34 protein-coding genes, 1 tRNA gene and 1 pseudogene are annotated in these 41,768 nt (G+C 63.6%); 13 read left to right on the top strand and 23 right to left on the bottom strand.

The features are described 5' to 3' along the window. Window positions 1-70: 70 nt before the first annotated feature. From ACO6VM_RS12355 to ACO6VM_RS12340, 4 genes are all read right to left on the bottom strand, one after another. Window positions 71-865 (bottom strand): carbon-nitrogen hydrolase family protein, encoded by a 795-nt coding sequence (locus ACO6VM_RS12355; protein WP_401057628.1) that lies wholly within the window; start codon window positions 863-865, stop codon window positions 71-73. 16 nt (window positions 866-881) lie between these two features. Then, a complete protein-coding gene (locus ACO6VM_RS12350; RefSeq protein WP_125857196.1) occupies window positions 882-2,564 on the bottom strand; it encodes a flavin monoamine oxidase family protein in 1,683 nt (560 codons plus the stop codon). A 162-nt stretch (window positions 2,565-2,726) separates the two neighbouring features. Then, window positions 2,727-3,041, bottom strand: a complete 315-nt coding sequence (locus ACO6VM_RS12345; RefSeq protein WP_347148852.1) for a transcriptional regulator — start codon at window positions 3,039-3,041, stop codon at window positions 2,727-2,729. Beyond that, on the bottom strand, window positions 3,019-3,381 hold the full coding sequence (locus ACO6VM_RS12340) for a toxin (RefSeq protein WP_422403332.1): 363 nt from the start codon (window positions 3,379-3,381) through the stop codon (window positions 3,019-3,021). The genes ACO6VM_RS12345 and ACO6VM_RS12340 overlap by 23 nt, the downstream gene beginning before the upstream one ends. 491 nt (window positions 3,382-3,872) lie before the next feature. Here ACO6VM_RS12340 and ACO6VM_RS12335 point away from each other — a divergent pair, with 491 nt between their 5' ends. Next, window positions 3,873-4,163 (top strand): DUF3077 domain-containing protein, encoded by a 291-nt coding sequence (locus tag ACO6VM_RS12335; RefSeq protein WP_110994300.1) that lies wholly within the window; start codon window positions 3,873-3,875, stop codon window positions 4,161-4,163. Window positions 4,164-4,181: 18 nt separating this feature from the next. Here ACO6VM_RS12335 and ACO6VM_RS12330 read toward each other — a convergent pair whose 3' ends face one another. The 6 genes from ACO6VM_RS12330 to rpsU form a co-directional block, all read right to left on the bottom strand. Continuing rightward, window positions 4,182-4,643 carry an Lrp/AsnC family transcriptional regulator gene (locus ACO6VM_RS12330; RefSeq protein WP_347148849.1) on the bottom strand — a complete coding sequence of 154 codons (462 nt, stop codon included), beginning with the start codon at window positions 4,641-4,643 and terminating at the stop codon, window positions 4,182-4,184. A 132-nt stretch (window positions 4,644-4,775) separates the two neighbouring features. Then, window positions 4,776-4,852: transfer RNA gene (locus ACO6VM_RS12325), tRNA-Ile, on the bottom strand. A gap of 17 nt (window positions 4,853-4,869) precedes the next feature. Next, entirely contained in the window at window positions 4,870-8,613 is a 3,744-nt protein-coding gene (locus ACO6VM_RS12320; RefSeq protein WP_401057631.1) for a bifunctional diguanylate cyclase/phosphodiesterase, read from the bottom strand. 119 nt (window positions 8,614-8,732) lie between these two features. Continuing rightward, window positions 8,733-10,583 carry an RNA polymerase sigma factor RpoD gene (gene rpoD / locus ACO6VM_RS12315; RefSeq protein ID WP_110994296.1) on the bottom strand — a complete coding sequence of 617 codons (1,851 nt, stop codon included), beginning with the start codon at window positions 10,581-10,583 and terminating at the stop codon, window positions 8,733-8,735. Window positions 10,584-10,650: 67 nt separating this feature from the next. Beyond that, on the bottom strand, window positions 10,651-12,639 hold the full coding sequence (dnaG, locus tag ACO6VM_RS12310) for a DNA primase (RefSeq protein ID WP_401057632.1): 1,989 nt from the start codon (window positions 12,637-12,639) through the stop codon (window positions 10,651-10,653). 275 nt (window positions 12,640-12,914) lie between these two features. Next, the gene (rpsU, locus tag ACO6VM_RS12305) at window positions 12,915-13,130 is read right to left on the bottom strand and encodes a 30S ribosomal protein S21 (protein ID WP_003255575.1); all 216 of its coding nucleotides are present in this window, start codon (window positions 13,128-13,130) and stop codon (window positions 12,915-12,917) included. A 205-nt stretch (window positions 13,131-13,335) separates the two neighbouring features. Between rpsU and tsaD the strand changes: the two genes are divergently transcribed. After that, window positions 13,336-14,361, top strand: coding sequence for a tRNA (adenosine(37)-N6)-threonylcarbamoyltransferase complex transferase subunit TsaD (gene tsaD / locus ACO6VM_RS12300; RefSeq protein WP_422403331.1), 1,026 nt, complete (start codon window positions 13,336-13,338; stop codon window positions 14,359-14,361). 26 nt (window positions 14,362-14,387) lie between these two features. Here tsaD and plsY read toward each other — a convergent pair whose 3' ends face one another. Further along, window positions 14,388-14,957: a glycerol-3-phosphate 1-O-acyltransferase PlsY gene (plsY, locus tag ACO6VM_RS12295; protein WP_401057633.1), complete on the bottom strand. Its 570-nt coding sequence runs from the start codon at window positions 14,955-14,957 to the stop codon at window positions 14,388-14,390. Window positions 14,958-15,031: 74 nt separating this feature from the next. On the opposite strand from plsY, the gene folB reads away from it, so the two are divergent. After that, window positions 15,032-15,388, top strand: a complete 357-nt coding sequence (folB, locus tag ACO6VM_RS12290; protein ID WP_110994292.1) for a dihydroneopterin aldolase — start codon at window positions 15,032-15,034, stop codon at window positions 15,386-15,388. Beyond that, a complete protein-coding gene (gene folK / locus ACO6VM_RS12285; protein ID WP_279846039.1) occupies window positions 15,379-15,888 on the top strand; it encodes a 2-amino-4-hydroxy-6-hydroxymethyldihydropteridine diphosphokinase in 510 nt (169 codons plus the stop codon). The genes folB and folK overlap by 10 nt, the downstream gene beginning before the upstream one ends. A 151-nt stretch (window positions 15,889-16,039) precedes the next feature. On the opposite strand, the gene ACO6VM_RS12280 is transcribed toward folK, so the two are convergent. From ACO6VM_RS12280 to ACO6VM_RS12230, 11 genes are all read right to left on the bottom strand, one after another. Next, complete coding sequence (locus ACO6VM_RS12280) at window positions 16,040-17,137, bottom strand: multifunctional CCA addition/repair protein (RefSeq protein WP_422403330.1); 1,098 nt, start codon at window positions 17,135-17,137, stop codon at window positions 16,040-16,042. A gap of 59 nt (window positions 17,138-17,196) precedes the next feature. Further along, window positions 17,197-18,765 (bottom strand): SpoVR family protein, encoded by a 1,569-nt coding sequence (locus ACO6VM_RS12275; protein WP_110994289.1) that lies wholly within the window; start codon window positions 18,763-18,765, stop codon window positions 17,197-17,199. Beyond that, on the bottom strand, window positions 18,762-20,033 hold the full coding sequence (locus ACO6VM_RS12270) for a YeaH/YhbH family protein (RefSeq protein ID WP_110994288.1): 1,272 nt from the start codon (window positions 20,031-20,033) through the stop codon (window positions 18,762-18,764). The genes ACO6VM_RS12275 and ACO6VM_RS12270 overlap by 4 nt, the downstream gene beginning before the upstream one ends. A 277-nt stretch (window positions 20,034-20,310) precedes the next feature. Continuing rightward, window positions 20,311-22,233, bottom strand: coding sequence for a PrkA family serine protein kinase (locus ACO6VM_RS12265; RefSeq protein WP_110994287.1), 1,923 nt, complete (start codon window positions 22,231-22,233; stop codon window positions 20,311-20,313). A gap of 283 nt (window positions 22,234-22,516) precedes the next feature. Next, window positions 22,517-22,846: a thiosulfate sulfurtransferase GlpE gene (gene glpE / locus ACO6VM_RS12260; RefSeq protein WP_323833249.1), complete on the bottom strand. Its 330-nt coding sequence runs from the start codon at window positions 22,844-22,846 to the stop codon at window positions 22,517-22,519. A 13-nt stretch (window positions 22,847-22,859) separates the two neighbouring features. Continuing rightward, on the bottom strand, window positions 22,860-23,726 hold the full coding sequence (locus ACO6VM_RS12255; protein ID WP_422403329.1) for a symmetrical bis(5'-nucleosyl)-tetraphosphatase: 867 nt from the start codon (window positions 23,724-23,726) through the stop codon (window positions 22,860-22,862). After that, window positions 23,726-24,106, bottom strand: coding sequence for a Co2+/Mg2+ efflux protein ApaG (gene apaG / locus ACO6VM_RS12250; RefSeq protein ID WP_422403328.1), 381 nt, complete (start codon window positions 24,104-24,106; stop codon window positions 23,726-23,728). Before apaG ends, ACO6VM_RS12255 begins: the two co-directional genes overlap by 1 nt. Before the next feature lie 125 nt (window positions 24,107-24,231). Next, window positions 24,232-25,032, bottom strand: a complete 801-nt coding sequence (gene rsmA, locus ACO6VM_RS12245; RefSeq protein WP_401057636.1) for a 16S rRNA (adenine(1518)-N(6)/adenine(1519)-N(6))-dimethyltransferase RsmA — start codon at window positions 25,030-25,032, stop codon at window positions 24,232-24,234. Continuing rightward, window positions 25,029-26,018, bottom strand: a complete 990-nt coding sequence (pdxA, locus tag ACO6VM_RS12240; protein WP_401057637.1) for a 4-hydroxythreonine-4-phosphate dehydrogenase PdxA — start codon at window positions 26,016-26,018, stop codon at window positions 25,029-25,031. The genes rsmA and pdxA overlap by 4 nt, the downstream gene beginning before the upstream one ends. After that, window positions 26,015-27,334, bottom strand: a complete 1,320-nt coding sequence (gene surA / locus ACO6VM_RS12235) for a peptidylprolyl isomerase SurA (RefSeq protein ID WP_347148827.1) — start codon at window positions 27,332-27,334, stop codon at window positions 26,015-26,017. The genes pdxA and surA overlap by 4 nt, the downstream gene beginning before the upstream one ends. Next, complete coding sequence (locus ACO6VM_RS12230; RefSeq protein WP_401057638.1) at window positions 27,315-30,149, bottom strand: LPS-assembly protein LptD; 2,835 nt, start codon at window positions 30,147-30,149, stop codon at window positions 27,315-27,317. Before ACO6VM_RS12230 ends, surA begins: the two co-directional genes overlap by 20 nt. Window positions 30,150-30,280: 131 nt before the next feature. On the opposite strand from ACO6VM_RS12230, the gene ACO6VM_RS12225 reads away from it, so the two are divergent. From ACO6VM_RS12225 to ACO6VM_RS12215, 3 genes are read left to right on the top strand one after another with little or no spacing between them, the layout of a single operon-like run. Beyond that, on the top strand, window positions 30,281-31,300 hold the full coding sequence (locus ACO6VM_RS12225; RefSeq protein WP_401057639.1) for an aminoglycoside phosphotransferase family protein: 1,020 nt from the start codon (window positions 30,281-30,283) through the stop codon (window positions 31,298-31,300). Next, on the top strand, window positions 31,297-31,968 hold the full coding sequence (gene murU / locus ACO6VM_RS12220; RefSeq protein ID WP_422403327.1) for an N-acetylmuramate alpha-1-phosphate uridylyltransferase MurU: 672 nt from the start codon (window positions 31,297-31,299) through the stop codon (window positions 31,966-31,968). Before ACO6VM_RS12225 ends, murU begins: the two co-directional genes overlap by 4 nt. 1 nt (window position 31,969) lies before the next feature. Further along, a complete protein-coding gene (locus ACO6VM_RS12215) occupies window positions 31,970-32,734 on the top strand; it encodes a TerB family tellurite resistance protein (RefSeq protein ID WP_401057641.1) in 765 nt (254 codons plus the stop codon). A 45-nt stretch (window positions 32,735-32,779) separates the two neighbouring features. On the opposite strand, the gene ACO6VM_RS12210 is transcribed toward ACO6VM_RS12215, so the two are convergent. Then, a complete protein-coding gene (locus tag ACO6VM_RS12210; protein ID WP_422403326.1) occupies window positions 32,780-33,781 on the bottom strand; it encodes an alpha/beta hydrolase family protein in 1,002 nt (333 codons plus the stop codon). A 95-nt stretch (window positions 33,782-33,876) separates the two neighbouring features. Between ACO6VM_RS12210 and ACO6VM_RS12205 the strand changes: the two genes are divergently transcribed. From ACO6VM_RS12205 to ACO6VM_RS12180, 6 genes and pseudogenes are all read left to right on the top strand, one after another. Continuing rightward, window positions 33,877-36,276 carry a PAS domain-containing sensor histidine kinase gene (locus ACO6VM_RS12205; protein ID WP_422403325.1) on the top strand — a complete coding sequence of 800 codons (2,400 nt, stop codon included), beginning with the start codon at window positions 33,877-33,879 and terminating at the stop codon, window positions 36,274-36,276. Beyond that, entirely contained in the window at window positions 36,270-36,902 is a 633-nt protein-coding gene (locus ACO6VM_RS12200; protein WP_190306071.1) for a response regulator, read from the top strand. The genes ACO6VM_RS12205 and ACO6VM_RS12200 overlap by 7 nt, the downstream gene beginning before the upstream one ends. Window positions 36,903-37,207: 305 nt before the next feature. Next, window positions 37,208-38,320 (top strand): ABC transporter ATP-binding protein, encoded by a 1,113-nt coding sequence (locus ACO6VM_RS12195; protein WP_110994274.1) that lies wholly within the window; start codon window positions 37,208-37,210, stop codon window positions 38,318-38,320. Between the two features lie 48 nt (window positions 38,321-38,368). Then, a pseudogene (locus tag ACO6VM_RS12190) lies at window positions 38,369-39,397 on the top strand (ABC transporter substrate-binding protein); the annotation flags it as partial. A gap of 186 nt (window positions 39,398-39,583) precedes the next feature. Further along, complete coding sequence (locus tag ACO6VM_RS12185; RefSeq protein ID WP_110994272.1) at window positions 39,584-40,831, top strand: ABC transporter permease; 1,248 nt, start codon at window positions 39,584-39,586, stop codon at window positions 40,829-40,831. 11 nt (window positions 40,832-40,842) lie between these two features. Next, window positions 40,843-41,670 carry an ABC transporter permease gene (locus tag ACO6VM_RS12180; protein WP_232883830.1) on the top strand — a complete coding sequence of 276 codons (828 nt, stop codon included), beginning with the start codon at window positions 40,843-40,845 and terminating at the stop codon, window positions 41,668-41,670. Window positions 41,671-41,768: the final 98 nt, after the last annotated feature.

Genomic DNA, 41,768 nt, shown 5'->3' with positions numbered 1-41,768 from the left:
GGGTAACACCCCCCCCCCCACGATGCTTTTGCTGTTTTGTGGGCCCTCCCCCCCCCCCGCGATGGCCTGATCAGCCCTGACGCAGGTGCAAGTCCCGGCGCAGGTCCGCCAGATACGGAAACGCCTGGCGTCCCTTCAGCACCTGCTCATGCTCCAGGTCCACCAGCAACTGGCACTCCTCGTGCCCGGCCATCGCCAGCAGGCTGCCGTCCGGCCCGACGATGCTGCTCTGCCCGCAATACTGGATCTCGCCTTCGCTGCCACAGTAGTTGGCGTACACCAGGTAGCACTGGTTCTCCTGCGCCCGCGAGCGCACGGTCACCTGGCAGACGAAGTCGTAGGGCGCCATGTTCGCCGTCGGCACCAGGATCAGCTCGGCGCCGGCCAGTGCCAGGCGCCGGGCGTTCTCCGGGAACTCGATGTCGTAGCAGATCAGCAGGCCGACCTTCCAGCCGTCCAGCTCGACCACCGGGAAGTGATTGGCGCCCGGGCTGAACATCGAACGGTCAAGTTCGCCGAACAGGTGGGTCTTGCGGTAGTTGCACAGGCTGCGGCCGTGGGCGTCGATCAACTGAACGCTGTTGTAGATCGCGCCGTCGTCGGCCCGCTCGGGGTAGCCGTAGACGATGGCGATGCGCTGAGCCTGGGCGATTTCCACCACGGTCATCGCCGAAGGGCCATCGTCGGCCTCGGCCAGGCGTTCCACCTGGTCCAGGCCAATGTTGTAGCCACTCAGGAACATCTCCGGGCACACCAGCAGCTGGGCGCCTTGTTGGGCAGCCAGCTGGGCCTGGTGCTGCAGGCGTTCGAGGTTGCCGGGCACGTCCAGGGGGCCGGGCGTGCCCTGGAACAGGGCGATGCGCATCACGCTACTCCTTCGCTCAGTCGGCCAGGGCGATCGGTCCGATTTCATCGAACACATCGCCTGGGCCTGGGTTGTCCGGGTGGGTCTGGCCACCGAAGTGGTTCATGATACCCCACACCGCGTTCAGCGAAGTCTGCACCGCGCCTTCCACCCAGGCCGGGGTCCACGACACGTCGTCACCGGCAATGAAGATGCCGCGCTGCTCGGCGGGCATGTCCTGTTGCATGAAGTGCGCGTACATGCGCTGGTTGTAGCGATAGTGGCCCGGCAGCGCGCCCTTGAAGGCGCCGAGGAAGTGCGGGTCGGCCTCCCAGGAAATGGTGATCGGGTCGCCGATGATGTGCCCGGCGATGTCGGTCTTGGGGTAGATCTTCTTCAGTGCATCGAGGGCCAGCTGAACGCGCTTTTCGGTCGGGTGCGGCAGCATCTTCAAGGCGTCGCTCATCCAGGCGTAGGACAGGCAGATCACCCCTGGCTTGTCGTCACCGTTGTCGAACAGGTAGGTGCCGCGGGTCAGGCGGTCGGTCAGGGTCATGCTCATCAGGTCGCGGCCGGTCTCTGGGTCCTTGTCTTTCCAGAATGGCCGGTCGACCATCACGAAGGTCTTCGACGACTGCATGTAGCGGGTGCGGTCCAGGGCCATCCACATCTTTTGCGAGAACAGCGCCTCCTCGCAGTCGATCTGGGTGGTCAGCAGCCAGCTCTGGCAGGTGGTGAGCACCGCCGCATAGTGGCGTACGTCGCCATAGTTGTCGGTAACGGCCAGCAGGCCATCGGAGGCCCGGGCGATGCGCTTGACCCCGGTGCGCGGTGCGCCGCCGTGCAGCGAACGCAGGCTGGTGCCGGCCGGCCAATGGGCGCAACGTTCCGGCACATGGCGCCAGATACCCTGCGGTACCTGCTCGACGCCGCCGACGACCAGGTGCTGATGATCGTCGCAGTTGGTCATGACCACCCGGAAGATTTCCAGCATCGAGTTGGGGAAGTCGGAGTCCCAGCCGCCGGTACCGAAGCCTACCTGGCCAAACACTTCGCGGTGCTGGAAGCTCAGCTTGGCGAACGAGCGCGAGGTGGCGACGAAGTCATAGAAGGTACGGTCATCCCACAGCGGCACCAGCTTGTTCCACAGGTCTTTCAGGCGTGGCACATCGCGGTCGCGGATGGCCTGCTGGATATCGCTGAATTGTGCGCCGCTTTCCAGGGCGTCGGCCCAGGCATCGGCCACTTCGTGGAACAGCTGCGGCAGGTCGGCCTTGTTTTCGGCGTAGTAGGTCTGGCCTTCGAGGTCGATTACCGTGCTGCCCGAGGCAGGGGTGAGCGGGTTGGGGAAGGGTTTGGTTTCCAGGCCCAGCTTGTCGACGTAGTGATAGAACGCCGTGGACGATACCGGGAAGCGCATGCCGCCGAGTTCGGCGACGATGCCATCGGTGCCATTGAAGGCTTGCGAACGCAGGCGCCCGCCCAGCTTCGACGCCTCGTACACCACCGGCTTGAGGCCCAGTTTCATCAGTTCGTAGGCCGCCACCAGCCCGGCAATGCCACCGCCGACAATCGCCACTTCCTCGCCATGCCGCGCCGCGGGGATGCTGCCCAGGCCGGCCGGGTGTTCCAGCCAGTCATCGAAGCCGAAGGGGAAGTCCGGGCCGAAGATGGTGATGGGTTTCTTGCCGTCGGCGGGGTGGCGGTTGTTCTTGTTCATGTAATGACCTTGCCAGAGAGGCTGCGCAGGGGGCGGAGCCTGAGTATAGAGAATGACTGGTGGCCATTTTATGAAGCGCGGTGTTCGTAAATAAGATGCAGAGTGGCGTCGTTATGTCGTTTATTTCGTCGTTATGATGCTGTGGCATCTCATATCGACGAATCAGTTCAACGAGGCCAGATGTTCGACTGTCTCGGGGTACTTCTGCACCAGGCGGATCAAGGCGATGGCCTGGGCGTTGGGTTGGGAGCGGCCTTGTTCCCAGTTCTCCAATGTGCGCGCGTTGGTGCGCAGGTAGGCGGCGAACACCGCGCGTGACATGTTCAGGCGCTGGCGCAGTTCGATCAGCTCGTTGGGTACCAGCGGTGCCAACTGTTCGAACTCGACCTTGTGCGAGCGCAGGGTGAGCTTGCCGGCCCGTTCGCCGGCGAGGGCGTCGAAGCCTTCGGTGAGTTCAGTGAAGATGTTGCGTGGCATTGGTTGTCCTCATCAGGTATTCGCGCTCCAGCAGGTGCTTGAGCGCTTGGCGTTGCTGGGCTGTCAGGTCGTCCTGGACGTCCTTGCCGTATAGCGTGAACAGCCAGAACTGCTGCCCGGCAGACCACCAGTAGTAGATGATCCGCGTGCCACCGCGTTTGCCCTTGTGCCGTTGAGTGTCCGCGAAGCGCACCTTCCTCAGGCCTCCCGTGCCCTTGATGACATCGCCGGCATGTGGGTGCATCAGCAGCAAGCGCTGCAGCAAGCGGAAATCCTCATCGTCCAGAAGTTGAGGGCGATAGCGCTCGAAGGCGGGTAATTCGACAAATAGCGCATCCATGCTTTTGTACGTATCCTGCGTATAGTTTGTGACGTGGTTGCCAAAGCGTCAATAGGGCGGACTGCTGTCAGCCTAAATGGGGAGGGGAGAAGCGGGAGGGGGAGAGAATTGCTGGATATGTCGCAGATACAGGGCTGTAGCCTTGGGGTACCCCGTCTGCTCGGCATCTGCGGCGATGGGCTATCCAACCATTCCTACAGACCATCTAAAGATAGGGAATTATCCTACTTGTCTTGTCGTTCTGGTCTGGCTGCACGGGTAATTCTTCACGGCTACTTTCTTGCGGTCGCCGCACATTCGGTGACTGGGCGTGAGAACCCAGCAATCTTTTCTTGGAGGCATGCTGTCATGGCAGCTGTGCGCGGGCAGGCTTTGCCTGGCCGGATTCAGCCTCCAAGTTGCCGGTTCTCACCCCGTGCATGGCTGCCACCCATTCCCGTGAGAAGGCTGCGTGGCGGTCTTTTCTCTGACCGGTTATGGAGGCTGTACCCATGAAGAAAATCGTCCCCGACCCACCCCTGAAACTGAACCCCACCACCGAGCGTTCGTTCTGCACCTGCCAGTCCAGTCACCCGCCCATCTTCACCGTCCGCCCGGGCGTCGATGCCGCCGACGCGCTTGTGCATACCAGCATGTTGGCGTCCGCGATCCAGGAAATCGCCGACGACTACGCCCTGCATCACGCGCCCGAGGCGAATCGGGCGATGATCTGGTCGATCGTGCATTCGGCTGAAACCATCCGGGCATTGGCGGATGGCCTGCTCGACGCGATGGAGGCCTGACGGCCTACCGTGGGGCAGTCAGCCCGGCTGCCCGCGGTCTACCTTGCTGCTGAGAATGATCGATGTGGTGGTCTTCTCGACCCCGTCGAGGCTGCCGATCTGGTCGAGCAACTGGTCCAGCTGTTCCGGCGAATCGCTGTGCAGCCAGGCCACATAGTCGAACTCGCCACTGACCGCGCACAGCTGCTGCACCTGGCCCATGGCCGACAGCCGCCGCACCACCTCCTTGCCCGCGCGCGGCTGCACCTTGATCCCCACATAGGCTTGCAGCCCGCCACCGATCAGGCGCTGGCCAAGCCGTACGCCATAGCCGGTGATCACCTTGCTCTTCTCCAGCCGTGCCAGGCGCGAGTTCACCGTGGTGCGGGCGATGCCGAGCTGCCGGGCGAGGGTGGCGACGCTTTCGCGGGCATTGATCTGCAACAGGGCGATCAGCTGGCGGTCGATTTCGTCGAGGGCGATGGCGCGGGGATCTGACATGGTGGGTCTCGGCAGTAGGTTCGCTAGCCTGCCTCAGATACGCACCAGCCGGAAGGGGGGCGAGTCGTGGGCCCGGTCACTGTGAGAAGGCAGATACGAAAAAGCCGCGCATAAGCGCGGCTTTTGTATTTCTGGTGGGCCCACACGGACTCGAACCGTGGACCAAAGGATTATGAGTCCTCTGCTCTAACCGACTGAGCTATAGGCCCTCAGCAGGTGCGGCGGATTATAACGAGGGTTTCGATACCGTGCCATCCGAAAGATCCGATAGTGCTATGCGCAGGAAGGTAGCGGCGAACTCGGCGGGCGGCAGGGGCAGGCTGACTATGTAGCCCTGGATCTGTTCACAGCCTTCGGCGGCGAGGAAGCGCTGCTGGGCCTGGTTCTCCACGCCCTCGGCAATGATGGTGAGCTGCATGCTGCGCCCGAGCGCAATGATCGCGCGGGCGATGGCAGCGTCGTGGGGGTCATCCGGCAGGCCGCGGATGAACGACTGGTCGATCTTGAGGATGTCCAGCGGCAGGCGTTTGAGGTAACTGAGCGAGGAGTAGCCAGTGCCGAAATCGTCGATGGCCAGTTGTACGCCAAGCTGCTTGAGTTGGTAGAGCACGGCCAGGGCTTCTTCGGCCTGGCTCATGATGAAGTTCTCGGTGATCTCCAGCTGCAGGTCGCCCGCCTTGAGCTGGTAGGTCCTGAGCAGTTGCTCGATGCGCTTGGCCAGGTTCGGTTGGCGCAGCTGGGCGCCGGCGAGGTTGATCGAGAGCGGGCCGAAGGACTGGTAGTTCTTTTTCCACGCGTGCATCTGCCGGCAGGTCTGTTCCAGTACCCAGTCGCCAAGCTGGAGGATGGTGCCGTTCTCTTCGGCGAGGTGAATGAACTGCTCGGGCGGCACTTCGCCGAAGGTGGGATGGGTCCAGCGGATCAGCGCCTCGGCGCCCACCAGGCCCTGGGTCTTGAGGCTGAACTTGGGCTGGTAGCACAGGCTCAGCTCGTTGCGTTCGATGGCGCGGCGCAGTTCGTGCTCGAGGGCGATGCGTTCGCTGGCCTGGGCGGTAAGGTCGCGGGTGTAGGCTTCGACCCGGTTGCGGCCCTTGGCTTTGGAGCGGTACATCGCGGCGTCGGCGTTGCGGATCAGGGTGGCAACGTCGGTGCCGTCCTGTGGGTAGAGGCTGATGCCGATGCTGGCGCTGGTGAAGAACTCATGCTCGCCGGCCTGGAAGGGGGCATGGAAGCAGGCCAGCAGCTTGTTGGCGATGGCGCTGGCGTCGTCGGGCTTGTGCAGGCCGGGCAGCAGGATGATGAATTCGTCACCCCCCAGGCGGGCCACGGTATCAACGTCGCGCACTTGCTCCTTCAGGCGTTGGGCGATGCCTTTGAGCAGCAGGTCGCCGACCGGGTGGCCGAGGCTGTCGTTGATGTGCTTGAAGCGGTCGAGGTCGAGGAACAGCACCGCACCCTGGCGGTTGGAGACCTGGGCGCAGGCCAGCACGGCCTGCAGGCGGCTCTCGAACAGCGTGCGGTTGGGCAGGCCGGTCAGTGGGTCGTGGTGGGCCTGGTAGTCGAGCTTGGCCTGGGCGTGCTTGAGGCTGGAGATGTCGGCGAATACGGCGACGAAGTGGGTGATCTCACGCTCGCTGTTGCGCACGGCGCTGATGGTCAGCCAGCTGGGGTAGAGCTCGCCGTTCTTGCGTTTGTTGTGGATTTCGCCCTGCCAGTGGCCTTCGGCGGTCAACTGGTGCCACATGGCGAGGTAGAAGGCGCTGTCGTGCTGGCCGGAGGCAAGCAGGCGAGGGGTCTGGCCGAGGGCTTCGATCTCGCTGTAGCCGGTGATCTCGCTGAAGGCGCGGTTGACCGCGCTGATGCGCTGGTCGATGTCGGTGATCAGTACGCCTTCGGCGGTGTTCTCGAACACCGTGGCCGCCAGCTGCAGTTTTTCCTGCATCAGGTGGCGTTCGGTGATGTCACGCGCGATGGTCAGCATGCAGTCGACGCCGCCGATCGGCAGTGGCCGGGCGGCCAGCTCGCACAGGCGGATCTGCCCGTCGCTGCGGCGGATATGGCAGCTGAAGTCGCGCACAGCGCCCTCGCGCTGGAGCCGTTCGATCAGGCGCTGGCGTTCGTTGAGGTCGACCCAGATGCCGAGGTCCAGGGAGGTCTGGTCGACGTTCGGGCTTATGTCGTAACCGGTCAGGCGACAGAAGCCTTCATTGACCTCCAGCAGCAGGCCATCACTCTGGCGCGACAGCAGCAGGCCGTCGGGGGAGGCATGGAAGGCCTTGGCGAACTTTTCTTCCGAGGTTTGCAGTTGCTGCTGGGTTTCTTTCAGCTGGCTGATGTCGCGCACCGCCACCACCAGGGCCCGGGTGCCATCGAGGTCGAAGGCTTCGGCGGAGGTGAGGCCGGTGAACAGCTGGCCGTTGCTGCGGCGGAAGGTCATCTCGAGGTTGCGCACACCGCTGCGCTGCAGGCGTTCGAGCATGATCGGGCCGGTGCCGGCGACGCCCCACAGGTCGAGTTCGGTGGCGGTGCGGCCAAGTACCTGGTTCGGGCTCAAGCCGATCTGCTCTTCGAACGCTTCGTTGACCTCCAGCAGGCAGCCGTCGCTTTGCCGGGCGATGAGCAGGATGTCCGGGCACTGCTGGAATACCGAGGCGAACTTCTGCTCCGACAGGCGCAGGGCGTCCTCGGTGTGTTTGGTTTCGCTGATGTCGATCATCAGGCCGCGCATCAGGGGCTTGTGGCCGTGCTCGATCATGCTGACGATGTTGCGCACCCACAGGGCGTGACCATCGGCGCGGATCACCCGATAGTCGAGGCTGTGATCACGCCCGGCGGCGGTCTCGCTCTCGCAGTAGGCCTGAGCCCAGAGGGCGTCCTCCGGGTGCAGGATGCTGCGCCAGAAACCGGGCTTGAGCCATTCGCTCAGCGGGTAGCCGAGCAGGCCTTCGGCATGGGGCGAAACATAGCTGTAGGTGAAATCGTTGGCGTCGGCCTCCCAGGCGATCGCCGACAGGCTCTCGACCAGGCCGCGATAGTGATATTCGCTGCTGCGCAGTTCTTGCTCCAGGGCGATGCGCCGGGAAATTTCCGAACTCAGCCGGCGGTTGACGCGAATCACCGCAGCGAGGATGGCCACCAGCAGCAGGACTGCAGGCAGGCCGTACAGCAGCATGTCATGCCAGAAGGTGCGCTGATCGACGACATTGCCCACCCAGCGTTGCTGGATATGGCTGATTTCGCTGTTGCTCATGTCGGCCATGACCTTGTCGAGGATGGCCACGAGAATCTTCTGCTGCTGTGGCACGGCCATGGCCAGTTGGTAGCGGTAGGGCGTTTCGCCGCTGACGTAGAGGCCATCGAGCTTGAGCTGGCGCAGGCTCCAGATGCTCGAGGCAAGGTCGCCGACCACGGCGTCCACGGCGTCGGTGGCCAGTGCCTGCAGCGCCGAGCTGACGTTGGGCATGGCCACCAGGTTGAGGTCCGGGTGGTGCGTGCGCAGCAGCTCGTGGGGGGCGTAGTTTTCTACCACGGCGATCTTCAGGCCATAGAGGTCCTTGAGGCTGCGCGGCTGCGCGCCACCGGAGTGGGCGAGTATGACGATCGGGAAGTCCAGGTAGGGGCGAGTGAAGGCCAGATAGCTCTGGCGTTCCGGGGTGGACATGATGCCGGGCAGCAGGTCGATGCGGTTGTTGCGCGCCTGCTCGAGCACCTCGGTCCAGCTGCTGGGCTCGATCGGTTTGAGCGTGACGCCCAGGCGCTCCTGGATAAGGGCGATGTAATCGGCGGCCAGTCCCTGGTAACGGCCTTCCTGGTCGCGAAATTCGAAGGGCGGCCATGAAGCGTCTACGCCCAGGCGCAGCTGCGGGTGTGCGCTGAGCCAGGCTTGTTCCTCGTCAGTCAGGGTCAGGGCGCCGGCCGTTGTGTTCCAGACCATCAGGAGCAGCAACAGGAGGGCCGGCATCAAGGGCATAACGGCCTCTCGATCAGGGGGTCTGAGTCGAGTGTAGACGGGCATCCTGCCAGCAGGGTGACGCCGGTCATGACCTTTTGTCACATAAGAAAAACCCCGGCCTGGGCCGGGGTTCGTCATCACTCGTCGAGGAAGGAGCGCAGATGCTCGCTTCGCGTCGGGTGGCGCAGCTTGCGCAGCGCCTTGGCTTCGATCTGACGGATCCGCTCGCGGGTCACGTCGAACTGCTTGCCGACTTCTTCGAGGGTGTGGTCGGTGTTCATGTCGATGCCGAAACGCATGCGCAGCACTTTGGCTTCACGTGCGGTCAGGCCCGAGAGCACGTCACGGGTCGCTTCCTTGAGGCTTTCGACCGTGGCCACGTCGATCGGGGACTGCATGGTGGAGTCCTCGATGAAATCGCCCAGGTGCGAGTCTTCGTCGTCACCGATCGGCGTTTCCATGGAGATTGGCTCCTTGGCGATCTTCAATACCTTGCGGATCTTGTCCTCTGGCATCTCCATGCGTTCACCGAGCTCTTCCGGGGTCGGTTCACGACCCATTTCCTGCAGCATCTGCCGGGAAATGCGGTTGAGCTTGTTGATCGTCTCGATCATGTGCACCGGAATACGGATGGTGCGCGCCTGGTCGGCGATCGAACGGGTGATCGCCTGGCGAATCCACCAGGTGGCATAGGTCGAGAACTTGTAGCCGCGACGGTATTCGAACTTGTCCACCGCCTTCATCAGGCCGATGTTGCCTTCCTGGATCAGGTCGAGGAACTGCAGGCCACGGTTGGTGTACTTCTTGGCGATGGAGATCACCAGACGCAGGTTCGCCTCGACCATTTCCTTCTTGGCGCGGCGGGCCTTGGCCTCACCGATGGACATGCGACGGTTGATTTCCTTGATTTCGGCAACGGTCAGGCCGGTCTCGGTCTCAAGGTCGATCAGTTTCTGCTGGCAGGCGACGATCGCGGCGTTTTTCTCACCCAGGGCGGCGGCCCATTTGGTGCTGCGCTTGGCGAGGTCACCGCTCCAGGTCTGGTCGGTCTCGTTGCTCGGGAACAGGCGCAGGAAGTCGGCACGTGGCATGCGCGCGTCACGCACGCACAGCTGCATGATGGCGCGTTCTTGCTGGCGCAGACGGTCCAGGGCGCTGCGAACGCGCTCTACCAGTGCTTCGAACTGCTTGGGTACCAGCTTGATCGGCATGAACAGATCAGCCAGGGCCTGCATGGCGCCAATGCTTTCGGCATGGGTGCGGCCATGCTTCTTCAGCACCTTGAGGGTGATGACGAGCTGCTCGGAGACTGCACCGAAACGCTGGGCTGCAACGACAGGGTCCGGACCGCTTTCGGTCTCTTCCTCGTCGTCACTGCTCTCGGCGTTCTCTTCGTCTTCGTCTTCCTCTTCCTTCGCGGCAGCAGCCTTGGCACCTGGGATCGGTACTTCTTCGGTCGGTGCGGCGATGTTGTCATCAGGGTCGATATAACCGCTGAGGACGTCGGACAGACGGCCACCTTCGGAGGTGACGCGGTCGTATTCGCTGAGGATGTGGTCGACAGTGCCGGGGAAGTGAGCGATGGCGCCCATGACTTCACGGATGCCTTCCTCGATGCGCTTGGCGATTTCGATCTCGCCTTCGCGGGTCAGCAGCTCGACGGTACCCATTTCACGCATGTACATGCGCACCGGGTCGGTCGTGCGGCCGATATCGGTCTCAACTGCCGCCAACGCTGCGGCGGCCTCTTCGGCTGCGGCTTCGTCAGTGTCGGCTTCCGCCAACAACAGGGCATCCGCATCCGGAGCACTCTCGAATACGTTGATCCCCATGTCGTTGATCATGCGGATGATGTCTTCCACCTGCTCCGGATCTGAAATATCCTCGGGCAGGTGGTCGTTGACCTCCGCGTAAGTCAGGTAGCCCTGCTCACGACCGCGGGTGATCAACTCTTTGATGCGAGATTGCTGTTGCGCTTTTCCGGACATAACACCCTATCCACTGAAGGTCTTGGCGGGCAAAAAACAAGCCGAGGATTATACCCGAGCATGGACCTCACGCGCCAGATGAGGTCGGGTTTTGTGCGGGAACATTGCGGCGGAGCAAGTCACGAAGCTTGGCAGTTTCGTCCTCGTCCAAGCCAGTTAGACGAGATTTGCTGATCAAATGTTCCAGGCTGCGCTCGCGTTGGCGGGCGGACAAACTAGTTATAGTGTCGAAAAACTGTTGTTCAAGGTTGTCGGCATCGATCAACCATTCCTTTTCCGCCAGGGCGCGCAGCAAGCGGCCTTGTTCGGTGCCATGCCAGCGTGCGATCAGCTGCATAGAGCTTAGCTTAGGATTCTTCTGCGCAGCCTCGATCAGGGCCACCAGCAGTTGGCTGTAGAGTTGCTGCTCGTCGGCGAAATGCCCGGCATCTTCGACCTTGCCGGCCAGCAACGGGTGGTGCAACAGCGTGCGCAACGCCGATAACGACGGTGGCTCCACCGGCGCCGGCACCCGCGGTGGTGCGTCGCCACGTTGGCCATCGCGTTGCCAGGGCTTGCCGCCTTTCTTGTCCCAGGGCTTACCTTCCCATTGTTTCTTGCCGCCCTTGTTCGGTGTCCAGGGGCGTTGCTCCTGTTGCGCCGGGGCGTAGTCGGGCTGGTGCTGCAGGTCGCCATAGTCCGGGGTGTAGCTGGCCATGGCGTCGTAGTCGAAGCCCGGGTCGTAATCCGGCACGCTGCTGGCAGCCGGCGCACTCTGCGCCAGTTGCTCCAGCTGCTGCGGGTCGAGGCCGGTGATTTCTTTCAGACGGTTGCGCATCAGTTGGCGCAGGTTTGCCCCTGGGACCTTTTCGATCAGCGGAGCGGCCAGCGTGACCATGTGCGCCTTGCCTTCCAGCGAGCGCGGATCAGCTTCGTTGCTCAACTGCTCGAAGAAATAGTCGGCCAGCGGCTGGGCGTGCTGATTGATGCGGGCATGGAAGGCGTCGGTGCCTTCGGCGCGGACCAGGCTGTCCGGGTCCTCGCCCTCGGGCAGGAACAGGAAGCGTGCGCGGCGGCCATCCTGCAGGCTCGGCAGGGTCGACTCCAGTGCGCGCCAGGCGGCCTTGCGCCCCGCCTGGTCGCCGTCGAAGCAGAACAGGACGCTGGGCACCACGCGGAACAGGCGCTTGAGATGTTCTTCGCTGGTGGCCGTGCCCAGTGTCGCCACGGCGTTGCGCAGCCCCTGCTGGGCCAGGGCGATGACGTCCATGTAGCCTTCGACGACGATGATTTCGTCGAGGTTGCGGTTGTTCTTGCGTGCCTCGTACAGGCCGTACAGCTCCTGGCCTTTGTGGAATACCGGGGTTTCCGGGGAGTTCAGGTACTTGGGCTTGTCGTCGCCCAGTACCCGGCCGCCGAAGGCAATGACCCGGCCGCGGCTGTCGCGGATCGGGAACATCACGCGGTCGCGAAAACGGTCGTAACGCTTGCCGCTCTCGGCGTTTTCGATCAGCAGGCCGGCATCGATCATCACCTTCTGCTGCAGCGTGTCGGCGCCCAGGTGCTTGAGCAGGTTGTCCCAGCCTGGTGGGGCGAAGCCCAGGCTGAAATCGCGGGCGATCTCGCCGGACAGGCCGCGGCCCTTGAGGTAGTCCACCGCCGCCTTGCGGGTCGGGTGGCTGCGCAGGGCCTGGCGATAGAATTCGCTGGCCGCTTCGAGCAGCGGGTACAGGGGGGAGTCGGTTGGCTGGCGCGGCTTCTGCCCCTTGCGGCCCTCTTCGCGTGGCACTTCCATGCCGGCTGCACGGGCCAGTTCCTCGACCGCCTGGGGGAAGTCCAGGTTGTCGTGGTCCATGATGAAGCCCAGCGCGTTACCGCCGGCGCCGCAGCCAAAGCAGTAGTAGAACTGCTTGTCGGGGCTGACGGTGAAGGAGGGGGACTTCTCCTTGTGGAACGGGCAGCAGGCGGAAAGATTCTTGCCGGTCTTTTTCAGCTGGACGCGCGAACTCACCACGTCGACGATGTCGGTGCGGTTCAGGAGGTCATCGATGAAACTCTGGGGAATCAGCCCGGCCATGGCAGCCTCGTCATCTGGCAACTGGCAAGTCTAAACGCTTGTGCTCGGGTTTGGCGTGGGGTGTTGCGAAGGGGTATGTGCTCGTCACCAGCCTGTGAGGGCTCGTCAGAAAGGACGTGCACGTCTGGCCAATGGCCAGGTCTGACGTGTTGTTGCAGATTGCCCATGGCTTTTGCCGGGGCACCCCAGGCGCATGGCCAAGGGTTTGAAACGACCGCTGCCATCTGCCCGACACGAGGCCGGGCGGGGCAGAAGCTTTGCGTAGAACGGCTGTATTAGTACAGACGAACTGCGCGGCGCTGTTCGCGCTGAACTTTCTTCGCGTGACGCTTTACAGCGGCAGCGGCTTTACGCTTACGCTCGGCGGTCGGCTTCTCATAAAACTCGCGGCTACGAACTTCAGCCAGTACACCGGCTTTTTCGCAGGAGCGCTTGAAACGACGCAGAGCTACGTCGAAGGGTTCGTTCTCTTTAACTTTGACGGCTGGCATCCAGGGCTACCTTAATTCATTACCGGGGTAGACGTGCTCCTGGCAAAACATAAGGTGTGCTGGAGTACGTCGGTTTTCAAGGGTTGCGGATGTTAACCCTTAGCTGGCAGGAATGCAAAGCCTCTGATCGAAAACCGCTGGTCGGCACAGGGTGCGGGGACTATCATGCGCGCCTTCGAATTCAGCCTCGACAGGGCACGAACCCATGCTAGTACTGGGATTGGAAACATCCTGCGACGAAACTGGCGTCGCATTATACGACAGCGAACGCGGCTTGTTGGCCGACGCGCTGTTCAGCCAGATCGACCTGCATCGCGCTTATGGTGGCGTGGTACCCGAGCTTGCCTCGCGCGACCACGTCAAGCGCATGCTGCCGCTTATCCGGCAGGTGCTGGAGGAGGCCGACTGCGTCGCCACCGAGATCGACGCCATCGCCTACACCGCGGGTCCTGGCCTGGTCGGCGCGTTGCTGGTGGGCGCCTCCTGCGCCCAGGCCCTGGCGTTTGCCTGGGATATCCCGGCGATCGGTGTGCACCATATGGAAGGGCACTTGCTGGCGCCGATGCTCGAAGAGCAGCCGCCGGAGTTTCCGTTCGTCGCTTTGTTGGTGTCGGGCGGCCATACCCAGCTGGTACGGGTCGATGGCATTGGCCAATACGAACTGCTCGGCGAGAGCCTGGACGATGCGGCCGGCGAGGCGTTCGACAAGACAGCCAAGCTGATCGGCCTCAATTATCCAGGTGGGCCTGAAATCGCTCGCCTGGCCGAGCAAGGCACCCCAGGGCGCTTCGTGTTCCCGCGGCCGATGTGCGACCGCCCAGGCCTGCAGTTCAGCTTCAGCGGCCTCAAGACGTTCGCCCTGAACACCTGGCAAAAATGCCGCGAAGCCGGGGACGACAACGAGCAAACCCGTTGCGACGTGTCGCTGGCCTTCCAGCAAGCGGTGGTGGACACTCTGACCTTCAAGTGCAAGCGGGCGCTCAAGCAGACCGGCCTCAAGCGCCTGGTCATCGCCGGTGGCGTGAGTGCCAACACCGCCCTGCGCACGTCACTGGAGACCATGCTGGCCGGCCTCAAGGGCAACGTCTATTACGCGCGCCCGCGCTTCTGCACCGACAATGGCGCGATGATCGCCTATGCTGGCTGCCAGCGCCTGATGGCCGGGCAACAGCAGGACCTGGCGATCAGCGTGCAGCCGCGCTGGCCGATGGAGCAATTGCCGGCACTGTAACAAAGGGCTGGGTGCGGGCGAGGGTTTCAGAAGTGCCGTTCGCGCCCGGCAAACAAGTCACGCAGATTGTTGCGATGGCGCCAGACGATCATCACCGTGAGCACGGTCATTGGCAGCAGGGCTGCGGGCTCGCGCCAGGCCAGCAGTGGCAGGGTGAGGGGCGTGGCGATCAGCGCGGCCAACGAGCTGGTGCGGGTGAGGTAGAAGGTCAGCAGCCAGGCGCCGATGGCCAGCAGGGCGGCCGGCAAGTACAGGGCCATGAGCATGCCAGCGGCAGTGGCCACACCCTTGCCGCCCTGAAAGCGGAAGTAGATCGGGAACAGATGGCCGACTACTGCGCAGACACCGACCCAGGCCTGCTCTTGCAGGTCCAGCCCGGCCAGGCGTGCCAGCAGCACCGGCAGCATGCCCTTGCACAGGTCGCCCAGCAGCGTCAGGATCGCCAGCTTGCGCCCGGCCAGGCGCAGCATGTTGGTGGCGCCGGCATTGCCCGAGCCGCTGGAGCGGGGGTCGGGGCTGCCGCTGAGGCGGCTCAGGACGATGGCAAAGGACAGAGAGCCGAGCAGGTAGGCAAGCAGCGCCAGTGACCAAAACATGCTAACTATTCCGGGCGAGGACGCCCTGATTCTAACGGCGCCCGTCGCCCTTGTCGTGCTGTGGAGAGAAGTGCTTGGACAGAGTGTTCATCGAAGGCCTGGAAGTCGATACCGTGATCGGCGCCTACGACTGGGAGCGGGATATTCGCCAGTGCCTGCGCCTGGACCTGAGTTTCGCCTGGGACAACCGCCCGGCCGCCGCCGGTGATGACCTGTCGTTGGCACTGGACTATGCCAGCGTGTCGGCGCGGGTCCAGGCGTTTGCCGAGCAGGCTCGCTTCGAGCTGGTCGAGACGTTCGCCGAGCGCCTGGTGGCGGTGCTGATGGCCGAGTTCAACATCCCCTGGGTGCGCCTCAAGCTCACCAAGCCGGGCGCAGTGCCGGCGGCTCGCGGCGGCGTTGGCGTGGAGATCGAGCGCGGATGTCTCTGAACACGGTTTACCTCGGCCTGGGCAGCAACATCGACCGCGAGCGGCACTTGTGTGCGGGGCTCGATGCATTGGCTGGCATGCTCAGCGGCATGCAGTGTTCGGCAGTGTTCGAGAGCCAGGCGGTGGGCATCAAGAGCGGCCCGTTCTACAACCTGGTGGTGCGCGGGCAAACCGAGTTGCCGCTGCTGGAGTTCGACCGTCGGCTCAAGTTCATCGAGGCGGAAAATGGCCGATATGCGCCGGACCGCAAGGGTTTGCCGCTGGATATCGATGTGCTGATGTACGGCGATCTGCACGGCACCTTCGATGGGTTGGTGCTGCCGCGTGCGGAAATCCTGAAAAATGCTTTTGTGCTGTGGCCGCTATCGCTGCTGGCGCCGGCGCTGATGCATCCGGGCGCAGGGAAAAGCATGGCGCAGCTGTGGCATGAGGCGAGCATCGAACAGGTGCTGGCGCCGGTGCCGTTCGAGTGGCGTGGGTTGCAGTTGACCCCAGCGTGAGCCTGCGCCGCCCTCTTCGCGGGTAAACCCGCTCCCACGCAATGGACTTGCATGTCTTCTTGTAGGAGATTCTATGGTCGGGGGCAAAGCTCTTTTGCCCCCTTAGTGATGTATTCGCCGCTGAGATCTGCTCGCGAAGCGGCCGGGCAGATCAAGCGGACTTGTAGGCATCGAGCGCCTTCAGGCGCTCGGCTTTGAGCGCTTCGCCCAGGCCCTGGCCGGTAAGCCCGGTTTCCAGCAATGGCTTCACATCCACAGCACGCGCCGCTTCTGCGGCCCCGCGCAAGTACTCGCCCTGTGGATAACCTGAGCCCAGCGTCGCCATCTCGCATGCAGCGATGAAGTCCTCGAAGCGCTGCGGCCGCCGGTACACGTCGAACTTCTGCAGCATCTCCAGCAGGCTTGCAGGCTCCAACGCCAGAGCATGGTCCGCTCGTTCGGCAAACTCCCCCACCAGCGCCGCCAGTTCCTGGCATTCGCGCGGGGCTTTGAGGCGCTGGTTGAGCGCCTTGATCGCGGCAGGCTGCAACCCTCGCAGCAGGCACGCCCAGCGCACCGGCAGCGGCTGCTGACGCCTTGCCGCCTGGTGCAGCGCCGACAATGTGTCAGCGCCGTGCGCAAGCTCGGGCATCAGTTCCATAAGCGCGCCACAGCTACGCAGCACTTCAATGAACACCTGCGGCTCGCGTTCCATCAACGCACGCTCGATCTCTTTCCAGCTGCGTTCGGCGGTCAGCGCCTGGAGTTCGCCCGACTCGGCAATCTGGCGCATCAGCCCCAAGGTTTCTTCGGCGACCTTGAAACCCAGCGGCGCGTAGCGGGCAGCAAAACGGGCAACACGCAGTACCCGCAGGGGATCTTCGGCGAACGCCGGGGAAACATGGCGAAGGATGCGTTCATCCAGGTCGCGTTTGCCGTGGTAGGGATCGTACAGCGTGCCCTGTTCGTCCTCGGCCATGGCGTTGATGGTCAGGTCGCGACGAATCAGGTCTTCTTCGAGGGTGACATCCGGGCTTGCGTGAAAGGTGAAACCGCCATAGCCACGGCCGCTTTTGCGCTCGGTGCGGGCCAAGGCATATTCCTCGCCCGTCTTCGGGTGCAGGAATACCGGGAAATCGGCACCGACGGGGCGAAAGCCCTGGGCCTGCATCTGTTCGACCGTGGCGCCGACCACCAGCCAGTCGATGTCGCTGACCGGGCGGCCGAGCAGACGGTCGCGCACGGCGCCGCCAACCTTGTAGATCTGCATGTGGAACCTCCATTACTGGCGACAGGATACCTTGTCGGCAGCAATGGAGGGGTGCTGCGCTAGAGGTGGTGCACCACGGCCAGGTCCATGCGCCCGTAGTCGCCTGCCTCGCCGTGTTCGCTGCGGGGCGGCATGTGGTGGGTTTTCATCACCTGGTCGCCCTGAACGGTCTCGAGGTGGATGTCGAAGCCCCACAGGCGGTGCAGGTGCTTGAGCACTTCGTCGGTGGAGTCGCCCAGTGGTTTACGGTTGTGCTGCTGGTGGCGCAGGGTCAGGGAGCGGTCGCCGCGACGGTCGATGCTCCAGATCTGCACGTTGGGTTCACGGTTGCCCAGGTTGTACTGGGCGGCCAACTGTTCACGGATGGTGCGATAGCCATCCTCGTCATGGATCGCCGGCACCAGCAGATCGTCGCGTTGATCGTCGTCGAGAATGCTGAACAGCTTGAGGTCGCGCATCACTTTCGGTGACAGGTACTGCAGGATGAAGCTCTCGTCCTTGAAGCTGCTCATGGCGAATTTGAGGGTGGAAAGCCAGTCGCTGCCGGCGATGTCCGGGAACCAGCGGCGATCTTCTTCCGTCGGGTTTTCGCAGATACGGCGGATGTCGGTGTACATGGCAAACCCCAGGGCGTAGGGGTTGATGCCGCTGTAATAGGGGCTGTCGAAGCCCGGCTGGAACACCACGCTGGTGTGCGACTGCAGGAACTCCATCATGAAGCCTTCGGTGATCAGCCCTTCGTCGTACAGGTCGTTCATCAGGGTGTAGTGCCAGAAGGTCGCCCAACCCTCGTTCATCACCTGGGTTTGGCGTTGCGGGTAGAAATACTGCGCAATCTTGCGCACGATGCGCACCACTTCACGTTGCCAGGGTTCGAGCAGCGGCGCGTGTTTCTCGATGAAATACAGGATGTTTTCCTGAGGTTCGGCAGGGAAGCGCGCATCGTCGCGCTCGCCGCCCTTTTCGGTGCCTTTGGGGATGGTGCGCCACAGGTCGTTGATCTGCCGTTGCAGGTGTTCTTCCCGCTCCTTTTGCCGGCGGCGCTCTTCTTCGGCCGAGATCGGGTAGGGGCGTTTGTAGCGGTCGACGCCATAGTTCATCAGGGCGTGGCAGGAGTCGATCAGGTCCTCGACAGCGTCGATGCCGTGGCGCTCCTCGCACTGGGCGATGTACTGCTTGGCGAATACCAGGTAGTCGATGATGGAACTGGCGTCTGTCCAGGTACGGAACAGGTAGTTGCCCTTGAAGAAGCTGTTGTGACCATAGCAGGCATGGGCGATCACCAGTGCCTGCATGCACATGGTGTTCTCTTCCATCAGGTAGGCGATGCACGGATCGGAGTTGATCACGATCTCGTAGGCCAGGCCCATCTGCCCACGGCTGTAGGATTTCTCGGTACTGAGGAATTGCTTGCCATAGGACCAGTGGTGATAACCCAACGGCATACCGACGGACGCGTAGGCGTCCATCATCTGTTCTGCGGTGATCACTTCGATCTGGTTGGGGTAGGTATCCAGCGCGTAACGCGCGGCCAGGCGACTGATTTCGCGGTCGTAGGTCTGGATCAGCTCGAATGTCCATTCGGAGCCGGTGGAAATGGGTTGGCGTCTCTGCTCTCTGGCGGTCATGTGGCTAACCTGCGCTGGAAGAGTTCACGGAAGACCGGGTAGATGTCGCCGGCCGATACCAACTGTTGCTGGGCAAAGGTGTCGGGGAAACCTTCGCCGATGCGTTCGTATTCGTACCACAGCGCCTGATGCTCGCGTGGGGTGATTTCGACATAAGTGTAGTACTGCACGTGCGGCATGATCTGCTTGGACAGGATGTCGCGGCAGATCGGCGAGTCGTCGTTCCAGTTGTCACCGTCGGACGCCTGGGCGGCGTAGATGTTCCAGTCGCTGGCCGGGTAGCGCTCAGCCATGATTTCCTGCATCAGCTTGAGCGCGCTGGAAACGATGGTGCCGCCGGTTTCGCGGGAGTAGAAGAATTCTTCCTCGTCGACTTCGCGGGCACTGGTGTGGTGCCGGATGAACACCACCTCGATGCGGTCATAGTTCCGCTTGAGGAACAGGTACAGGAGGATGAAGAAGCGTTTGGCGATGTCCTTGGTGGCCTGGGTCATGGAGCCGGAAACGTCCATCAGGCAGAACATCACCGCCTTGGAGCTGGGGTTGGGCTGCTTGACCAGCAGGTTGTACTTGAGGTCGAAGGTGTCGAGGAACGGCAGGCGGTTGATACGTGCCTTGAGCCGCTCGATCTCGGCCTCGGTTTCCTGGATGTCGGTGAAGTTGTCGGGCTCCTCGACTTTCAGCCGATCCAGCTCCTTTTGTGCCTCGCGCAACAGTGCGCGGCTGCTGCCCGTCAGCGCGATGCGCCGGGCATGGGCCGAACGCAGGGTGCGCACGATGTTGATGCGCGAGGGGTTGCCTTCGTTGGCGATCCCGGCGCGCACGGTCTTGAAGGTGTCGGCACCGGTCAGGTGGCGTTTGACCAGGTTGGGCAGCTCAAGGTCCTCGAACATGAATTCGAGAAACTCTTCCTGGGTGATCTGGAAGACGAAATCGTCCATGCCCTCGCCGGAGTTTCCGGCCTTGCCACGCCCGCCGCCTCCGCCGCCGCCTTGTGGCCGAGCGATATGCTCGCCTGCAGTGAACTCTTTGTTGCCGGGATGGACGACGGTCTGCTTGCCGCCGCGACCGTGGTGCAGCACCGGTTCGTCGATGTCACGGCCCGGGATGCTGATCTGCTCGCCATGCTCCATGTCCATGATGGAGCGGCGGCTAACGGCCTCTTCGACGGCTTTCTTGATGTGCTCACGGTACCGCCGCAAGAAACGCTGGCGGTTGACCGTGCTCTTGTTCTTGCCGTTCAGGCGTCGGTCGATTACGTAGCTCATAATCCCTCCGGTGACTGGATGCAGCTACTAGGTTCTGCGTGAAAAGCCTTGATACTCGGTGATGCTGCGTTGAAAACAGCCTCGGAATGCTCATTTACAACCCGTAAACTCCGCTTCCTCGGCTGTTTTCGCCTTGCCTGACCTTCGTCTCAAGACTTTTCACACAGACCCTAGCCTCAAGCTGCAAGATGGAGCAGCCACCGCTGCTGAAAGCCGTGGCGCCAGAGCTGAGCCTGGCGCCGTGCGGCTTGCAACTTGCGGCTTGTCGCTTGCCGCCTTACTGCGATTTCCTGACCCGCAGGTACCATTCCGACAGCAGACGCACCTGCTTGTCGGTGTAGCCGCGCTCGACCATCCGGGTGACGAAGTCGTTGTGCTTCTGTTGATCTTCCTTGCTGGCCTTGGCATTGAAGCTGATGACCGGCAGCAGGTCCTCGGTGTTGGAGAACATTTTCTTCTCGATGACCACCCGCAGCTTCTCGTAGCTGAGCCAGCTGGGGTTCTTGCCATTGTTGTTGGCCCGGGCGCGCAGCACGAAGTTGACGATTTCGTTGCGGAAATCCTTCGGATTGCTGATGCCGGCCGGCTTCTCGATCTTCTCCAGCTCTTCGTTGAGGGCGATGCGGTTGAGGATCTCGCCGGTTTCCGGGTCGCGGTACTCCTGATCCTGAATCCAGAAATCGGCATACAGCACGTAGCGGTCGAAGATGTTCTGGCCGTACTCGCTGTAGGACTCGAGGTAAGCGGTCTGGATTTCCTTGCCGATGAACTCGATGTAGCGCGGCGCCAGGTATTCCTTGAGGTAGCGCAGGTAACGTTCGCGCACTTCGGCCGGGAATTGCTCCTGCTCGATCTGCTGCTCCAGTACATACAGCAGGTGCACCGGGTTGGCCGCGATTTCGTGCGGGTCGAAGTTGAATACCTTGGACAGGATCTTGAAGGCGAAGCGGGTCGACAGGCCGTTCATGCCCTCGTCGACGCCTGCCGAGTCGCGGTACTCCTGGATCGATTTGGCCTTGGGGTCGGTGTCCTTGAGATTTTCACCGTCATAGACCCGCATCTTCGAATAGATGTTGGAGTTTTCCGGCTCCTTGAGCCGCGAAAGCACGGTGAACTGGGCCAGCATCTTGAGGGTGTCGGGCGCGCAGTGGGCCTTGGCCAGCGAGCTGTTGACCAGCAGCTTGTCGTAGATCTTGATCTCGTCGCTGACCCGCAGGCAGTAAGGCACCTTGACGATGTAGATACGGTCGATGAAGGCTTCGTTGTTCTTGTTGTTGCGGAAGGTGTGCCACTCCGATTCGTTGGAGTGGGCCAGCAGGATGCCGGTATAGGGGATGGCCCCGAGCCCTTCGGTACTGTTGTAGTTGCCTTCCTGGGTGGCGGTGAGCAAGGGGTGCAGGACCTTGATCGGCGCCTTGAACATCTCGACGAATTCCATCAGGCCCTGGTTGGCCCGGCACAGCGCGCCCGAATAGCTGTAGGCGTCGGCGTCGTTCTGCGGGAATTCTTCGAGTTTGCGGATATCCACCTTGCCGACCAGGGCAGAGATGTCCTGGTTGTTCTCGTCACCGGGTTCGGTCTTGGCGATGGCGATCTGGTTGAGGATCGAGGGATAGAGCTTGACCACCTTGAACTTGCTGATATCACCGCCGAACTCCTGCAGGCGTTTGGTGGCCCAGGGCGACATGATGGTGTTCAGGTAACGGCGGTTGATGCCGAACTCTTCTTCGAGGATCGCGCCATCTTCGGTGGCGTTGAACAACCCCAGCGGGGACTCGAATACCGGCGAGCCCTTGATGGCATAGAAGGGTACTTTTTCCATCAGCTGCTTGAGTTTCTCGGCCAGCGACGATTTACCGCCGCCCACCGGGCCCAGCAGGTAGAGGATCTGCTTCTTCTCTTCCAGGCCTTGGGCGGCATGGCGGAAGTAGGAGACGATCTGGTCGATGCATTCTTCCATCCCATGGAAGTCGGCAAAGGCCGGATAGCGGCGGATCACCTTGTTGGAGAAGATCCGCGACAGCCTGGAGTTGCTTGAGGTGTCGATCAGCTCTGGGTCGCCGATGGCCAGCAACAGCCGCTCGGCCGCCGAGGCATAGGCGCTGCGATCCTCTTTGCACAGCTCGAGGTACTCCTGCAGCGTGAGTTCTTCCTGGCGGGTGGACTCGAAACGTTGTTGGAAGTGGCTAAAAATGCTCATGACGTCACCTCGCTCGATACGTGGAGACGACGCCGGATCAGTCAGCCGATGCTGGCATGCAACCGGTTTTTGCCGGTTGCTGTATACCCCCCAGAACACCCTGAAACGCTACCGATGACCCGCACGCCGGTGTACCGGCTCTCCCCTTTTTTGGATGGCCTGGGCTTAAGGATAGTTGGTTATACGAGAGGTCAAGGGCGGGGGGCGAAGAAGACGTCTGCGACCGTTCGTCAGGTCGGTCGCGAGCCCGCACGGAACGCGGGCTGCAGGAAAAATGAAAAAATTATTCAGCGCTGCCCTGGGCGGTTTCGCCCGGGTAGGTGCTGCGCCACAGCTCGAAGCCTCCGTCGATGCTGTAGACGTTGGAGAAGCCCTGGCCGACGAGGTAGGCGGCGGCGCTCTGGCTGGAGTTGCCGTGGTAGCAGACTACCAGTGTAGGTGCGTCGAGGTCGGCGTTGCGGATGAAGTCGGCAACCGAGTGGTTATCCAGATGAGTGGCGCCGCTGATGTGGCCGGCGGCATAGGCTTGTGGGTCGCGAATGTCGACCACGACCGCGCCTTCTGCGCGCAGGGCGAGGGCCTGTTCGGGGGTGATGCGCTTGAATTCGCTCATTGGGGCGGTTCCTTCAGGGCTGATCGGTAGGGGCGGCCGGTGCTGCCGGCAGGCGAGGGGTGCCCTCGCGGGTGCAGTCGCAGCGGTGGTACTCGCCGCTGTCGACGTTGTACAGGGTCATGGCGCCACCCCAGACGCAGCCGGTGTCCAGGGCGATGACGCCCGGCGCATCGACGCGGCCTTCAAGGGCGGCCCAGTGGCCGAAGATGATCTTCACATGGCGCGCACGGCGGTCGGGGTGGTCGAACCATGGCTTGTAGCCTTTCGGTGCGCTGTCTGCGCCTTCCTTGGTCTTGAGGTCGAGCTTGCCGGCGGCGGTACAGAAGCGCATGCGGGTGAAGTAGTTGGTGATCACCCGCAGGCGCTCGACGCCGGTGAGATCCTTGCTCCACTTGTTCGGTTCGTTGCCGTACATGCCGTCCAGGTAGAGCTTCAGGCGATTGTCGTCGCGCAGCACTTCCTCGACTTCAGCGGCCAGCTCCAGCGCTCTGCCCAGGGTCCATTGCGGCGGGATCCCGGCATGAACCATGGCGATGCCACGGGGCTCGTCGTAGTGCAGCAGCTTCTGCTGGCGCAGCCAGTCGAACAGTTGGTCGGCGTCCGGCGCTTCGATGATCTCGCGCAGGGTGTCGCTCTTCTTCAGGCGTTCGACGTTATGCCAGGCCGCCAGCAGGTGCAGGTCGTGATTACCCAGCACGCACACCAGGGCGTGGCGAATGGAGTACAGGTAACGCAGCGTTTCGAGCGACTCGGGGCCGCGGTTGACCAGGTCACCCACCAGCCACAGGCGATCGACGGCAGGGTCGAAGCGTACGCGTTCGAGCAGGCACTTGAGCGGCTGCAGGCAGCCTTGCAGGTCACCGACCGCGTAAGTGGCCATCAGTGCAGGGCCCCGGGAACGGCCAGGCGGAAGGGCGCGATTTCGGCATCGAAGCGTTTACCGTCTTCGGCGAACATCTGATAGCTGCCCTGCATGGTGCCGACGCGGGTGGTGATGACCGCCCCGCTGCTGTAGGTGTGGCTCTGGCCCGGCTCGATCAGCGGTTGTTGGCCGATCACGCCGGCGCCGCGCACTTCCTCGACTTCGCCATCGCCATTGGTGATCAGCCAGTGACGCGACATCAGCTTGGCCTTGACCGTGCCGTTGTTCTGCACGGTGATGGTGTAGGCGAAAGCGAAGCGACTGTTTTCGGGGTCGGATTGTTCTTTGAGGTAGCGGGTCACGACGCTGACGTCGATCTGGTAGCGGGGGTCGGACATGCAAGGGCCTTGGGCGAACTGACGCAATAACGCAGTCTAGGCCATTGGCGGGGGGGAGGGCCAGTCATGGCTGATCGCAGGGCAAGCCCGCTCCCACGGGAGCGAGCCTGTGTTGCGAGGCGGGGTCAGCCTTGCTGCTCGGCGAGCTTGTCGGCCAGGCGCACGAACGCTGCCAGGTCCAGTTGCTCGGGGCGCAGGCTGCCATCGACGCCAGCGGCCTCGATGGCCTGGCTGTCGAGCAGGCCCTTGAGCGTGTTGCGCAGGGTCTTGCGGCGCTGGTTGAACGCTTCGCGCACGACACGCTCCAGCAGCAGCGGGTCCTTGGCCGGGTGTGGCAGCACTTCATGGGGCACCAGGCGCACGATGGCCGAATCGACCTTCGGTGGCGGGTTGAAAGCGCCGGGCCCTACGTTGAACAGGTGTTCCACGCGGCAGTGGTACTGCACCATGATCGACAACCGCCCCCAGTCACCACCGCCAGGCCCTGCGGCCATGCGCTCGACCACTTCCTTCTGCAGCATGAAGTGCATGTCGCGGATCAGGTTGGCGTGTGCCAGCAGGTGGAAGATCAGTGGCGTGGAGATGTTGTAGGGCAGGTTGCCCACCACTTTCAGGCTGCGTTGCGGTACACCCAGCTGATTGAAGTCGAACTTCAGGGCGTCGCCCTGGTGCAGGCGGAAATTGTCACGCCCGGCGAACTTGTGTTGCAGGATCGGCACCAGGTCCTTGTCCAGCTCCACCACGTCCAGTTGTGCGCCGCTGTTCAGCAGGCCCTCGGTGAGGGCGCCCTGGCCAGGGCCGATTTCCAGCAGGTTTTCGCCGGCCTTGGCGTGGATCGCCCGCAGGATGCGGTCGATGATTCCGGCGTCATGCAGGAAGTTCTGGCCGAAGCGCTTGCGCGCCCGGTGTTGGTAATGCTCGGTCATGGTCGGTTCTCGGCCATCTGGTAGGCGGTTTCCAGGGCGACGCGCAGGCTGCCGGTGTCGATCTTGCCGGTACCGGCCAGGTCCAGGGCGGTGCCGTGGTCGACCGAAGTACGGATGATCGGCAGGCCCAGCGTCACGTTGACCGCGGCGCCGAAGCCCTTGTACTTGAGTACGGGCAGGCCTTGGTCGTGGTACATCGCCAGCACCGCGTCGCAGTGCTCCAGATATTTTGGGGTAAACAGGGTATCGGCCGGTAATGGTCCGCGCAGGTCCATGCCTTCGGTACGCAGGCGCTCCAGTACGGGCTCGATGATGTCGATTTCTTCGCGGCCAAGGTGGCCGCCTTCGCCGGCATGCGGGTTGAGCCCGCAGACCAGGATGCGTGGTTTGCCGATGCCGAACTTGTCACGCATGTCCGCATGCAGGATGCGGGTCACGCGCTCCAGGCGCTCGGCGGTGATGGCGTCGGCAATGTCGCGCAGCGGCAGGTGCGTGGTCACCAGGGCCACGCGCAGGCCGTGGGTGGCCAGCATCATCACCACCTGTGCGGTGTGGGTGAGGTCGGCGAGGAACTCGGTATGCCCGGAGAAGGCGATACCGCTCTCGTTGATCACGCCTTTGTGTACCGGGGCGGTGATCATCCCGGCAAAATGCCCGTCGAGGCAGCCTTGCCCGGCGCGTGTCAGGGTATCCAGCACGAACGCGGCGTTGGCCTTGTTCAGTTGCCCGGCGGCCACCGGCGCGGCCAGGGGTGTATCCCAGACGTACAGGCTGCCGGCAGGGGCAGGGTGTTCGGGCAGGTTGTCCGGGGTGACGGCCAGCAGGCTGACGGCCAGGCCCAGCTGCGTGGCCCGCTCGGCGAGCAGGTCACGGCTGGTGATGGCGATCAGGGGATGGGGCTGGGCCTCGGCGGCGAGCAGCAGGCACAGGTCGGGGCCTATGCCGGCTGGCTCGCCGGGTGTAACGGCGAAGCGCAGGGGCTTCACTGGGTGGCCTGGTCAGCGCCAGGCAGCTTGACTTCTACGTAGGCCTCGTCGCGGATCTGGCGCAGCCAGGTCTGCAGCTCTTCGTCGTACTTGCGGTTGCGCAGGACGCTCATGGCCTGCTGCTCACGGGCTTTTTCGGTGCTGTCGGTGGCGCGGCGGCCCAGCACTTCCAGCACATGCCAGCCGTACTGGGTACGGAACGGCTTGGTCACCACGCCTTGTTGGGCGTCAGCCATCTGCTCGCGGAATTCCGGGACCAGGCTGTCCGGGTCGACCCAGTTCAGGTCGCCACCGTTGAGTGCCGAGCCTGGGTCTTCCGAGAAGCTCTTGGCCAAGGTGGCAAAGTCTTCGCCGCTGGTGATCCGGTCGTACAATTTTTCAGCGAGCTCCTTGGTGGCGGCTTCGCTGCGGATCTCGCTTGGCTTGATCAGGATATGACGCACATGCACTTCGTCACGCAGCACGCTCTCGCTGCCACCACGTTTCTCCTCGAGCTTGAGGATGATGAAACCGTTGGGGATGCGAATAGGCTGGGTGACGTCGCCGACGCCCATGCTGCTGAGCATCTTGGCGAAGTCCGGTGGCAACTGGCCGGCTTTACGCCAGCCCATCTCGCCGCCTTCCAGGGCGTTCTCGCTGGCCGAGCGTTCGATGGCCAGCTTGCCGAAGTCGGCGCCCTGCTTGAGCTGCTGGTAGACCTGGCCAGCCTGCTGGGCTGCCGCCTGGATCGCCGTGGAGTTGGCGCTTTCCGGGGTCGGGATGAGGATGTTGGCCAGGCGGTACTCTTCCGACATCTGCATCTTGCCGAGGTCGGAATTGAGGAAGTTCTTCACTTCCTGCTCGGACACCTGGATACGTTCGGCGACACGACGCTGACGCACGCGGCTGATGATCATCTCGCGCTTGATCTGCTCGCGGGCGTCATCGAACGACAGGCCGTCATGGGCCAGGGCAGCACGGAACTGCTCGGGCGACATGCCATTGCGCTGGGCAATGGTGGCGACGGCCTGGTTCAGCTCTTCGTCAGTGATGCGGATGCCCGAGCGCTCGCCGATCTGCAGTTGCAGGTTCTCGACAATCAGGCGTTCCAGTACCTGCTGCTCCAGCGCGCCAGCCGGCGGCACGCCGCCACCGCGCTTGGCGATGGTCTGCTGGACCTCACGCACGCGCTGGTCCAGTTGGCTCTGCATGACCACGTCGTTGTCGACGATGGCCACCACGCGGTCCAGGGACTGCGGTGCGGCATGCGCCGCGCCACTGAGTAAAACGGCGCCCAGCATCAGCGGGCGCAGACGATCAATAAGCTTGGTCTTCACGTTCACGATAACCTTGAATGCCTTTGTCCAGGAACGACTCAACCTTGTTGCCCACTACACCGCCGAGGCCCTTGAGCACGACTTGCAGGAAGATACCGTGGTCGCCCTTCTCGTTGTCCGGGACCGCCTGGCTGAAGTCGTCGTAGTCGATCCAGTAGCGGTTGATCAGGCGCAGCTTCCAGCAGCAGTTGTCGTACTCGAAACCACCCATGGCTTCCAGGGTGCGGTTGCGGTTGTAGTCATGCTGCCAGCGTGCGATCACGCTCCACTGCGGCACGATCGGCCAGATGACCGAGAAGTCGTGCTGCTGGATCTTGTAGTAATCCTTGATGTAGCCAGGCTGGCCCGGCGTGCCGTAGTCACCGCCACCGACTTTCCAGACACCGGTCAACTGGTCATAGGTGATCAAGTCGTTGCGGTAGCGGTAGCCGAGGTTGACGATCTTGTTCGGATTGTCTTCAGGCTGGTAGTGGAACATCGCGCTGCCCGAGCGGGTGCTGCGGCTGTCCGGGTCCCAGTTGAAGTCCGAGTTGAAGCGCCAGTCGCGGTTGAAGGCGTACTCGTATTCCAGTGCGTACGGCGAGACATCCGACAGGCTGTCCTTGCGGGTGCTGTAGTCGATGCCTGGCAGCTGGACCTTGCGGTCCTTGAAGTAGAACGCCTGGCCAATGCTGAAGCGTTGACGCTGGAAGCCATCGTCTTCGATCCAGCGGTTGGTCACGCCCAGCGACAGCTTGTTTTCGTCGCCGATGCGGTCGGTGCCGCTGAAGCGGTTGTCGCGGAACAGCGAGTTGTAGTTGAACAGGCGCTCACCCGTGTCGAAGATCGGGATGTCCTTCTGGTCCTTGTACGGGACGTAGAGGTAGAACAGCCGCGGCTCGAGGGTCTGGCGGTAATTGGTGCCGAACATCTGGGTGTTGCGGTCGAAGTACAGGCCGCTGTCGACGCTGAAGATCGGGATGTCGCGGCTCAGCGAGCTGTTATAGCTGCCATAGCCTGGAAGGCCCGACTGGGTGATCGCTTGGGCCTTGCCCTGGCTGTCCAGGTCGAGGTCGTAGCGGGTGACGGCGTACTTGAGTTTCGGCTTGAGGTAGCCGTAGCTCGCTTCCATCGGCAGGCTGATGGCCGGTGCCGCGTTCAGGCGGGTACCGTTGGCACGGGCGATGCCGGTGACACTCTCGTCAAGGCGGCGGCCGCCCAGGACATTGCCGTCAGCATCGGTCACGAGGCCGAGCGAAGCGTCCGGGTTGCCGTCCTTGTCGAACACCAGGTCGTTCTTCAGGTCGCGCTCGAAGCGAACGGCTTCGGTCTCGTAACTGAGGTCGAACCCGGCCGGATGGTACGGCAGCATGCCGTTGAGCGAGAGCTGCGGAAGCTTGTCGTAGGGCGTGATCTGCGAGATCGTCGCCATCTCGTAGGCGTGCACGTTCAAGCGCGCGGTGTAGTCGTCGCCGCGGTAGTTCAGCGTGCCGCGCTGGTTGACGTAGTCCCGGCTCTCGACACCGATCTGGTCCGACTCCAGGTCCTGGAAGTAGAACGGGTCGCTGATGTCGGTGTAGTCCACCTCGCCCATCAGGCGATCATCCAGGCCGCCTTTGTGCTGCCAGTTGATCATCCAGCGTTCTTTCTTGTAGTCCGTCTGCAGCTTGCGGTCGTCGTCCTGATCGCTCAGGTAGGCGCCACCGAACTGACCTTCGCTGGATTTGGTCAGGTAGCGGAACTCGCCTTCCATGAGCATGCCGCGCTTGGCCATATAGCGCGGGTACAACGTGGCGTCGTAGTTCGGCGCCAGGTTGAAGTAGTACGGGGTGACCAGCATGAAGCCGGTATCGCCGCTGCTGCTGAACGATGGCGGCAGGAAACCGGACTGCCGGCGATCATCGATCGGGAAGTAGATGTACGGCGTGTAGAAGACCGGGAAATCCTTGACCCGCAGCGTGACGTTGGTGGCAGTACCAAAGCCGGTGGCCGGGTTCAGGGTGATGTTGTTGCCCTTGAGCTGCCATGCGTTGCTGCCCGGCTCACAGGTGGTGTAGGTACCGTCCTTGAGGCGGATGATCGCGTTTTCCGCGCGCTTGGCGTACAGCGCATTACCGCGGATGTGCGATTTGTGCATCACGTATTCGGCGTTGTCGACCCGGGCTTCGCCGGTGTCGAGCTGAATCTGTGCTTCGTCGCCGACCACCAGGGAGCCGTTGTCACGGATCTTGACGTTGCCCTTGAGCTCGCCACGGTTCTCGGCCTGGTACAGGTTGGCTTCGTCCGCTTCGGCCTGCATGCTGCCCTGGCGCATGACCACGTCACCGGCGAGGGTGGCGATCTGCTGCTCCTGCTGGTACTTGGAGACCTTGGCGTTGATGTAGGTCGGGGCTTCGTCCTTGGGCGTGGTGTCATCCATGCCTGGGCGGGTTGGCTCGATATAGGCGCCACCGCAGTACGGGCCGGTCTCGGCCAGTTGCGCGGCCGTGAGCTTCTCGCGGGGTACCCAGTCGAGGTGGCTGTAGTCTTCGCTGCGCGATTTCAGGGCGCGGCCCTTGCTCTCGGTAACCAGCACTGGCTTGTCGGCCTGTTCCTGGGCTACTTGCTCCGGTGTTTCACCACCGGAGCTGGCGGCAGCGGCACCCGGATGAACCGGGCGAGGCGGCAGGTTACTGGCTGCCTTGGGCTTGCAGTCCCAGCCACCGGAAGCGGACACTTGGCAGTCGAACTGCTCGGCTGCTAACGCATGCGGCATGGCCAAAGGTTGCAGGGCCAGCAGACCGCCAGTGACCAGCAATGGAAACTTTCTACGAAACGCGGGGGATTTCAATGCCATCTTATTAGTCCGGGCTTCCTGCGTGCCATCTGCCCGCGTGTGGGGGCCGCACGCCTCTCGATGGTCTGAAAAAGATGCTGGATAATAAAGCATGACCCGCTTGACGGCTAGCGCCGTCGGAGACCCTTGTAATGCCCGACCACGATGTACGTCTGCAACAACTGACTGCCTGGCTCGCCGAGCAGCTCGAGATTCTATTTCGCACCAACGGCTGGGGTGACCTGCCCGCCGGCAGCCTGACCGCCGCCAGCAGCGATGCGAGTTTCCGCCGCTACTTCCGCTGGGAGGGCGCCGGCCACAGCTTCGTGGTCATGGATGCGCCACCGCCCCAGGAAAACTGCCGCCCGTTCGTTGCCATCGACCACTTGCTGGCCAGTGCCGGCGTGCATGTGCCGCAGATCCATGCCCAGGACCTTGAGCGCGGCTTCCTGCTTTTGGGCGATATGGGGCGCCAGACTTACCTGGACGTCATCGATGCCGACAACGCCGATGCCCTGTTCAAGGACGCCATCGACGCACTGCTGGCGTTCCAGCGCCTGCCAATGGACGCCCCGTTGCCCAGCTACGACGATGCGCTGCTGCGCCGCGAAGTCGAGTTGTTCCCGGAGTGGTACGTTGGCCGCGAGCTGGGCGTGAAGCTGACCGAAGCCCAACAGGCCAGCTGGCAGCGGGTCAGCCAGCTGCTGATCGACAGCGCCCTGGCGCAACCTAAAGTGCTGGTGCACCGCGACTACATGCCGCGCAACCTGATGCAAAGCACGCCGAACCCAGGGGTGCTGGATTTCCAGGACGCAGTCTACGGCCCGGTCACCTACGACATCACCTGCCTGTTCAAGGACGCGTTCCTCAGCTGGCCCCAGGCCCGCGTCGAGGGCTGGCTTGGCGATTACTGGCAAAAGGCCCAGGCTGCCGGTGTTCCAGTACAGCCGGCATTCGAGGACTTCCACCGCGCCAGCGATCTGATGGGGGTTCAGCGCCACCTCAAGGTGATCGGTATTTTCGCCCGCATCTGCCACCGTGACGGCAAACCGCGCTACCTCACTGACGTACCGCGTTTCTTCGCCTATATAGATGAAGTGATTGGTCGCCGTCCGGAGTTGGCCGAGCTGGGCGCGCTGATCAGCGAACTTCAGGCCGGGGCCCATTCATGAAGGCAATGATCCTCGCGGCGGGCAAGGGCGAGCGCATGCGCCCACTGACCCTGCACACCCCAAAGCCGCTGGTGCCGGCCGCCGGCAAGCCATTGATCGAGTACCACCTGGAGGCGCTGGCCCGCGCCGGCTTCACCGAGGTGGTCATCAACCATGCCTGGCTCGGCCAGCAGATCGAGGATCACCTGGGCGATGGCAGCCGCTTCGGCCTGCGCCTGCGCTACTCGCCGGAAGGCGAGCCGCTGGAAACCGGCGGCGGCATCTTCAAGGCTCTGCCGCTGCTGGGTGATGCACCGTTCGTGCTGGTCAACGGCGATATCTGGACCGACTACGACTTCAGCGCGTTGCAGGCGCCGTTGCAGGGGCTCGCGCACCTGGTGCTGGTAGACAACCCTAACCACCACGGGCGAGGCGACTTCCGTCTGCTGGGCGAGCAGGTAGCTGATGGCGATGACGCGCCCGGGACCCTGACTTTCAGCGGTATCTCGGTGCTCGACCCGGCGCTGTTCGACGCTTGCCAACCCGGCGCCTTCAAGCTCGCACCGCTGTTGCGCAAGGCCATGGCTGCGGGCCAGGTGAGTGGCGAGCACTACCAGGGGCACTGGGTCGATGTCGGCACCCTCGAGCGCCTGGCCGATGTCGAACGCCTGATCGGCGAGCGCGCCTGACATGTGGTGGCCAAGCACAGTGATTGGTGCCGGGGCCGGTTTCGCCATGGCCAGTATCCCCGGGGCTTTGCTTGGGGCGCTGCTGGGCCAGGCCATGGATCGGCGCCTGCGTCTGCAGGGATGGGACGACATGCGCGAGCGCCTTGGCGGGCGCCCGGCGCTGCGCGACGAAGAGTTGCTGTTCGTGCTGCTTGGGCGTCTGGCCAAGAGCGATGGTCGGGTTGCCGAGGGGCATATCCAGCAGGCGCGCCAGGAAATGACCCGGCTGGACCTGGCGGAGCCCGCGCGGCTGCGGGCGATTGCCGCGTTCAACCGGGGCAAGTCGGGCAAGGGGCGGCTGGGCCATTACCTGCGCCGGATCAAGTTGCAGCCGCATGCCGCCGAGGGCACCTTGCGCGCCTGCTGGCGAATGGTCTGGGCGGATGGCAAGGCCGGCCGGCATGAGCACGACCTGCTGCTGCGGTGGGGCGAGCAGTTGGGGCTCAGCCGCCAGCAGGTGCAGGCCCTGGCCAAGGAGTACGAGCCACGGCGCTCGTCCGTCGAGGGCGGTGTGATGACCTATGCCGGCGCCCTGCGGCTGCTTGGGGTGGAGCCGGACACCGAGGCTGACAAGGTCAAGCAGGCCTATCGGCGACTGCTCAGCCGGCACCATCCGGACAAGCTGGTGGGCAGTGGTGCCAGTGAGGCCAAGGTGCGCGAGGCGACCGAGCACACGCGCGAGCTGCATCAGGCCTATGCCCTGATCCGCAAGCGGCGGGGCTTCTAGCGAAGCTATCGCGGGGCGCCGATGTGACTTGCCCCGCGATGTTCGTCACTGTTCCTGCGGTGTCAGCCAGCCGCGAACCCGGCGCAGCAACTGCTCTTGCTCCGCTGCCTTGTTGCCCGGCACGGCCATCAGCGAAAGCTGGCGGTACCCGCTGTCCTTCTGCCGCTTGCTGGCCTGCAGGCGCTGCTCGGCGGCCAGGCGGTCCTGGGGGCGCGTAGCGTAATAAAGGTCGGCGGTCGGCACTTTCAGGGTCGGGGTCAGGCTCAGCAGGTCGTGCTCGACCCGTGCGGGCGTCTGTGCCGCGACCATCACCAGTTTCTGTACCTCTGGCGGCTGTTTCTCGCTGAGGTAGCGCGCCGCCCAGTAGGCGCCGCTGCCGTTGCCCAGCAGCACGATGCTGCGTGCCTGCTGTTGTTGTGCATAGGCCACGGCGGCATCCAGGCGGGCGAAGATGCGCTCGGCGTCGTCCTGGTCGGTGTGTTCGTCGGCCTTGGCGGCGTCGGTGCTTTCGGCGGTGTCGGTCTCGGCGGCAGTGGCCTGGGCAACGTTGGCGTTGGCGTCTGCCGGCGTATCCTTGGTCGGCGCCGTTTCACCCGCGGCCTTGGCCGGTTCTGCGGCGGGCTTGGCCTCGGCGCGCGCCTGCGGGCGTTCGGCCAGCAGGTCTGGAAGGCTCACGCTCAAGGTGTGCCAGCCGACATCGGGGAAGCCGCGGCGCAGCGGCCCGACCGTGGTCGGCCAGTCGGCGCTTTCGCCGGCACCGGGGACGATGATCACCGCACCTTTCGGGTCGCTGTCGTTGGCCGGCTTCCACAGCGCCAGGAAGTGTTCACCGTTGGCCTGCAGGGTCTGCTGCTCGGCCTTGGGCACCTGGCGCTCGAGGGCCAGGGCATCGTCCTGGCTGCGTTCGGCCAGCGCCGGGCGCACTACGGGGGCAGGGGCGGCCTCGGCGGCGGCATCGGTTTTTTCGGCATCGGCCGCTTGCGCGCCGAGGGGCAGGAGCGAGGCCAGGCAGAACATGGCCAGCGTCGTGCGATAGAGTGTGAGCATGGATCGGTCCAAGGCCATAAAGTTACCGGCAGCCTAATAGTATTTGTCCGCGACGGCCACGTCAGGTGGCCGTCCTTGCCAAGACGAGCGTAGAGATGAAGCGAGTGCGTTGCCTGTGGGTTATCGGCTGGTTGTGTCTACCCTTGATCGCTTTGGCGCGCCCGGAGGCGCCGCCTTCGGTAGTGCTGGAGCCCGCCCAGCAACAGTGGCTGGAGGCGCATCGCAGCCTGCGGGTCGGCCTGGTGCTGCAAGCGCCCTATGCCCAGTTCGACCGGCGTTTGCAGCAGTTCTACGGGGCCAACGTCGAGCTGGTCAGTGCGCTGGCCCAGGCCCTCAGGCTCGATCTGACCTGGCGCGGTTTCACCGATGAAGCGGCCCTGGAGCACGCGCTGCAGGCTGGCGAGATCGATTTCGCCCCAGGCCTGACCCAGACCCCCGCCAGCCTGCGCAACTGGTTGTTCAGTGACCCATACATGCGCGTGCCGCAACTGGTGGTGGGCCTGCGCAGCGGTGCGGTGGCGGTGGACCTGGAGAAGCTCAGCGCCAACGACCGAGTGGCAGTGCGCATGCCGTCCAGGCTCGCCGACTACCTGCGCGGCAACTACGGCAACCTCAACCTGCAGGGCGTGCCCAACGAGCGTGAGGCCCTGCAGCTGGTGCTGGGCGGGCAGGCCGGTTTTGCCGTGCTGGACGAGGCCCAGCTCAGTCGCCTGTCCCGCGAGAGTGAGTTTGGCGAGCTGGCCGTGGTCGGTGACATCGGCCTGCCGCAATTGTTACGGGTGGGTTCGCGGCGCGACTGGCCGCTGTTGGCCGACGTCCTTGAGCGAGGGCTGCAGGCCATGCCGGCCAAGGACCTCGAGCAGATCCACCAACGCTGGCTGCAACCGAAATACCCGCGCTTCTCTGAATCGCCCGGCTTCTGGCAGAACCTCGCCTTGCTGTTCGGCCTGTTGCTGTTGTGCGCCTTGGCCACGCTGGTGTGGCAGCGTCGCCAACAGCGAGGGCTGGAGCGCGGCTTGCTGGCAGCCCGCGAGAGCCTAGCCGAGCGCCAGACCCGCGAGCAGGCGCTGCGCCTGAGCCAGTTTTCCATCGACCAGAGCACCGTTGGGATTCTGTGGGTCAACTGGGACAGTCACGTGCGCTACGCCAACCACGCCGCCGAACGCATGCTCGGTTTTGCCGAGAGCGCCTTGCTTGAGCGCCCGCTGATCGACATCGAGCCCACCCTGGCCATGGACCGCTGGCTGGCGCTGTGGAAACGCGCCCGTGGCGGCGAAGGCGAGTTGCAGTTCGAGAGCCAGTGCCGCTGCGCCGACGGCAGCTTGCTGCCGGTCGACCTGTCGTTGTCGTTCCTGCGCTTTCGCGATGCCGAATACCTGGTGGTGTTCCTCACCGATGTCACCGAACGCCGCCGGGCATTGGCCGCCCTGCGCGAAAGCGAAGCGCGGCTCAAGGGGATTGCCGGCAACGTGCCGGGGCTGGTGTTCCGCCTGGAGCGCGACGCCGCCGAAGGCGAGTTGGAGTTCCCCTATATCAGTGAAGGCAGCGAAGCGCTGGTCGGTTACACCCCGGCGGCGATCCAGCACCCTGACATGGGCCTGCGCAACCTGGTACATCCGCAGGACCGCGCCGATTATCACCGGGTCCAGGACATGGCCCTGGCCACTGACCAGGACTGGTCGTGGCAAGGCCGCATCCTCACCCGCCAAGGCGAGCAGCGCTGGGCCGACATCAAGGCCACCACCCGCCGTCTGGCCGATGGCCGAGTGGTGTGGGACGGGGTGGTCTGGGACATCACCCAGGGCAAACAGGCCGAGTTGGCGCTGGCCGGGTCCCAGGAGCAACTGCGCGAGTTGTCGGCGCACCTGGAGAGCGTGCGCGAAGAGGAGAAGGCGCGGATTGCCCGCGAGGTGCACGACGAACTCGGGCAGATGCTGACGGTGCTCAAGCTTGAAGTGTCGATGTGCGAGCTGGCGTTCGCCGAGCTGGACCCCGCCCTCAACGAGCGCCTGGCCAGCATGAAACGCCTGATCACCCAGTTGTTCCAGCTGGTACGCGACGTGGCCACGGCCCTGCGCCCGCCGATCCTCGACGCCGGCATCGCCTCGGCCATCGAGTGGCAGGCGCGGCGTTTCGAAGCGCGCACGCAGATACCCTGCCTGGTGCAGGTGCCGGACAATCTGCCACCCTTGAGTGATGCCAAGGCCATCGGCCTGTTCCGTATCCTGCAGGAGGCGCTGACCAACGTGATGCGCCATGCCCAGGCGCACACGGTGCAGATCGATCTGGTGCACGAGGCCGGGCAGTTGCGCATGACCGTGATCGACGACGGCGTGGGGTTTGCCATGGAGGCGGCGCGGCCGACGTCGTTCGGCCTGGTGGGTGTGCGTGAGCGGGTGTTGATGCTCGGTGGCAGCATGAGCCTGGACAGCGAGCCGGGCGAGGGCACCAGCCTGAGCGTGGCGATTCCTTTGAAGCAGGAGAAACAATCGTGATTCGAGTGCTGGTGGCGGAAGACCACACCATCGTCCGGGAAGGCATCAAGCAATTGATCGGCCTGGCCAAGGACATGCAGGTGGCGGGCGAGGCGGGCAATGGCGAGCAGTTGCTCGAGACCCTGCGCCATACGCCCTGCGAGGTGGTGCTGCTGGATATCTCCATGCCTGGGGTGAGCGGCCTGGAGGCGATCCCGCGGATCCGCGCGCTGAACAACCCGCCGGCGATCCTGATGCTGTCGATGCATGACGAAGCGCAGATGGCGGCGCGGGCGCTCAAGGCCGGTGCGGCGGGCTATGCAACCAAGGACAGCGACCCGGCGCTGCTGCTCACGGCCATCCGCCGGGTGGCCGGGGGCGGGCGCTACATCGACCCGGCCCTGGCCGACCGTATGGTGTTCGAGGTGGGCCTGACCGAAACCCGGCCACTGCACACGTTGCTGTCTGAGCGCGAGTTCTCGGTGTTCGAGCGCCTGGCCCAGGGTGCCAACGTCAACGACATCGCCCTGCAGCTGGCGCTGTCGAGCAAGACCATCAGCACCCACAAGGCGCGGCTGATGCAGAAGCTCAAGGTCAACTCGCTGGCGGAGCTGGTGAAGTACGCCATGGAGCACAAGCTGGTGTGAGTGTTCTGGTTGCGACAGGCAATCCACAACTGGAACCTCTGTGTGGGAGCGGCGGTGCGCCGGTGCGACTTGCCCCGCGATGGCGCCGGGCCTCAAGGCTGAGCCATCAGTGCCCATCGCGGGGCAAGCCCGCTCCCACGATCCATTGCGGTGTAGTTGCCTGGGAGCGTCACTCGTGTAGGGCGATCCCTACAACAAGTCTTCCATCCGGATGATGGCATTCTCTCAGTGCCCCCGATTTTCGGGCGTTTGCGCCTCTTCTACTCTTTTGCCTACGCAGTCATTCCAACAAGAAGGTGCAGGGCATGAGCGAGGCGAATTCGAACGAGACGCTGGTCAGCTTCCGTGGTGTGCAGAAGAGCTACGACGGCGAATCGCTGATCGTCAAAGACCTCAACCTGGACATTCGCAAGGGTGAGTTCCTGACCCTGCTCGGCCCCTCCGGTTCGGGCAAGACCACCAGCCTGATGATGCTGGCCGGCTTCGAAACCCCTACCGCCGGTGAGATCCAGCTGGCCGGGCGCTCGATCAACAACGTGCCGCCGCACAAGCGCGACATCGGCATGGTGTTCCAGAACTACGCGCTGTTCCCGCACATGACCGTGGCCGAGAACCTGGCCTTCCCGCTGACCGTGCGCAACCTGAGCAAGACTGACGTCAGCGAGCGGGTCAAGCGCGTGCTCAACATGGTCCAGCTCGATGCCTTCGCCAAGCGCTACCCGGGGCAGTTGTCCGGCGGCCAGCAGCAGCGCGTGGCGCTGGCCCGGGCCTTGGTGTTCGAACCCCAGCTGGTGCTGATGGACGAACCTCTCGGCGCCCTGGACAAGCAACTGCGCGAACACATGCAGATGGAAATCAAGCACATCCACCAGCGCCTGGGCGTGACGGTGGTGTACGTGACCCATGACCAGGGCGAGGCGCTGACCATGTCCGACCGGGTGGCGGTGTTCCACCAGGGCGAGATCCAGCAGATCGCCGACCCGCGCACCCTCTACGAAGAGCCCTGCAACACCTTCGTCGCCAACTTCATCGGTGAGAACAACCGCATCAACGGCACCCTGCTGGCCAGCGATGGCAAGCGTTGCCAGGTGCAACTGGGCCGTGGCGAGCGGGTTGAGGCGCTGGCGGTCAACGTCGGCCAGGCCGGCGAGCCGGTCACCCTGTCGATCCGCCCCGAGCGCGTGCGCCTCAATGGCCACAGCGAGAGCTGCGTCAATCGCTTCTCTGGCCGGGTGGCCGAGTTCATCTACCTGGGCGACCACGTGCGGGTGCGCCTGGAAGTCTGCGGCAAGGCCGACTTCTTCGTGAAGCAGCCGATTGCCGAACTCGACCCGGCCCTGGCCGTGGGCGATGTGGTACCGCTGGGCTGGGAGGTGGAGCACGCCCGCGCGCTCGATCCGATTGCACAAGCCCACTGATGGACTGATGGATTGCTTCACCAACCCTGTACTGTGGAGAGAATAATAATGCGCAAGCAGTTGAAACTGACCGCCCTGGCCCTGGGGCTGTTCGCCGCCGGCCAGGCCATGGCGGCCGACCTCACGGTGATTTCTTTCGGGGGCGCCAACAAGGCGGCCCAGACCAAGGCGTTCTACGAGCCATGGGAGAAGGCGGGCAAGGGCAAGATCGTCGCCGGTGAGTACAACGGCGAGATGGCCAAGATCAAGGCCATGGTCGACACCAAGAGCGTGAGCTGGAACCTGGTGGAGGTGGAGTCGCCAGAGCTGGCCCGCGGTTGCGACGAGGGCATGTTCGAGGAGCTCGACCCGGCGCTGTTCGGCAATGAAGCTGATTATGTCCCAGGCGCCATCCAGCCCTGCGGCGTAGGCTTCTTCGTCTGGTCAACGGTCATGGCCTACAACGCCGACAAACTCAAGACCGCCCCTACCAGCTGGGCCGATTTCTGGGACACCAAGCAGTTCCCGGGCAAGCGCGGCCTGCGCAAGGGCGCCAAGTACACCCTCGAATTCGCCCTGATGGCCGACGGTGTCGCGCCGAAGGAAGTCTACAAAGTGCTGGCCACCAAGGAAGGCCAGGACCGCGCCTTCAAGAAACTCGATGAGCTCAAGCCGAGCATCCAGTGGTGGGAAGCCGGTGCCCAGCCACCGCAGTACCTGGCCTCGGGTGACGTGGTCATGAGCTCGGCCTACAACGGCCGCATCGCCGCTGTGCAAAAAGAGAGCAACCTCAAGGTGGTATGGAACGGCGGCATCTACGACTTCGATGCCTGGGCCATCCCGAAAGGTGCCAAGGATGCCGAAGAGGCGAAGAAATTCATCGCCTACAGCGTCCAGCCCGAGCAGCAGAAGATCTACTCCGAGAACATCGCCTACGGTCCGGCCAACAGCAAAGCCGTGAGCCTGCTGTCGGACGAGGTGAAGAAAGACATGCCGACCACGCCTGAGAACATTGCCAACCAGGTGCAGATCGACGTGGCCTTCTGGGCCGACAACAGCGAGCAGCTGGAGCAACGCTTCAACGCCTGGGCGGCGAAAAAGGAAAGCCTGGGACATTGGGCCACCACGCGGCCCGTCGCCGGCAAGCCGGCTCCCACAGGTAAAGCGTCAAGCCTGAGGGTGTCGCACTACTTGTGGGAGCCGGCTTGCCGGCGATGGGGCGCGCAGCGGCCCCGATTGCAGCTTTACCAGGCTCCCTGTTTCCCTGTTTTCCCGGAGTTCGCCATGGCCATTGCAGTGCCCCTCAACGAAGGCGCAGGTAAAAGCCTCAAACAGCGCCTCAAGCATGCCGAGCGGGTCAACCGCTGGAAGGCCCAGGCGTTGATCGCGCCGCTGGCGCTGTTCCTCCTGCTGGTGTTCCTGGTGCCGATTGCGGCGCTGCTGTACAAGAGCGTCGGCAACCCCGAAGTGGTCGCGGGCCTGCCGCGCACCGTCGAGGCCGTGGCGCAGTGGGACGGCAAGAGCCTGCCCGGCGAGGAGGCCTACAAGGCTCTGAGCCAGGACCTGGCCGAATCACGCAAGAACCAGACGCTGGGCGATCTGTCCAAACGCCTGAACATGGAGCTGGCCGGCTACCGCAGCCTGCTGGCCAAGACTGCGCGGGCGCTGCCGTTCAAGGCGGAGCCTGCTTCTTATAAAGATGCCTTGCAGACGCTGGACGAGCGCTGGGGTGACCCGGCCTACTGGCAGGCGATCCGCCGCAACACCAGCAGCGTCACGCCGTTCTACCTGCTGGCAGCGCTCGATCACCGTATCGACGACCTCGGTGAGCTGGCCAAGGCCACGCCGGACCAGGCCATCTACCTCGACATCTTTGCCCGCACCCTGTGGATGGGCGTGGTGATCACCGCCATCTGCCTGGTGCTGGCCTATCCGCTGGCCTACCTGCTGGCCAACCTGCCCACCCGGCAGAGCAACCTGCTGATGATCCTGGTGCTGCTGCCGTTCTGGACCTCGATCCTGGTGCGGGTGGCGGCGTGGATCGTGCTGCTGCAGTCGGGCGGGCTGATCAACAGTGCGCTGATGGCCATGGGCATCATCGACCAGCCGCTGGAACTGGTGTTCAACCGCACCGGTGTGTACATCTCGATGGTGCACATCCTGCTGCCGTTCATGATCCTGCCGCTGTACAGCGTGATGAAGGGTATCTCGCCCAGCTACATGCGTGCGGCGATCTCGCTGGGCTGCCACCCGTTCGCCAGCTTCTGGCGGGTGTACTTCCCGCAGACCTACGCTGGCGTCGGTGCCGGTTGCCTGTTGGTGTTCATCATCTCGATCGGCTACTACATCACCCCGGCACTGCTGGGCAGCCCGAACGACCAGATGGTCAGCTACTTCGTCGCCTTCTACACCAACACCAGCATCAACTGGGGCATGGCCACCGCGCTTGGCGGGTTGCTGCTGCTGGCCACCGTGGTGCTGTACCTGATCTATAGCTGGCTGGTCGGTGCCAGCCGCCTGCGCCTGAGCTGAGGAGCCTTGTCATGCTGAGCCCCTACATGTCGCCCGTGGAGCGGGTGTGGTTCTACACCTTGCGCATTCTCTGCGGGCTGGTGCTGCTGTTCCTGGTGCTGCCGGTGCTGGTGATCGTGCCGCTGTCGTTCAACAGCGGGAGTTTCCTGGTGTACCCGCTGCAGGGCTTCTCGCTGCACTGGTACCAGGACTTCTTCGCCTCGGCCGAGTGGATGCGTTCGCTGAAGAACAGCATCATCGTCGCCCCGGCGGCGACGGTGCTGGCCATGGTGTTCGGCACCCTGGCCTCGATCGGCCTGACCCGCGGCGACTTCCCCGGCAAGTCGCTGGTGATGGCGCTGGTGATCTCGCCGATGGTGGTGCCGGTGGTGATCATCGGTGTGGCGAGTTATCTGTTCTTTGCCCCGCTGGGGTTGGGCAACAGCTTCATCTCGCTGATCCTGGTGCATGCGGTGCTGGGTGTGCCCTTCGTGATCATCACCGTGTCGGCCACCTTGCAGGGCTTCAACTACAACCTGGTGCGTGCGGCAGCCAGCCTTGGCGCCTCGCCGTTGCTGACCTTCCGTCGGGTGACCTTGCCGCTGATTGCGCCGGGGGTCATTTCCGGGGCGCTGTTCGCCTTCGCCACCTCGTTCGATGAAGTGGTGGTGACCCTGTTCCTGGCCGGGCCCGAGCAGGCCACCCTGCCGCGGCAGATGTTCAGCGGTATCCGCGAGAACCTCAGCCCGACCATCGCGGCGGCGGCGACCCTGCTGATCGCGTTTTCGGTGGTGCTGCTGCTGACCCTGGAGTGGTTGCGTGGGCGTAGCGAGAAGTTGAGGACCCAGCAGCCGGGCTGATTCTGGTGGTGTACAGAGGAAAGCGTGGGAGCGGGCTTGCCCCGCGATGAGATGTTGGATTAACCGATGCCATCGCGGGGCAAGCCCGCTCCCACGTG

Source organism: Pseudomonas sp. GZD-209 (assembly GCF_049310485.1).
Taxonomy (GTDB): Bacteria; Pseudomonadota; Gammaproteobacteria; order Pseudomonadales; family Pseudomonadaceae; genus Aquipseudomonas; species Aquipseudomonas sichuanensis.
The sequence above is the reverse complement of the archived record's forward strand: the minus strand, read 5'-3'. Positions and strand labels throughout refer to the sequence as shown.

Bases quoted from the DNA above. Each gene is read 5' to 3' on its own strand.
- ACO6VM_RS12355 (WP_401057628.1), bottom strand. From the start codon at position 865: ATGCGCATCGCCCTGTTCCAGGGCACGCCCGGCCCCCTGGACGTGCCC.
- ACO6VM_RS12350 (WP_125857196.1), bottom strand. From the start codon at position 2,564: ATGAACAAGAACAACCGCCACCCCGCCGACGGCAAGAAACCCATCACC.
- ACO6VM_RS12345 (WP_347148852.1), bottom strand. From the start codon at position 3,041: ATGCCACGCAACATCTTCACTGAACTCACCGAAGGCTTCGACGCCCTC.
- ACO6VM_RS12340 (WP_422403332.1), bottom strand. From the start codon at position 3,381: ATGGATGCGCTATTTGTCGAATTACCCGCCTTCGAGCGCTATCGCCCT.
- ACO6VM_RS12335 (WP_110994300.1), top strand. From the start codon at position 3,873: ATGAAGAAAATCGTCCCCGACCCACCCCTGAAACTGAACCCCACCACC.
- ACO6VM_RS12330 (WP_347148849.1), bottom strand. From the start codon at position 4,643: ATGTCAGATCCCCGCGCCATCGCCCTCGACGAAATCGACCGCCAGCTG.
- ACO6VM_RS12320 (WP_401057631.1), bottom strand. From the start codon at position 8,613: ATGCCCTTGATGCCGGCCCTCCTGTTGCTGCTCCTGATGGTCTGGAAC.
- rpoD (WP_110994296.1), bottom strand. From the start codon at position 10,583: ATGTCCGGAAAAGCGCAACAGCAATCTCGCATCAAAGAGTTGATCACC.
- dnaG (WP_401057632.1), bottom strand. From the start codon at position 12,639: ATGGCCGGGCTGATTCCCCAGAGTTTCATCGATGACCTCCTGAACCGC.
- rpsU (WP_003255575.1), bottom strand. From the start codon at position 13,130: ATGCCAGCCGTCAAAGTTAAAGAGAACGAACCCTTCGACGTAGCTCTG.
- tsaD (WP_422403331.1), top strand. From the start codon at position 13,336: ATGCTAGTACTGGGATTGGAAACATCCTGCGACGAAACTGGCGTCGCA.
- plsY (WP_401057633.1), bottom strand. From the start codon at position 14,957: ATGTTTTGGTCACTGGCGCTGCTTGCCTACCTGCTCGGCTCTCTGTCC.
- folK (WP_279846039.1), top strand. From the start codon at position 15,379: ATGTCTCTGAACACGGTTTACCTCGGCCTGGGCAGCAACATCGACCGC.
- ACO6VM_RS12280 (WP_422403330.1), bottom strand. From the start codon at position 17,137: ATGCAGATCTACAAGGTTGGCGGCGCCGTGCGCGACCGTCTGCTCGGC.
- ACO6VM_RS12275 (WP_110994289.1), bottom strand. From the start codon at position 18,765: ATGACCGCCAGAGAGCAGAGACGCCAACCCATTTCCACCGGCTCCGAA.
- ACO6VM_RS12270 (WP_110994288.1), bottom strand. From the start codon at position 20,033: ATGAGCTACGTAATCGACCGACGCCTGAACGGCAAGAACAAGAGCACG.
- ACO6VM_RS12265 (WP_110994287.1), bottom strand. From the start codon at position 22,233: ATGAGCATTTTTAGCCACTTCCAACAACGTTTCGAGTCCACCCGCCAG.
- glpE (WP_323833249.1), bottom strand. From the start codon at position 22,846: ATGAGCGAATTCAAGCGCATCACCCCCGAACAGGCCCTCGCCCTGCGC.
- ACO6VM_RS12255 (WP_422403329.1), bottom strand. From the start codon at position 23,726: ATGGCCACTTACGCGGTCGGTGACCTGCAAGGCTGCCTGCAGCCGCTC.
- apaG (WP_422403328.1), bottom strand. From the start codon at position 24,106: ATGTCCGACCCCCGCTACCAGATCGACGTCAGCGTCGTGACCCGCTAC.
- rsmA (WP_401057636.1), bottom strand. From the start codon at position 25,032: ATGACCGAGCATTACCAACACCGGGCGCGCAAGCGCTTCGGCCAGAAC.
- ACO6VM_RS12230 (WP_401057638.1), bottom strand. From the start codon at position 30,149: ATGGCATTGAAATCCCCCGCGTTTCGTAGAAAGTTTCCATTGCTGGTC.
- ACO6VM_RS12225 (WP_401057639.1), top strand. From the start codon at position 30,281: ATGCCCGACCACGATGTACGTCTGCAACAACTGACTGCCTGGCTCGCC.
- murU (WP_422403327.1), top strand. From the start codon at position 31,297: ATGAAGGCAATGATCCTCGCGGCGGGCAAGGGCGAGCGCATGCGCCCA.
- ACO6VM_RS12215 (WP_401057641.1), top strand. From the start codon at position 31,970: ATGTGGTGGCCAAGCACAGTGATTGGTGCCGGGGCCGGTTTCGCCATG.
- ACO6VM_RS12210 (WP_422403326.1), bottom strand. From the start codon at position 33,781: ATGCTCACACTCTATCGCACGACGCTGGCCATGTTCTGCCTGGCCTCG.
- ACO6VM_RS12205 (WP_422403325.1), top strand. From the start codon at position 33,877: ATGAAGCGAGTGCGTTGCCTGTGGGTTATCGGCTGGTTGTGTCTACCC.
- ACO6VM_RS12195 (WP_110994274.1), top strand. From the start codon at position 37,208: ATGAGCGAGGCGAATTCGAACGAGACGCTGGTCAGCTTCCGTGGTGTG.
- ACO6VM_RS12185 (WP_110994272.1), top strand. From the start codon at position 39,584: ATGGCCATTGCAGTGCCCCTCAACGAAGGCGCAGGTAAAAGCCTCAAA.
- ACO6VM_RS12180 (WP_232883830.1), top strand. From the start codon at position 40,843: ATGCTGAGCCCCTACATGTCGCCCGTGGAGCGGGTGTGGTTCTACACC.